Raw genomic sequence first — 53,949 nt, 5'->3', positions numbered from 1 at the left:
TACCTTTCTCAGGGAATTTCACACCTAGCTTTGTTAATTCTTCTTTTGCTTGTTCACGTGTTAATTTACCGGATTTCTCTTGCTCTAAAATCGATTTCGCTTTTTCTTTCGCCTGATCATCTAGCCCTGCAAACATATCTTTCCGTTTTTCTTTCTCTGGAAGGTTTACACCTAACTCCTTCAACTGTTTCTTTGTGTCGTCCATAATCGTTTTTACTTTTTGTTTTGTAGCGTCATCCAAATCTTTTTTCGCCGTTTTTGTAGACTGCTCAGCTGCTGGAGTATTCGTTGCCGCGAATGCCGGAATACCGACTCCTCCAATGATTCCGAATGATAAAGCACCTGCAATCGCTAAATACCCAACTGTTTTCTTCTTCATAGGAAATTTCCTCCTTCATATTTCTAAAGCATGTACACTTTCGTATACAATGCCTATAGTAATGTTGGTTTCTTAACATTTCCTTAACGACTTAACAAAAAAACGCCGCTCATCCCGAGCGGCGTTGTTCTAAGCTTTTTGTAATTGTAATTCTTCACGTTCCATTATTCTTCTTAATACAATTGTTTGTGTCATTGTAAATAAATTACCCGTTATCCAGTACAACACAAGTCCTGATGGCGCCGCAAATCCCATAAATAGAATCATTGCTGGCATCATAATTTGCTGCACTTTCAGCATCTGTACTTGCTCTCCAGGTGTAATATTAGATTGGAAAACTTTCATCTGAATAAATGTCGTTAATGCTGCGATAATCGGTAATATATGATAAGGATCTGCATGTCCTAAGTTCACCCATAAAAATGAAGATGTGCGAATCTCTTCTGTTCGGCTAATCGCATAATACAAAGCAGAGAAAATCGGCATTTGTATAAAGAGTGGCCAGCAACCAGCAAGAGGATTCCAACCGCCTGATTTCATTAGTTCCGACATTTCCTTTTGATACTGCTTTTGTTTTTCAAGATCTTTACCCACATCACCGTATTTTTGTTTCAGCTTCTGCAGTTCAGGTTGCATTTTCTTCATTTTCGCTTGACTACGATATTGCGAAACAGCTAATGGGATCATTGCTGAACGAATAACGAGCGTCATAATAATGATAGCAATCCCGAAGCTAGCTCCCGGTATATGATGAGCAACAAATTGAATCATATACGAGATTGGATATACGAAATAATGATCCCAAATTCCCGTACTATGTGCATCGATTGTGCCTGCATTACTGCAGCCAGATAAAACAAAAACAAGTAATACTGATAAACTAATGAGCGCAGCTCGGTATGATTTTAACATGTTCATTCCTCCAATGTTTCGTAATTATTTAGCGAAACATTGGTGTATACGGACCGACCTCGTCATTCTCTTCACTGGATTCTTGTCTGCGCACAGAACGAATCATTCCATATTTATAAAAAATAGAGAAAAGCGATACATTACCAGTACCCTCTTCACACGTATTAACTAGTTTAAAAGCCCTTTGTCTACCGCTTGATGCTTGCTGACGCACAAAGCGAGAAACGTTAGCAAGGAAGAAAACTTCTAATAAACAAAGTGCTGTCGTTACAAACGATATATATAGAATTGCATCCTGCAATAAAAATTCCATCGCTTCACATCCTTAATAAGGTCATTTTAGCACATTCAACAAACATTCTCTATTTCCTTTTATCGTCAAAAAAGTATTTTGCATATTTTCTCAAGAAAACTATGCTAAAAAACTAATGTATTCGCTTTCTTTAGTATATTCACACGTATCCTTGTATAGGTTTAATTTGTTAGAAATTTATAAAATTTTCGCATTATAATAAAACTATTGCCAGTTTTTGAAAAAACCTTTATTCTCTTCTTGTAATCAAAAATGAATATGGAGATGAAACATACTATGGGTCAACTAGGAGACGCCGATTACGTTCCCGACACCGCCTTTTTATCCTTCCCAGCAGCTAAAACATTTCACTTAGAATTTATCATACAGTTGGTTGTTATTTTCGTAGCCTCTATTTTGTATGCAATTTCTATGAATATGTTCTTTATCCCGCATAACATGATTAGCGGTGGCTTCGCTGGTGTAGGGATGATTATCGGTTATTTAATGCACTACAATATCGGTGCACTTATCTTTTTACTAAACATTCCTCTTCTTATTTTAAGTCACTTTTACTTAGGCAAGAAGACAACCTTTTTAACAGCGTACTTTGTAGCTATATCATCGTTAGCGATGAACATTATCCCGGTACACCAAGTTTCAGACGATATTTTACTGTCTTCTGTATTTGGTGGTGTAATCTGCGGAGCAGCTTCCGGAATCATATTCCGATTTGCTTCTTCAACAGGTGGCTTTGATGTTGTTGGATTGATTGTAGCGAAACATCGAGATATTTCAATTGGAGCAATCATCTTTGGATTCAACTTAATCTTACTTGTTGCAGCAGGATTTATTTTCGGATGGGATATTACACTTTATACGTTAATTAGCCGGTTTGTAGTCAGCAAAGTTATCGATGCTGTGCATACGAAACATATTAAATTAACGATAATGACAGTTACAGAAAAAGGCGAGGAAATAAAAAGCGCACTATTGCATCACGGCATACGCGGGGTGACAATGGTAGATGCTGTCGGCGGCTATACAAACCATAAGAAAAAAATGATTTACACTGTCGTGACTCGCTATGAGTTAGGCGAAATGAAACGTATTATCCGTCAAGTGGATAACAAAGCATTCATGAACATTACTGAAACAGTTGAAATTGTCGGCCGTTTCAAACGCATATAAAAAAGGTTAATACATGAAAGGGCATAACATATTAGTCATATATAATATGTTATGCCCTTTGTTATTCAACTAACGCACCCTTTAGCATAATAAAATCACGAAGTTTATTACTACAAATCGGAGGATAGCATTCCGTATACAATGCTATCTGTCCATTCATTTTTACTCCAAAAATCTTGTATGAAATGGGCTTCCTTTCTCATGCCTATTCGTTCACACAATTTTTGTGAAGCTGTATTACGTGCATCAAGATTAGCTTGTATACGATGTACATGAAATTCATTAAATAATTTAAATACCAAACTACTTACTGCTTCTGTTGCCAAACCTCTCCCAGCTACTTCATTTGAAAAACTATAACCAATCTCAACAGTGTCTTTCATATTTGTGTACCATACGGATAAATCACCAACTACTTTAGTCTTGTATATAACTGCCAAACTTAATATTGATTCTTCAGTAAGTACATTATTTGCTAGCTTCTTATTAAATCTTTTCTGCATGTCTTCATGAGTCCACTTATTATGTAATAGGAACTTACATGTATCATCATTATTATAAATAGCAAATACATCCTGTAAATCAGTACTCTTAAAAGGTCTAATTATTAATCTTTCTGTTGTGATCTCCAAGTTAGCTCTCCTCCCTTACATTCATGCTACAAAACATTTTTTATAGTATTTAAGCCTCCTTCTTAGATCTCACCTTGATTACATATTTCATCATAATAAATTAAAATCCTTCTTCCACTAAACTGCATTGTTAATGGTATTTCCTTGCGATTTTTATTTTTTACACTTATTACAAAATCAGATAATTCTATTATTGTGGCCCTAAATGTGTTATAATGAAAGCAGACTCACAAAAAAAGAGTATATAGACTTGGAAGTTTCTCTTATTTTTACAAGCAAAAAGAAACGAGCAGTCAGGTATATTTCAAACACCATACACGTAACGGTTTAAAAAACCGATCATCTTAGTTATTCTTCCATGATCTTTTTATAAAAAGATACGTACAACTAAAATTCACTTCAATATACTATACCTACCTTTTTGACTTCCAAATCATCTTATTACATAAGGAGATGAACATATGAATCAATATATAAGATATACAATAGCTGTCCTGTTTGCTATTATCGGCGGAACAATCTGCTTCTGGACAAACACTCAGCTTGGAGAGAATATTATTTTTAATGGAATCGAAACGCTTGTAAGCGCTTCAATTTTAGGTGGATACATTTACTTCCTCTTCAATCCAGAAGAAAATGCACAAAAAACAATGTTATTAACAATGATCGGAATCGTTGGCGGATGTATTTCCTACTCAATGACTAACTATACATTACCACTTCAATTAAGCTCAGCTTTCTTCCACGGTCTATGGACTTGGTTCATTGCATTCTGCCTAGCAGACGTATTCAACCTTTTACAAGACAATGAAGAAGAGAACGGTCGCCAAATTGAAAGTAACTCGTAAGCTGGAAGATACTCTTCCAGCTTTTTTGTTTTGTTACTCTTTCCTGTTCATACCCCATCACTAAAATAAAAAGAAGCTACCCCCACGGCAACTTCTTTTCCACATACCCCATTCAGTATTCACTAAAATATATCAACGATTTTTTAAATATATCGATCATTTCTCCACTTATATCGGCGATTTTTTCATTATATCGACGCTTCGACACAGGATATCAACTTACCGACATCCTTCGACACTCAAAGCGTACAACATACCCTATCCCCCAAGCAATTTACTGCCGAACTCTACGATTAAAAAGATAACTAATAGGATCGCGAGTATCTTTAATGCCACATATGCTACTTTAAAAACAGCATAAATGAGCAAGACTATTAAAATAATCGTTAAAATTTCCATCTAGAATTCCTCCAAGCTTTGCTCTTCTTATCTTATTTTACTCGCCACAGACTTTTTATGAAACGGCAGAAGACGACATAGAAAAAAGAGGATACCTTACCCATCGTAAGATACCCTCTCTTTCAACTGCTCAAACCATTCTCTCTCTAATTGTAAATATCCCAGTTCATTCTTTTCAGCATTCTGTAATTCTTTATCGGCTTTCTTCATATACATACGGGAAGCTTCTAAATCATTCTCTGCATATGTAACAATTGCTTGTGCTCGATAATACCCATGTAAGTCTATTTTTGTAATGGCCTTCCAATGTTCCTTCGCTTCTTGCAGAGAAAGACGATCCATCTCATAAAGAGCTTTATATAAAAGATACCAACTATGAAAACTACTAACGAAAAATTTATTTTCTTTCGTTACAGGGAGTTTCACGATTTGTTCTACATACGGTATCGCTTTTTCCATTCCCTTTTGATCCGACCGGGCAAGGAAGACAAGCATAAGTCCGCTCATGATCTCTCTTATACTTTTATGTTCTTTTATTTTATCTTCGGTAAGTTCTACTAATCTCTTATCCCAATCTTTCGGCCTCTTATAACTAAATAACTCACTTGATACTTGAATATTATATAAATGCTGCCTCGCCTTTCCATCATCTTTAATTAAAATGAGAAATTGCATACCATCGCTCATAAGTGTTCCTTTTATCGGCACGATTGTAACCGCAAAAATGATAAAATGGAAAACAGAAAAATATAACAGATATTGATAATAACTCACCATGTATATGTAACCAAAAGTAATACCAAATAGGAAACTTGTAATTGGCCCACCTAAAGTCATCCATGCCCATTTTTTCGAAAGGTTCGGTGTTACTATAGAAGGCGGTATTAACATTGCCACGCCTCCGAAGTACGCCCATAATTTATTTTCTCGAATACGTACTTTCCCCTTCTCTTTTTGAACAGTAATAGGCCCTACTGTCATAAATTTAAATGTCAAACCACCCATTACGCCGAATATGACATGTCCTAACTCATGAATGATTACCACTAACAGAAAAATAGCCAATAATACCCATATGTTCAACATTGTTTCTAATTTTCCAGTTCGGATTACTCCGTATAAAATGGACAGAATTAACGCCACTGTCAGTGAACCAGCTGGCCTTCTTAAAATATCCACCTTTTTCTCCCCTTAATAAATCATTTTTCTATGCATTTCGTACATGAATTTTCCAAGATGCAATATCCAAATAAATGAGATTAAGCCAATTAATACAAAATCGATATCACTAGCCGCTGTATATATAACGGCAGCCCACCATACATATGCTAATATTGTATTCGTAAATTCATACGCTTTATATCCAGCCTCATGCACAATGTGCTTTAATCCTTCATCTGCATTTTTCGTCCACATTTTCATAGATTCTATATACGTTACACCTTGTTCAGGATATAGCTTGTTATAACGATTTTTTGTTATGAGCCCGATAACCACTACAATAGTTAAACAGAAGATAGAAGCTACTAAATTCCACACTGCAAATGAAACATTTGTATCCTGCAACAGTGCACGTCTACATGTAATAACTGCATATACAAACCATGCCTGCGTAACTATATCACCTACACGTAAATATATACTTATAATGCCTAATTTTCTGCCTTGTACGCTCTCTTCTTCATCGCGTGCCTCCGCTAACATACGTGTATTCTTCCAAGTGTAGTACATCATTAAAATTCCAAAAATAGTACATACACCTATAAATGTATTAGATGATAATTCTCTCGGTTCATCCGAGAGTAAATTTAAAGCTATATAAGATGTTAAAAAGCCACCCATCATACTTAATGCTATTTTCCCCACAAAATCAAATTGTTTTTTTCGTTTACTCTTCATCATCCTCTTCCCCCTCCACTAACGCAAATATTTCCTCCACCGGTACTTTGAAAATGTGTGCGATTTTTAACGACAATACAATAGATGGTGCATAATCCCCGCGCTCAATTAAACTAATCGTTTGCCGTGATGATCCTATCGCTTTCCCTAAATCCCCTTGTGATAAACGATGCTTTGCTCGCAATTCCCTCACTCGATTTTGAAGCTTCATGTCTTCCCTCTTTTTCATTTATTTAATTAAAATTGTAAATAACATCTTTATTTTTGTCAATTATAATTGTCATTACGACTATAATAATTGACAAAAATAAAGATGTATTATGATGAAAATAACTTATATAATGAATGTGAAATATTAAACAAAGGAGGTTCCATATGAAGAAAACATCTACCTTTTCTTACATTCTTACTAAGCTTACAGCAGCTTTATTATTATTTTTATTACTTATTAGCACGCTTCTCTTAACAACTAGTCAACAAACATTATATAGTTTCTTAGCTGGATTACGAGAACTACTATATGTTCCCTTCGTTCCTATTCTTGCGGCATATGCAATTTTTTGTTCTATTTGCATCGATAAATTGAAATTAAAAACATATACAAGACTGAAGACATTATGCCTTTATATTTTTTGCGGCTATTTATTTTCTCTTCCATTCCTAATGTTTAAAGAAGCTAGTCTAATACAGTTCTTGTTTCTCGGATCAATTGGAGCAGTGTGTTCTCTTTTTTTCTACTTATGTGCAGTTATAGCAACAAAACTTAAGTGGATACAATATGTCGTGCCAGGCATTATGCTTATTATATTTATCACAATCAACTTTATCGATCTAGAAAAGGTTGGAACATCAAAAGAACAATGGCTCGAAACAAAAACAGAAAACTCTTTCGAAGCATCTTTTCAACATTTTAGTGGTGAACATAAAGTCCCCATTGAACTAAAACGAGGTGACATATTAGAATTTACCATTGAATCACGAGCTGAAAATCCGGATGGCTACATGGGAGCCGTAAAAATGGCTAGTGAGTTTCAAGAGGAAGAAAATTATTTAGCTTCAAACGGTCCTAATGCATACCAATTTGCAGCAATTAAGACGGGAACGTATTACATTATAGTTAATGGCAATAAGTTAAAAGGAAAGTTGAGAATAGATTGGAATATAAAATAAAAAGGCAGTGCGTTTGCACTGCCTTCCTAAATTTTGACATAGAATGGATTTCATATTAACTTGCGTTTTGTAACAATACTCGTTTCAACTGTTTGCGGAAACGAACACCTAACGTAATTGCTACAATCACAATCACTCCAAAAATAATTTTACCGATGTGACCTTCTAACACTCCAAAAATATCATGTAAGTTGCCACCTAACCAGTAACCACCGATTAAGAAGAATGATACCCAAAATAGAGCACCTGAGTAAATTGTAATTGCAAAACGACGGAATGGTAAGTTAATAATTCCTGCAAAGTATCCTGTAAAATGACGTACACCAGGAATAAAGAAACCGATAAAAATCAGGAAGTATCCATACTTATCAAACCACATTCTTGTTAAGTCGATTTTTCTTTGTGTTAAAAATACGTATTTCCCATACTTTTGAACAAAGGGCATACCTAATTTATTTCCTAAAAAGTATTGAATTGTCATTCCTACACTTGTCCCAATAAAGGATAGGATAATTAAAATCGGTAAACTTAAATCGCCCTTCTGCGCTAAAAATCCTGCATATGCTAACGTTGGCTCTCCCGGAAAAGGAAGTGCAATATATTCTAACAGCAAACCAACAAGTACAACATAGTACCCGTATTGCTGAAATAATTCATGAATCCATTCCATGTCATCTCTCCTTTCAATCACGTACAACTTCTTACTATTATTGTATAAAAAAATTGTCGAAATAACTATCACAATAGCTTACATTTTTATTACATTTTTGTAAGGCTCACACTAAAGTTTTCTGTTCTTTATTTACTTCTATGTACGTTCATTTAAAAACAACTTAACAAATATATACCGTGAGAAACCTGGCCTTAATATACATTTTTCATCCAGTTTTTAACACTTAAAAATCACCTTATTTCGTTCTCAATAAAAAACCACTACAAACTCATACTAACTTCATATTAGCTTCATATACGTATTGTAAGATTATAGCGGAATTTGTTGAAAAATTTAACTAATATATTACTAATCATTAAATTGAATAAATATAAGTCGCTTTTCGAAATTAAAAAAAGGGTGAATAAGAAATGGAAGCTTATAAAATGCACGATTTTATTAATACAAATGTTGAATCTCACCAAAATGAAACCGTTTTTAATTTACACATATGTGAAACAAGTGAATTTGACGTAAGTTTAACAAAATCTACAACACTGTCTTTTATCGTTTCAAAAAAGAACATTAAGATTGTTACGAAAAAATGGATTAATTCAAATCAAGAAAGCATGATTGGTAAAAGTTACATCATTCCAACGAAAGCTTTCCACTACTTCTTACCAATTATTTCTGAAACTGAAGATGAGCTAAATATTCAAGTTCAAAGTTTTGGACTACATGGTGAACTTTTACTAAATGAAAGATTACTTATTGATAAAAACAACAAACAAAATCCAAAGATTACTACCTTCTTTGAAACATTAGATGAAAATGTAAATAAAGTATTACGAGGATTGCAAATTCAGTGTATGTAAGACTATTACAATAGTAAAAAGGAGAATATAATGAAAAAACTATTATTAAGCGCACTATTATCATTAGGATTTTTAACTATTCCATTCACAAATGCTGAGGCAGCTACAACGAACGATCAACTGATTGTAAACACGCAGTTAAATAAAATGGATTATTATCAAAATGGAAAATTTATAAAGAGTTTTACTGTCGCTACTGGAAAAGCAGCTACTCCTACACCTAAAGGTACTTTTCAAATCGTAAATAAAATTAAAAATCGTCCTTATTATACAGGCAAAATTAAAGGCGGCGATCCACGTAATCCACTTGGTGACCGTTGGCTCGGACTAAACATGGCAGGAACTTACGGAACAACTTATGCGATTCATGGTACGAACAATAATCAGGCAATTGGCAAATGGACAACACTAGGTTGCATTCGTATGTATAACAATGATATACACTGGTTATTTGAGCGTATTCCCCAGCAGGCTACTGTCACTGTAAAATAACCTAACAACACGATTTACGTGTAGCCAAGAATTTTATATCTTGGCTTATTTTATTTCTTCATTTACAGTAGCAAAACAACTGTATTTACATATATAATAGGGATAGATTGTATTAAGTAACATCTAAACATTGATAAACATGGATATTAAAATTATACAGTTATAATATTTTATAAATTTTACAATACATACTATAATAGAATTACTGTAATTCTTAAATATTCAGTTTCACTAAACAACTCCCCTTGCTACTTTCATGATTATTTTATGGCGGGGGCTTATTATATGTATAAACAATCTGAGTCATCGGAAAAATGATGAATTCGAATATTGCAGTAAAAAGCGTTATTTAGGAGGTGTTACTATGACGCATATACTGGTGATTGAAGACAACCCAGATATACAAGAACTAATTCGTGAATTTCTAATGGCACAAAACTTTACCGTTGATGTCGTTGGCGCTGGAACAGAAGGCATTCTTCTTTTCCAAAAAAATTCATACGATCTTGTCCTCCTTGATGTGATGTTACCAGATATAGATGGCTATAGTATTTGTAAAATTATGCGAGGACAATCTGATGTACCGATTATTATGTTAACAGGCTTACATAATGAAGAAAGTGAAATTAAAGGATTTGAATTAGGTATTGATGACTATATTACGAAACCGTTCCATTACACCGTATTTATTAAACGTGTAGAAGCTGTATTAAGAAGGGCAGCAACGAAGGAAGCAGAAACTGCAACTATACTACAATTCCGTGAATTGATGTTAAATTCTACAGCATATGCCGCTTATGTTCATGGTAATCAAATTGAATTAACAACAAAGGAATTTGAAATTATTTATACTTTACTGCAAAATCGGGGAAAAGTATTATCAAGAAGTGATTTACTGAATAAGGTATGGGGCTATGAACATTATGGTGATGTAAGAGTTATAGATACACATATTAAAAACTTAAGAAAAAAATTAGGGATTCCTTATATTAAAACGGTGAAAGGCATTGGCTACAAAATCGAATCGTAGCACAGACAACATCACCAAAAATATTTTCATCAAAACCTTATTATTTTGTATTCTTTTATCACTTTGTCTTTATCAAATTATTTACTTCCTAGCTTCAAACTACGATAAAGAACGTTTTGCAAAAGAAAATGGAGCGCTGTCTACAGAACAAGCGGATTCAGACAAACAAAACGACCAAAGTAAAACGAATCAAAATAAAGCTGTATCACAGGGAGACATTTTTAATTTCCAATCTTCTATTATAGATTATAAATCACTCTCTACAGCTATCAATCATCTTTTGCAGCCTAGCCAAACTGCAAAAGCAAAAGAACATACACAAAGTAGTACGGGGAAAAATAGCACTTCTGCTCCACTTACAGAGATGGAAAAGCAAGTCGCTACTAATGATGCCTTACATAAACAAAATGCAGCAAGTAAAACAAATGATGCACAAGATAATCCAAAATTAACAGATGTACTGCAGCAATTAGCTCCACATATTGGCGCGACAATGCTTGCATTATCTTTACTCGGATCTTTAATTTATACAAAACTAATTGCCAAACCTTTTCAATTTATGAGCGATGCTTTAAAAGATATTATGAATCTTGATTTCTCAGATAAAAAGCTACTTAACAAAAATACAGACCAAACTGATTTTAATTTACAAGTAGCTGCTTCACAGGTCCCAAATATCGTGAAGAATTTACATGCAAGCAATCAAGATTTAAGAAACGAGCTCAAGAGAGAACAACAATTAGAACAATCTCGTAAAGAATTTATGTCTATGGTATCCCATGAATTAAAAACACCAATCGCAGCCGTTATGGGACAACTAGATGGCATGATTCACGGAATTGGAGCTTATAAAGATAGAGATAAATATTTAAAACGTTCCTATGAAATGATGCAAGATATTAACATATTAACGGAAAAAATGTCGGAATTATCCAAAATACAAAACCCTCAATTTAAACCTGATTTAAAAGTTATCTCATTAACTACTATTATTGAGGATGTTATGAAGAAAGTAGATTACTTTGTATCTGTAAAGCAATTAAATGTTCAATCTAACATTAAGCAAGATGTACAAATTTTAGCTGACCCTAAATTTATTCAAACTGCTATTTTTAACATTATTTCAAATGCAATTCATTACACAATTGACCATCAGCATGTATATATAAAGCTTTATGAAAAGCCAAACGGTTACGCATTAGAAGTACTAAATACAGGTTCACAAATAGATGAAGATAAACTTGCCCATTTATTTGAACCATTCTATCGCGCAAACCCTGACAAACACGGCTTAGTACAAGGTAGTGGTCTTGGGTTATACATTGTAAAACAAATACTAGATAAGCATCAGTTTCCTTATGGGATACAAAACACACCTCAAGGTGTAAAATGCTCCATTGTATTTCCAAAAGCAATGTAAAAACCTACTACAATTTCATACCCCAAATTCATACTTCGTATGAGTGGCGGAATTTTGTAGAGTGTCTTACTCTGTTTCGTTCGCCCGTTGTCCTTATTTGGATAGCGGGCGTTTTTTATTATTTAAAAGGAGGATTTTCATGGAGAAATTTAAGTATTCATTACTTGTTTTATTCGGAGCTTGTAGCTACGGCGTACTTTCAACGATTTTCAAACTCGGATTCATTGATGGATTTTCAGCACATCAACTATTAGGAGGACAATATGTCTTCGGATGGATTGGGCTTCTTCTGCTCGTTCTTTTCGTTTCACGTCATAAAGTAACAAAAAAGCAATTCTTTTCCTTACTAACAGTTGGCACAACAATGAGTATGACTGGTATCTTCTACGCTATTTCTGTAGAAGAACTACCAGCATCTATCGCTGTTGTCCTACTCTTCCAGTTCACATGGATTGGTGTAGTTATAGAAGCAATCGCTAATCGAACATTACCAAGCCGTGAGAAAGTTATATCTATCATTATTTTATTTACTGGAACATTGTTTGCAGGCGGTGTCTTTGAAGGTCTCGGACAAAACTTTTCCACGAAAGGTATTATCTTTGGTCTATTAGCCGCTGTCTCTTTTTCATTCTATGTTTTTGCAAGCGGGCGTGTTGCTACAGAAGTTCCGCCTTATACGAAAAGCTTTCTTATGACAACAAGTGCTACTCTTATCGTATGCCTATTCTTCCCGCCAACCTTTTTAACGGATGGTGCCCTGCAAACCGGTCTTTGGAAATACGCTTTCTTCCTCGGATTGTTCGGCGTTGTCGTACCTGTCATTTGTTTTTCAATTGGTGTACCGAAAGTAGGAACAGGACTTAGTACAATACTAGGAGCAGCTGAATTACCAACGGCCATTATCGCTTCTATTACACTTGTACATGAAGTCGTAACCTTCATGCAGTGGATTGGGATCATCTTTATACTACTTGGCATTTTCACCCCTCAGCTGCTTACGGCTAGGAAAGAAAAGAAACATAGTAGCGTGCATAGTGCGTAACAAAAGACCTTTCATTGATTTGAAAGGTCTTTTTCTCTATCTCACTTTACTGCTCCATATAGCTTTTCTATCTCATGCTCGATTTGTTTTACATCGATTCGTTCAAATAGTGGCTGCACACTATCAATTCTATTCGGCAACGTGTTTTGAGGCTCCCAATTTCGGTTCACAATCGATAACGTGTTTCTAACTCTTTCACTTGAAAATGGTAAAAACGGTTCAAGGAGATTTGCAAAATTAGCGATAAGATACACACAGTTATAAATCGTTTCTTCGCATGAAGCTGGATCATCTTCTCGTTGTTTCCAAGGCTGCCTCTCATCAAAGTATTTATTTGCAAAACGTACGGCATCAAATATTGTTTCTAGCGCCACCTTAAATTTAGTTTGCTCAATCAACTCTCCTACATTTATATATAATCCTTCTACCTTCTCTTTCAGCTCTTCATTAATAATTCCATTCGGCACAATGCCATCATAATATTTTTCAATAAACTTTAATGTCCGGTTCACAAAGTTCCCGTATGCACCTAACAATTCACTATTATGACTGTAAATGAATTCACGCCATGAAAAATCAGTATCACGATTTTCTGGTGCATTTACTGTTAAAAAGTAACGAATAGAATCTGGATTGTAACGTTCTAATATGTCAGGCACCCATACTGCCCAGTTTTTACTCGTAGATAACTTTCTTTTTTCAACTGTTAAATATTCATTCGAAACGATATGACGAGGAATGGCTCCTTCTCCTATTCCAAGCAATACCGCTGGCCAAATGATGGAATGAAATGGAATATTATCCTTTCCGTGCACATAATATGTTTTCGCTTCTCTATCCCAAAACTCTTGATCATCTTTCCCTGTTTCTTCAGCCCAATGTTTACTCGCCGAATAATATCCTGTCACTGCTTCAATCCATACGTAAATTTTCTTATCTTCATACCCTTCTACTGGAATTGGTACCCCGATTGGTAAATCACGTGATACGGCCCTATCTAGTAATCCTTCCTTTACATATCTCTCTGTTAGTTGAATCGCATTGTCACGCCATGCCCCTGTTTGCTTTGCGATTTCTACAGCCCTTTTAATTTGCTGCTGAAATGTATGCAATGCGAAATAGAAATGCTCTGTTTCCTGTATCGATGGCGTACTACCACATAACTTACATTTCTTTTCTAGCAAATCGAGTGGATCTAAAATAGCTGCACACGCATCGCATTGATCTCCTCTTGCTGCTTCATGGCAATGTGGACAAATGCCTTCTACATAACGATCAGGTAAAAACTGCGTACATGCTTCGCAATACGCTTGTTCCACTGTCCTTTTATAAATATAATCTTCTTCTAATAAACGTAAAAAAACTTTTTGAACAGTTTCATGATGGTGCTCGCTATCTGTACGTGTATAGCAATCATACGTAAAACCAAGTTTATGAAAACATCGCTGGAATTCTTCATGATACTTATCAGCAATTTCCTTCGCCGTCACACCTTCTTGTTTTGCCCTAATTGCAATCGGTGTTCCATTACAATCACTTCCCGAAACATACAACACATTCTCACCTTTTGCCCGGTAATAACGTGCTAAAATATCTCCAGGTAACAAACTCGCAATATGTCCAAGATGTAACGAACCATTTGCATACGGCCAAGCGCCTCCAATAAAAATACTCATCTTACATTCCTCCTTTTAAATATAAAAAAGCCCCGCCCTTATCTTAAAAAAGATAAGGGCGGGGCTTTATAAACAGTCGCGGTACCACCTTATTTCGCCAATTACTCACATAATTAGCCTTAACAAGTACGGAGCTATATGCTCTTATACTGTGGTTTTGATAACGAGTACCAACTCTCGTCACCGCCTACTATTATCATTTGATAAGTTCAGGACGAAGCTCAAAGGCCATTGTTCAAATGAATATTCTTGCTTCTTCTCAGCTACCGAAGCTCTCTGGACAGAATGATTTCATTCTACTTTTCCTTTTCAACGCTTTTATATATAACACGTATTTTACGACTTAATTGCAGAAAAATCAAACTTAAATTCAAAAAGAAAAGGAAATCCCCTTCTCCTGCAGAATAACTATACGTTCACAAAAGGAGTGATACGATTGAATCAAAAACAACTAAGCACACGTAATGAAAAAAGCTGGAATGCAGCTGCTTATGAAGCTTGGACGAATCGCCACGGGGCACCAGCCGATTATGCAAAAAAGCTTATGAAAGATCCCGTGCGCGAAGTAGAACACTATTTACCTTACATACAATCTCCAAAAGGAAAACGTATTATTAACTTACTCGGGTCAAAAGGAAATAAAGCCGTTGCTCTCGCTCTTTTAGGCGCTGATGTAACAGTTGTTGATATTTCAGCAAGTAATGCAAAATATGCAAATGAACTTGCGGAAGCAGCAGGTGTCTCTATCCAGTATGTCGTTTCTGATGTACTAAATGTGCAGCTCTCCGAATCATTTGATATCGTATTACTGGAACTTGGTGTACTCCATTACTTTCTAGATTTAAAACCGCTCTTTCAAAAAATTGCTACCATGCTTAAAGGAGATGGAACGCTTATCCTTCGTGACTATCATCCTGTTTACACGAAATTATTAGGAGTAGACCACCCATCATTTCGGGCCAATGGAAATTATTTCGATGAAGAATTGATTGAAGATGATGTGGCTTATAGCATCCTTCTTACAGAAGCGCAGAAAGAATCATTGCCTAAAACAACCATCCGTCGCTGGACGCTAGGAGAAATTATTACAACACTTGCACAAGAACATTTTAAAGTTGAAAAACTAATTGAAGAACACGGGTCTCATCAAAGGTGGGTCTTCCCTCCTACTGCACCGGAAGGAATTGAAGAACATATACCAGGTCTATATACATTAATTGCGACAGCATGCAAAAAAGGATCCCTTCACGGATAGGATCCTTTTTGCATGCTCACGCATATAAGTTGAGGTTGGAGATTACCATAATTCTGTAGAATAGGACACAAGATATTTCAACATTTCGTCTCTGACTTACGTCGTCAAAAAGGGGTATGACCAACATAACGAAGAGTAATGTTACAGTTGATAGTGATAATCGTTATCAACTAATTAGAAGTATACATGATGTTATTTCAAATTACAATAGCATTTCTCATTTTTATTTATGAACTTTTTGATATACAAATGTATACATTTTAAGAACATTTACTCATATTAATCTGCCATCTTCCATTATCTGCTATAATTTTCATTGAACAGATTAATAACTTCATAATGGTGTTTTTATTAATGTCGTTCTTAATATTTATAAATCATAATAAATAGTTTTTAAAGGTAGGGATAACGATGAAATATGTTAGTATTCGCAAAAAACTACTGTTCACACTCTTAAGCATTTCTTCTTTATTTAGTATTGCTCTTATTGTTATTCTTTCATTCGCTATGAACCAAGCAAGCGAAATTGAAACGTTAAAAAATGATGTATCTAAACGAGCAACAATTTTAAAAGAACGTGGTGATTGGTTCCAAGCACAAGTTGCCGGTTTACAAGAATATTTACTGTCACATGATCAAAAAGGATTGGATAAATTCAACCGAGAAGGAAAAAAACTTGCTGATACTAGAGAGAAAGTAACAAGTGATAAAAAACTCCCAGAAGGAATGAAAGAAGCGATTTTAATGGGAGCAAAATGGCGAAGCGTCATAGATAATGAAGCCCTCCCTCTCGCTCGCGAAGGAAAATGGGACGAAGCATCCAAAATCGCTTTAGCTCAAACCGATTATGTAAACAATCTTTTAAGCCGTTTTACTAAATATGCAAATGAAGAAAATGATAAACGTGACGCATTAATTGCTGACGTAGAGTCTTCTTCATCTCTTATTCAATATATTATTTTCTTCTCTCTCATTACATGTACGTTAACATCTATTTTATTAGCATGGTGGTTCTCTGGTAAACTCGTTAAACCGATACGACAAATTGATGAGAAATTAAAAGAATTAGCCTCTCAAGATGGCGATTTAACTGCTAGATTACACGTAACGAGTAAAGATGAAATTGGTGATATCGCCAATTCCTTTAATCAAATGCTCGCTAACTTACAACGTATCATAAAACAAGTGCAACAAACATCAACAAGTGTAAAAGAAGCGTCTGAAAATGTGTTTATCGAAACCACTGCTTCTATGGAAAATACAGCAAAAACCGAAGAAACTATGAATGCTCTTGAGTATAATATTCGTTCACAAGTTTCAAGTATCGAAGAAAGTTCAACTGCAATGGACGATATGACAACGAGTGTTCAGCGTATTGCAGAATCTGCCTCCTCTGTTGCTAGCCTAGCTGTTACAACTTCAGAAAAAGCAGATAGTGGGAATAAAGTCATTGAGAAATCTATTACACAAATGCATACAATTAACGAAGCTGTTAACGCTACATCACAAGTAGTAGAGCGACTCATTACACATACGAATCATATTGATACTGCACTTCAATCCATTTCTAATATCGCGGAACAAACGAATTTACTCGCTTTAAATGCTTCAATTGAAGCAGCTCGTGCTGGCGAACATGGAAAAGGATTCGCCGTTGTTGCCGATGAAGTACGAAAACTTGCTGAACAATCTCAGCTAGCGGCAACTGACATTAACCATTTACTTCATCAAATTCAAGCTGACACAAAAATAGCAAATGAAATGATGACACAAGGTCAGTCAGAGGCTTCGGAAGGAATTACAGTCATTCGTACCGCTGGATCTTCATTCTCGGAAATTGTTAATTACATTAACAAAGTCTCTACACAAATGCAAGAAATGTCTGCAACTGCTGAAGAAATGGCCGCAAGTTCAGAAGAAATGAATGCAGCTTTAAATAACATCGCCTCTATTTCAAATGAAGTTGCCGCCGAAACATCACAAACAGCAACTTCGGCTGGTGACCAAGTAAATAAAATGAGTGTCGTTGCTAAAAAAGCTTCTGAAATGAAAACGACCGTACAAGAACTTGAAGTTCTCGTTTCTCATTTCAAAACAACCGTTTAAAGCGAAACTTTCATTTATCCTTTTATAAGCTTCAAATTATTAAAAAGAGAGATTTACAGTCTCTCTTTTTTCACCTTAAAATATCTCTTTCTATCTCTCATTCCGTCTGCTATAATTCCTAAAGGAAAGAAGAAAGCTTTATTCCCGACGGAGTAAAGCTTTCTTTCAATTTTTTGCATTTGTTAATTCAAATACTAAGATTTCACAAGGAGGCTTTTTATCATATGAATTTTATTAGCATTCGAAAAAAACTAATGTTCATGATGGGAACGATTTGCGCTTTATTTGGCATCGCCTTAGCTTTTATTTTATTTTTTGCTATTGACCAATCTCGTAAAGCTGAAACATTACAAAAAGAAATTTCTCCTCTGGCAACAGAATTGAAAGAGCGTGGAGACGCTTATCAAGTACAACTTTCTGCTTTAAGAGGTTATTTACTACAACACGATCAAGTAGAATTAGACAAGTTTAACGAGATGAGTAAACGTCTGGAGGATTCAAAAGATAAACTTCTTTCTAATCCAAATATTTCTCAATCCGTGAAAGATACAATGAATTTAGGGTCCACTTGGAGAAAATTTATTGAAGAAAAAGTCTTCACCCTTGCAAAAGAACAAAAATGGGAAGAAGCTTTACAAGTGGCTTCTACAGAGAATGGCTCTGTTTATAAAGTAATTGGTGATTTCACAAATTACAGTAATGAACAAGCTAAGTTACGTGATCAATCTATCAAAAAAATTGATCAATCTTCACTACAAATTGAATATGTTGTCTTCTTATCACTTGTTATTTGTATTATCGTAGCTATCATTCTTGCATGGTGGTTCTCTGGTAAGCTTGTAAAACCAATTCAACAAATTGATAGTAAACTAAAAGAATTATCATCTCAAGAAGGTGACTTAACAGCCCGCCTACAGGTAAATAGTAATGATGAAATTGGTGCGATTGCAACATCATTTAATAAAATGTTAGAAAACCTACAACATATTATTAATCGTGTTCAAAAAACATCCGTAGAAGTACAAAACGCTTCTGAAAATATGCTAGAAAAGACGAATATATCACGCGAGGCAACAATAAGAGTTCAAAGCTCGATGTCTAGCTTGAATGCAAATATTCAATCGCAAGCCTCTAGTATGGAAGAAAGCTCAACTGCAATGGACGATATGACAGTAAGCGTTCAGCGTATTGCTGAATCTGCTTCATCTGTAACTGAACTTGCTGTAACTACATCTGAACAGGCTAACGATGGAAGTTCAGTTATTCAAAAATCCGTTTCACAAATGACCACGATACACGACGCGGTAAATGCTACGTCAGAAGTGGTCGAACGTCTAATTACCCACACGAAATATATTGATACAGCTGTACAATCTATTTCTAATATCGCAGAACAAACAAACTTACTTGCTTTAAATGCATCTATCGAAGCAGCTCGTGCTGGCGAACAAGGAAAAGGTTTCGCTGTCGTAGCTGACGAAGTTCGAAAACTTGCGGAACAATCTAAAACAGCGGCAACAGATATTAACCAATTACTACATCAAATTCAACAAGACACTGAAACTGCAAGTTCTATGATGTCACAAGGTCGTTCGGAAGCATTTGAAGGTATTCATGTCATTCGTGAAGCTGGCAACTCTTTCACAACGATTGTGGAACAAGTAAATAAAGTATCTACTCAAATGCAAGACATCTCAGCAACCGCTGAGGAAATGGCTGCAAGCGCTGAAGAAATGAACGCTTCACTGAATAACATCGCTTCTATTTCGACTGAAGTATCTAGTGAAACAGCGGCAACAGCACAATCTGCTGAGAAAAAAGTCATTACGATGAATGAGATGACACAAACTGCTAAACAAATGAAACAAACAGTTGAAGAATTAGATCAACTCGTATCTCATTTCAAAACTGAATAGCTTTCAAAAAATATTCCTCTTCCAAGAGGAATATTTTTTTGAGCTCATTCCCTGCATTATATATATATATCCGTTATAATGAGAATCGATATCATTAATATGCAGGGGGTGCTACACATGTCACAACAAGCATTTGAAGAAAAGTTATATGCAAACTTAGAAGCTGTTATTGACCCTGAACTAGGTGTTGATATTGTTAATCTTGGATTAGTTTATGACGTTACAGCAGATGAAAATAATAATGCTGTCATTACGATGACGATGACTTCTATCGGTTGTCCAATGGCTGGGCAAATTGTATCAGACGTAAAAAAGGTATTATCAACGAACGTACCTGAAGTCAATGAAATAGAAGTAAATGTCGTTTGGAATCCGCCCTGGTCTAAAGAACGCATGTCACGTATGGCGAAAATCGCATTAGGTATTCGTGACTAAATAAAGAAAGACCTGACATCCTAGTCAGGTCTTTTTCTCTTATTATTTTACGCCTACTGCATCATAAGCTTTCGTTACAGCTTGTACAGCTTTAGAGTTTTTACCATATAAATCTTCAGCTGACTGCAGAGCAGCTTGACGCATCATCTTAAAGTCAGAGTTTGCAGTTAAATATTTCGTAAGAGCACGGTAATAAATTTTTTCTGTCGCTTCACGGCCTACTCCAGTTACTTTCACACCGTAATGCTCTCCGCCATCAGATACTAAATATGCAGCTTTATTGTTAATACTACTGTTAATATGAACGCCGCCATTATCAGCTGTTCCAGTGTAGCGTTTATTGTAATGATCTGGGTAACCTTCACCTGGTTTTAATGGATTTGGAATAGATGCTGGATCTTTCAGAGAACGAAGTGCATCACCAGGTTTTCCAGGTGTATAAATGTCAGCACCTAAATCCCAGCTCTTCTTCTCAACCATGACACCCATAATATCAGATAACGATTCATTTAACGCACCTGACTCATTTTTATAAACAAGGTTTGCTGTATGTTCAGTTACAGCATGCGTTAATTCATGACCGATAACATCTAATCCAGCAGATAATGGAATAAACGTCGTACCGTCTCCATCACCATACATCATTTGTACACCGTTCCAAGCTGCATTATTCCAGCTTTCTCCAACGTGAACAGTAGAAATAAGCTTCGCACCTTTATCATCGAAAGAGTTACGATTAAATGTCTTTTTGTAGTAATCATATACTTTTCCTGCATTTACATGCGCATCAACCGCTGCTTTATCTTCGAAGAACTTAGATTTACTCTCAACTTCTTCTCCTGTGTATCCAAGCCATTGTGAGAATAAGTTAAACAAGTTTTCATCCATATTTTCTGCATCAAATGTATGAACACCTTGTCCTCGTTTACCATCAAACAAGTTGAACGCTCCTGTTTTCTCATCTTGAGCAATTTCAAATGATTGTCTATCGCCTAGTACTCCGTAACCAAATCCTGTAATGTGATCTACAGCGTTATATTTCTCAATCACATTTCCATTCGTTGCATCAACAAAATAATGCCAGTATCCTGGAGCTGGTTTTGAAATCGATGCTTTAACTAAGTATGCAAGATAGTACTTCCCATCTTTTTCATACACAAATAAATCTTTTTTCACACCGTCATAATTCTTTACTTTACCAACTTCTTTTTCAATATCTGCCTTTGCAATCGTTTCAGCTTGCTCTGCACTAATATTTGCAAACGAAGGAATATTTTTATCCTCTAAATTCGGAATAACTTGTCCGAAGAATGCTTTTACATTATTTTCTTTATCTAGTGTAACAGTCTGATCTGAACCATACACAGGAATATTATTATGTTTTTCAACTAACTTCACATGTGTCGTACCAGATTCAGCATCTTTTTCCTCCCCAACGACATTGAAGTGTTTATCAATATTTCCTGCTAATTTAAACATATCTTTCTTACTCTCTAAATATTGAAAGACCGTCTCTTTTTTATCTAGTCCTTCTGGTGCTTTCCATTCTTCACCTATGTATGCAGGTGTTTTAAATTCTTGATGATATTGAATTTTTTGTTCTTCTGCTTTCGTTGTCGTTGCTCCAAATGTTCCAAATCCCCCGGCTATAACAGTTAACGCTAATGCTGATGAAATGACTTGCTTTTTCACTATAACATTCCCCATTCCCATAAAGATTTTTGACACTTTTATACAATTCTTATTTTCCGGGCTAATACCTTTTTCTAAATATTGAGAAAGTTTTTTCTGACAATTCCACTCAAAAAAAGAGGACATCAATTCGATGTCCTCTTTTCCATAAACGTTCTATTGTCTTTTCAATTCGATTGCTAAATAGTGTGATTGCTCTTTCGCTTCAATATGAATATCTTCTTCTACTGCTTCTGCTGCATCACGCATAACAAGATTTTCACCATTTATTACACTACTCCCTTCAATTTGTACAAGGTACAATTGACGGCCTTCTTGCACCGGGAAATGAATTTCTTTTCCAGCATCTAACGATAAAGAATATAAATTCGCATCTTGGTGAATACGAATTGGTGCCTCTCCTTCTACTGGAGATACCATATGGAACCATTCATTTTCACGCTTGCTCCAATCAAATGTAAACTCACCATAGTTTGGTTTATGATCCGCACGATCTGGTAAAATCCAAATTTGTAATAAACGTAGTGTTTCATTTCCTAAATTATGCTCGCTATGAAATACACCTGTGCCAGCACTCATATATTGAACATGTCCTCGCTCAATTGTTCCGCGATTCCCCATGCTATCCTCATGTGTTAAAGCACCATCTACAACGTACGAAATGATTTCCATATCGCGGTGCGGATGCATATCAAAACCAGTTTGTGCCGCTACTAGGTCATCATTAATTACACGCAATGCTCCAAAGTTCATGTTATTCGGGTTATAGTAATTCGCAAAGGAAAAATGAAAATGTGTATTTAACCAACCGTGATTTGCTCTTCCCATATTTTTATGATCAACTTTTCTAAACATATCCTTCACCTCATATTATCTCGAATTCAAGATTTATTTTAAAAATTTTTCTCACTGTAATTTTTTTAGTAATTGTAATAATTGATGTTGTTCTTCTACATTTAAATTTTGAAACTGCTCCGCTTGGAACGTTTCTTGAGGCGGGACGATTTCTTCATATAAAACTTTTCCCTTTTCTGTTAACGAAATATATTTTGTAGTACCTTCTTGTTCACGATGAATCCACTCCAGCTGCTCCATTTTATTTAATAGCTGCGTAATATTTCCCTTCGTAACAAATAGTTTATTTCCGAGCTCTTGCTGCGTTAGACGATTATGTCCTCCAACTTGAGCTAGCACATCAAACTGAGCGGCAGATACATTCCATTCTTTCAAATGCTGATTCGTCTCACGAATACTTTTGTTATAAAAACGTGATAAACGAAACCATAATAGTAATCCGAGTCTATCTTCTGTCTTCATTCTATCACCTCGCTCATTTCATACCATTAGTTTAGAACTAAACTTTATAAAAGTCAATCACTTACTTTTAGTAATCAACAAAGAAAGCACAGTGCCATTTCTCCACTATGCTTTACATTAACTTTCTATTTTTATATTCATCTAACTTCCTCTCCGCGAACTTTCTCGCATCTTTCTCAATCCATCTATCTTCGTACACTTCACTTCCAACATACAATACTTCTCTCTTATGCTGCATCGCATGACGAAACTCATGCAGTAGTGTTTTGAGCACCTGCTCGTACTCTTCCCACATACAAACAAAAATTAATTGTTTTTCTTTATGATAAAAACCACCTACTGGGAATAAGAATTCCTCTTCTTCTTCTCCTAATGATAGAAGCACATGATTCGCATCACACGTATCACAAAAAACAACTGGTGTTTTACATACTTCAATCAGTGAAAACAAATCATCTCTAAGCCTTTTGACATCCCAAGGAAGCTCCGAATCCAACACATACCAATTCTCAACTTGTTGATATACATTTTGAAACTGGAGTTCCATTTCTCTATAATCCCCTTTCCAAACTCCCTTTTCCTATATGTATGCCACAATATGTAAAATATTAAACCTACTCTTTCCCCTTTCGAAAAATGACAATAAAAAAAGAACCTATGTCAGCATAGATTCTTTTTACGTAATCACTTTTTTTTCATCACTTTTTTTAATGCAAAGTAACCAATTGCACAAACAATAGCTGCAAGTGCAAAGTATTTCACATATGGCCCAGCTACTTTATTAATACTTTCCCACTCTGTTCCTAATTTAAAACCTAAATATACAAATACAATTGACCATGGAATAACAGCTAATGTAGTTAGCGTAATAAACTTAGCATGTGACATTTTCGCAATACCCGCTGGTATCGAAATAGCATGACGCACAACAGGAATAAAACGCGCTGTAAAAATAACGCCAGTTCCGTAACGATTAAACCAATCTTCAGCATAATCAATATGTTTCTTTTGAATTAAAATATATTTTCCATATCGCTCAAGGACAGGTCTTCCTCCGTAACGACCGATCCAATAAATGAATAGTTGTGCAATTACACCACCAATTGTACCGAACGCGACAGCGCCCCAAAACGTAATGCTTCCTTTTGATACTAAATAACCTGCATAAGACAATACGATTTCACTCGGAATAACCTCTAACATCAATCCAAGCATAATTCCCCAATAACCAAGTCCTTCTAGAAAAACTAAAACGGAATGAATCAACTCTCCTAACATCATGTACCTCTCTTTACTGTTTTCATTGCAAAAAATAAAAGTACAAGCAGTAAATATCTTGTACTTTTATTTTTTTAAAATTAGTTAGTCTTCGTATCCCACTTAAAGATTTTATTTAAAAATTTATATACATTCTTTGACTCTTTCGTCAGAAGTGGACCTAAGATCGATAGTATAAGCACGTATAGTGCCGAGAATGGTTTCAAGACTGACATTAAACCACCGGCGATGCCGATATTGGCCATAATGATGGAGAATTCTCCTCTTGAAACAATTGTTAATCCAATATTTGTTGACGCTTTATGAGATAACCCAGCTTGTCGCCCTGCAATCATTCCTGCAACAAAGTTTCCGATGATTGTAAGAAGGACAGCACCTAACGTTAACCATATCGCTCCGCCTAATGAAAACGGATCAATGCTTAATCCGAAACTGAAGAAGAAAATAGCTCCGAAAAAGTCTCTAAATGGAACAACAAGATGTTCAATTCTGTCACTATGCTCTGTCTCAGAGAAAACTAATCCTAAAAGAAGTGCTCCAATTGCTTCGGCAACGTGAATTGTTTCCGAGAAACCTGCAATAAAGAATAACGAAGCAAATACTACAATAATGAAAATTTCATCTGAACTAATATTGAGCAATTTATTTAATAAAGGCGTCGCCTTTCTAGCTACAATAAAGAATAGAAGCATGTATCCTAAAGCAATTCCAATTGAAGTAAGAGCACCTAGGAAGGAAGCATGATCTCCTAGAACTAAACCAGATACGACTGATAAATATACAGCAAGGAATATATCTTCAAACATAATAATTCCTAAAATTAATTCGGTTTCATTATTACCAGTTCTTCTTAAATCCACTAACACTTTAGCAACGATAGCACTAGAAGAAATCGTAATAATACCCGCAATAATTAAAATTTCTAGTAAAGGGAATCCCATTATAAATCCGTATAATAATCCAAGTGAAAAGTTAATTAAAATATAGATTGTTCCGCCAATCGCAATGGAACGTCCAGATTTAATTAGTTTTTTCATCGAGAACTCTAGTCCTAGGTAGAACAGAAGGAACAGAACGCCAATCCGTCCAAGGAAGGAAATTACACTCGCACTTTCAATAAATTTGAGATCGATAACACCTATTGTCGGTGCGTGCGGTCCTACTAACATTCCAAGAACAATTAGAAAAGGAATTACTGAAAATTTAAATTTCCCAGCAATTACCGCCGCAATTGCTACTAAAACTAAAGCTGTACCAACTTCAAAAATTAACGTATCCATCTAGTCAGTCCCCCTATTCGAAAGTAACTCATTAATAATTTTTTTAATTTCTTCTCTCTCACCTGAAACTACAAGCATATCGCCTTCTTCAATTACCGTTTCTGGTCCTGGATTGAATAGCTTTTTCATATTCTTTTTCATAACTGCAATAATCGTTACGCTATATGTTTTTCTTATTTCAAGGTCGCCAATTGTTTTTCCGATTGCCGGAGCTGCATTCTCCACTTTAAACCACTCAATTGCTAAACCTTCAAAGACCATTTCAACATTTTCTAATGCTCTAGGTTTGTATACCATTCCACCTAATATTGCTGCAATTTGTCTCGCCTCTGAGTCACGTAATGAAATACTTGAGATACTTTCTTCATGATCTGAATCAAAATGATACATTTCTCTACGCCCATCATCATGAATGACAATCACCATCTTTTCGTTACCTTTCGTAACGATTTGAAACTTATAACCAATACCCGGAAGTTCACTTTCTCTAATATTCATATTTAGCTCCTCCATAACTTCTTTATTTTAATTTTCTGTTTTTCTGTCTTTTGTTCATCCAATCAACTTTAGAAATTCTAACCATTCAGGATACCTATGACTTGGAAATCTTTTATTGTAATAATAAGTGGCTCCTAAAAAAATACTTAAAGATGTAATGATAAAAAACATATTACTTCTCATTTTCAAACTCTTAAGGCTTATATTCAATAAAGATTCTTCTTTCAAATTATCCCCTCTTTCTCGTTTTAAATTTAGTTTTTTAAAATGTAAATAATTCTAAAAATATTACGATGTAACATAATCATAACACAATATAAGTTTATGTAACATAATTTTTTAGAAAAATTGATTCTCGTATATTTTTTGCATATAATTTTCTTATTACGGAAAAAAGGAAGTGTATTATATGGTTGATATCTTTAGCAGATTCCTTGAGGTAACGAATAATATTTTATGGTCATATATTCTTATTGCAATGCTAATCGGCTTCGGTCTTTATTTCTCTTTCAAATTAAAATTCGTCCAAATTACTCATTTCGGTGAGATGGTCAGTTTAATTAGTAAAGGGTTTAATCGAAAAGAAAAAAAGAAAGATAGCATCTCTCCATTCCAAGCATTTTGCTTAAGTGCAGCGGCACGTATCGGTATCGGAAACTTAGCTGGTGTAGCATTAGCCATTTCAATGGGTGGACCCGGCGCAATATTTTGGATGTGGTTTATCGCTATCCTTGGAGCAGCTACTAGTTTCGTAGAATGTACGCTCGCACAAATTTATAAAGTAAAAGATGGAAGCAGGTTCCGTGGTGGGCCAGCATATTACATGGAAAAAGGATTAAACAAGCGCTGGATGGGTGTTTGGTTCTCACTTCTTATTACAGTTGCGTACGGATTAATTTTCAATTCTGTACAAGCAAATACAGTAACAATAGCGTTTGAAAATGCTTTTGGACTAGAGCGAACGATCGTAGGAGCTCTATTAGCTTTATTAGTTGCAGTTATTATTTTTGGTGGTATTAAGAGCATTTCACGTATTACAGAAATGATTGTCCCTCCAATGGCGATCATTTATATCGGTGTGGCTATTTTTGTCGTAATTAACAATTTCAATATGTTACCAAGCATTTTTACAGAAATATTTAACAGCGCATTTGGTTTAGACCAAGCTATCGCTGGTGGTATTGGAGCAGCAATCAAATTCGGAATTCAGCGCGGTTTATTCGCGACAGAAGCAGGTATGGGTAGCTCCCCTAACGCAGCAGCAACATCAGATGTATCTCACCCTGTAAAACAAGGACTTGTTCAAGCATTAGGTGTTTTCGTAGATACATTCTTAGTATGTACATCAACAGCGTTTATCGTATTATGTTCTGGACTTTACAAAGGATCGAATTTAGAAGGTATTGAATTAACACAACGAGCATTAAGTTCACAAATTGGACCGTGGGCAAGCACTTTCTTAGCGATTATTATTTTCCTATTCGCTTTCAGTTCTTTACTAGGAAACTACTATTATGGTGAAACAAACATCGCATTCATTAAAGAAAGCAAAACATGGTTACTGATTTATCGTGTTGCAGTTGTCGGAATGGTGTTCTTCGGATCTATCGCTGCCCTTCAAACGGTTTGGAGTTTAGCTGATTTCTTTATGGGACTAATGGTATTCACAAACTTAATTGCCATCTCATTCCTTAGCAAGTTTGCATACGCAGCCTTATTAGACTATATAAAGCAAAAGAAACAAGGAAAAGATCCTGTCTTCGTTGCAAGTTCTATCCCTGGCTTACAGAATACAGAGTGCTGGGATGGACAGGATGTAGAAGAGAAGCAAAAGGCTGTATAATAATTAAAAGCGGATGTGGCTCGTTTAGAACAAGAGCTATATATCAAACAAAATCCCTATTACTCCACAGTAATAGGGATTTTTATTTATAACAGTTCATAATTTGTTCAAATTAATTCCAGCAAAAGGGTTGATTTATACAAATTACTAGATTATAATGATTATAAATTAGTAATTGATATAACATAACAACTCAAAAGGAGATTGATCATAATGAACAAACAAGTAATCGAAGTATTAAACAAACAAGTAGCAGACTGGAGCGTTTTATTCACAAAATTACACAACTTCCATTGGTACGTAAAAGGACCTCAATTCTTCACATTACACGAGAAATTCGAAGAACTTTACACAGAATCAGCTACTCACATCGACGAAATTGCAGAACGCATTTTAGCAATTGGCGGCAAACCAGTAGCAACAATGAAAGAATACTTAGAACTATCTTCTATTCAAGAAGCAGCATACGGCGAAACTGCAGAAGGAATGGTTGAATCAATCATGAAAGACTACGAAATGATGCTAGTCGAACTGAAAAAAGGCATGGAAATCGCTCAAAACTCTGATGACGAAATGACATCTGACCTACTACTAGGCATCTACACAGAACTAGAAAAACACGCTTGGATGCTACGCGCGTTCTTGAATCAATAATAGATTTTAAAGCGGAGGTGACTTGCTCAGAACAAGAGGGCATTGGAGCTCCTGACGAAGAGGCGCTTTTTGCCTCACAGGAAGGCGCGAAATGACCGACTGTTCTAGTCACCGGAGCTAGATAGATTAAAAGCGGAAGCGGCTCGTTCAGAACAGGAGGGTGTTGGAACTCCTGATTACGAGGCGCTTTTTGCCTCGAATGAAGGAGTGAAACAACCGACTGTTCTAGCCGCTGGAGCTGGATATCATTTAAAGCGGAAGCGGCTCGTTCAGAGTCGCTTTTTTTCTATGGGGATTGTCGTACGTTCTGGTACATGAAATTATATCAGCGATTTTCTAATTATATCGACTTACCGACAAATCACGACAATATTAGCCCCCTCTCCTCTACTTTTATCAATATATTACAATCTCTTTTATGTTAAAATATAGGTAACATCCTTTAGTAAAATAGATCCAAAAAAGCTTTTCCATATTCATCATTTACTACTTAAATGGCGGGAGTGGTTCAGTTGAAAGACTACTTAATTAGAGCATTTTTTGCGTTAATAACAGTTGGGGTTCTCTTACTTATAGCTAATATTTTCAATATACGTGTCGAGGTTAAAGACTATGCTTTCCTCGTTGTTGTAGCAATTGGTGGCGGCTGGGGTGGCTGGTATCTGTATAAAAAACAAAGTAATCAAAGTGATAAAGGCATTCCAAAGTAATACGGAATGCCTTCTTTTATTGCCGTCTATAATAAATAATAAAATTCAAACCGCTAATACAGCCAATCGCAATAAACATGCTAAAACTCTGTGCATCCCCAGCTAGACTATACTCATCAACGATAAACCCCGACATAAACAATGTTATCGCGGCAACACCGATACACAATATCGAAATAAACCAAAGCGAAAATTCATTAATTAGCTTTTTCTTCTGTGTTGAAACAATTAGCATAACAAGAATAGATGCTGCTAATATACTTTTAAAAACAGGACGTAAATACACAAACTCCTCCATCTATTTCTCCTTTTCCAAAAACATTATATCTCAACATTAACATATTTAACCAAATTAAAAACACATGCCTTTTCAAAGTAAAATGACATGTGTTTCCAAAAATATCTATAAAATTGTATTATGATAGCTGCTTCCACTTCGTTCCTAAAACAGGACGCTCATAATTTTGGATTGCATGAATTAGTTTATCTGCCGTCTCAGCTGAAACGATCAACTCTTTATTTGATGGATTCATAAATCCTTCTTCTTCTGCACGTTCAACCATTTGCAGAATTGGTCCATAAAAGCCTTTTATGTTCAATAAACCAACCGGCTTATTATGTATACCAATTTGCGACCAACATACTACTTCAAATAGCTCTTCAAACGTTCCGTATCCGCCTGGTAATGCAATAAAAGCATCCGCAAGTTCTGCCATTTTCGCTTTACGTTCGTGCATCGTTTCTACTTCAATTAATTCTGTTAGCCCTGTATGAACAATTTCTCCTCGGAATAGACCGCGTGGCATAACACCTGTTACACGTCCGCCTAAGCGAAGAACTTCGTTTGCCACTTCTCCCATTAATCCAACGCAAGAACCACCGTATACAAGCTCATAATCGTTCTCAACAAACATTTTTCCTAACGCTATTGCCTGCTCTTTAAATTCTGGTCTCTCCCCTAAGTTGGAACCTGCAAACACACAAATCTTTCTCATTCCTACACCCCGAAACTATATATTGTTATGATACAATGAACATTGTACAACATATTGAAGGGATGAGGAAGAAATGGATATCGTCGCATTTCAAAGGTGGGTGGAGGAATTTTACGAAAAACGAAGCTGGTCACAGTATAATTCCTTTATTCGCTTAAATTTCTTAACAGAGGAAGTTGGAGAAGTTTCACGCGTTGTTCGCGCAATCGAAATTGGCCGTGATCGTCCTGACGAAAAAGTGAAAACAGAAGAAGAACTAAAACAAGAGTTAAAAGAAGAACTTGGTGATGTACTATCTAATCTTATTATTCTTTCACAAAAATATGATTTAGATTTACAAGACATTATGGAGGCTCACGTCACAAAGCTTTCGAAAAGGTTCGAAGTATCCAAATGAGAATATTATCAATTATGGTATAATATTCTTGTCACAATACTAAGGGGGATTTTATGTTATCTAAAAAATTGCACGACGCATTAAACGATCAAATGAACTTTGAATTTTACTCTGCCCACGCTTATATGGCAATGGCTGCTTACTGTACATCTGAGAGCTATGATGGATTCGCTAACTTTTTCCTTGTACAAGCTGAAGAAGAACGTTTCCACGCAATGAAGCTTTACAACTACATTAATGACCGCGGTGAGCGCGCTATTATTACTGGATTTGATAATCCAAATAACGTATATGAATCTGTACTGAACGCTTTTGAAGTAGCACTTGAGCACGAGCGTGAAGTAACGAAGCGTATTTACAACTTATCTGATATCGCTTGGGATGAGCGTGAGCATGCAACAATTACATTCTTAAAATGGTTCGTCGATGAGCAAGTAGAAGAAGAATCTTCATTCGATAGCATCATCCAAAAATTAAAACGTATTACAAGCGATTCAAACGCACTATTTATGCTAGATGCTGAATTAGAGAAACGTACATTTACGCCTCCAGCTGAATAGTATTTCAATCACCTTAATGAATGTATTAAGGTGATTTTTTATTTTCTCTTTAGCTTAAAATCACCTTAAATTTCCTCGTATTTGACATAGTGCCAACTATAAAATGGTATTATTTTCAATATAAAATAATATAAAAGGAGAGAAAAAATGAATCAACGTGTAGAAGTTGTTGATGCAATGCGTGGTTTTGCTTTATTTGGTATTTTACTTGTTAATATAACATTAATTCAATTCGGGTTCTTCGCTAATGAAAAACCATCCTATATATTTGGCGGACTCGATAAAGGTGCTAATTGGTTTATTCAATTTTTTGGCACACAAAATTTCATTTCTTTATTCTCTTTTTTATTTGGTCTTAGCATTATTTTGTTACAAAAAAGCATTGTCGCAAAAGGAAAAAAGTTTTCCCCTACATATTTACGTCGTATTCTTATTCTTTTACTACTAGGTTTTATTCACGGCGTGCTCATTTGGTCCGGGGATATTTTATTCTCATATGGCCTCATCGGGATTTTCTTACTGATGTTTATAAACAGAAAGCCAAAAACATTATTAATTTGGGCAACTATTCTACTCGCACTCCTTACACTTATGACTTATTCAACTGACCCAAATACAAATGTTACTGATTTTGCTCCTTATATTGAAAAAGAACATAAAGTCCATGAGACTGGAAGCTATATGGATCATGTCAACTTTAGGTTAACTGAAAATCCTTTCGAATATATAGGCATTGACGGTTTCTTCGGATTAACCTTTATAACACTTTTCACACTCATTTTCCTATCTCCACTCTTCTTAATCGGTATGTACGTAGGAAAAAAGGATGGTTATTTGAGATTGATAAGCATATCTCTGCTGTCAAAAAGGTCTGGATTCTTACTTGTATTTTCTCTTTTACAATCAAAACTTCAGCTATGTTCATTAAACATCCTATTTTACTTATGTTACAGGACGGCCTTACACCAGTAACCATGACCTTCTTTTACGGAAGCACAATTATTTTATTATTCCATTACAAAAAAGCAACCCGTCTACTAACATATATGGCCAATATGGGAAAAATGTCGGTTAGTAATTACTTAGCCCAGTCTATTATCACAACAACAATTTTTTACGCATACGGCTTTGGCTTATTCGGTAAAATAGGATATTTCTTCGGTATTCTTTTAACGATTGGAATCTATACAATTCAATTATTTGTTAGCACATATTGGCTGCGAAAATATCGAATGGGTCCTGTTGAGTATATATGGAGGCTTGGAACTTATTTGGAGAAACCACAATTTAAAAGAGACTTAGATAGAGCAAGTTAAATAAAAAAGCAATGAGCCTACGCTCATTGCTTCTCTTAATTTATTAAAGCATAACCCCAACGATAATCGCTGATAATATACTTACTAACGTTGCACCGTATACAAGTTTTAATCCGAATGAAGATACAACGTTTGCTTGTTTGCCATCGATACTCTTCGTTGCACCTGCGATAATTCCGATTGATGAGAAATTTGCAAATGATACAAGGAAGATAGATAAAATACCTACTGTACGAGCTGATAAATCACCAGCTACTTTTCCAAGGTCAAGCATTGCAACGAATTCGTTCGTTACTAATTTCGTTGCCATAATTTGTCCTGCCGTTAGCATCTCTGATGTTGGAATACCCATTACGAATGCTAATGGTGAGAAGACATATCCTAAAATGCTTTGGAATGTGATTCCAAAAATTGAATCGAATACACCGTTAATTGCTGTAATTAATGCTACGAAACCGATTAACATCGCCGCTACTGTTACAGCGATAGAGAAACCAAGCATAATATATTCGCCTAACATTTCAAAGAATGTTTGTTTTTTATCTTCTTGTAATTCTAAAATATCGTCTTCTTCTTTCACTTCATATGGATTAATAATATGAACGATAATGAATCCACTAAATAAGTTTAATACAAGTGCTGTTACTACATATTTTGGATCAATCATTTTCATGTAAGAACCGACGATTGACATCGATACTGTTGACATGGAAGATGCACAAAGTGTGTATAAACGATTTTTCGGTAATTTGCTTAGTTGATCTTTTACTGTAATGAATACTTCACCTTGACCAACGATTGCAGCTGCTACTGCATTATATGATTCTAGTTTTCCTAAGCCGTTAATTTTACTTAATAGGAAACCGACTGCACGAATGATAATTGGTAATACTTTAATGTGTTGTAAGATCCCGATTAATACTGCTAAGAAAATAATTGGTAATAATACTGTTAAGAAGAATGGTGCTTGTCCATCATTTGCTAGACCACCAAATACGAAATTAACCCCTGCTTCCGCAAATTTTAAAATAGCTCCAAACCCATCTGCAATCCCTTTTACTAATACAAATCCGACCTTTGTATTTAGTAAGAAATACGCAAGTACCAATTGAATGACAAGCATAAGTGCAATTGGTTTATATTTAATTTTCTTACGATCTGAACTGATAAGGAACCCTAGTACAAATACTACAAGTAAACCGACTAGAAACATTACGATCTTCATATGTGAATCCTCCACTTCTCCCACGAATTATCGGTCGTATAACGTATAACGAATGACGTCTGACCATTGATGTTAAAAAAATTTAAAACCCCTAAATATTATTCAACTGTTTTCTAAAATCAGTAAGCGTTTACATAAATTGCAATTTATAAAAGGTAGCTTCTTCTCTCCTACCATACTTGAAAGTCTGAAATTGATACCACCTACAAATCAAATTGTAAGCGTTATCTAGGCGAAATGCAATATAAATTTTAAAAGATTTTTATATGTTAATATATTCCTAGTTAATTGGTTTTTTCATGCAAATTTACCATAAAAAAAATAGCCCTAGCTATGAGCTAGAGCCATCCTTTTTTTTATAACATAACACCAACGATAATCGCTGATAGAATACTTACTAATGTCGCACCGTACACAAGGCGTAGACCGAATGATGATACAACATTTGATTGGTTTTCATCGATACCTTTCGTTGCACCTGCGATAATTCCGATTGATGAGAAGTTCGCAAATGATACAAGGAATACAGAAAGAATACCCACTGTACGAGCTGATAAATCACCAGCTACTTTTCCAAGATCCAGCATCGCAACAAACTCATTTGATACTAATTTTGTTGCCATAATTTGTCCAGCTGTTACCATCTCTGCTTGCGGGATACCCATTACGAATGCTAATGGTGAGAAAATGTATCCTAAAATAGCTTGGAATGTAATACCGAACATTGAATCAAACAAGCTATTAATTGCTGTAATTAATGCTACGAAACCAAGTAACATTGCCGCTACTGTAATCGCGATTGTGAAACCAAGCATAATATATTCACTTAGCATTTCAAAGAATGACTGTTTTTTCTTATTTTCTAATTTCAGTGTATCTTCTTCTTCTGTAATATCGTACGGGTTAATAATATGAATAATAATGAAACCACTAAATAAATTTAATACAAGTGCTGTTACTACATATTTCGGTTCGATCATTTTCATATAAGAACCTACGATTGACATTGATACTGTCGACATGGAAGATGCACATAATGTATATAAACGATGTTTTGGGATTTTACTTAATTGATCTTTCACTGTAATAAATACTTCCGCTTGCCCAACAATGGCAGCTGCTACTGCGTTATATGATTCTAGTTTTCCTAGACCATTTACTTTACTTAGCGCAGTACCAATAGCACGAATAAATATCGGTAAAATTTTAAAGTGTTGCAGAATTCCAATTAAAACGGCAAAGAATACGATTGGTAATAACGCCGTTAAGAAGAATGAAACCTCTCCTTTATTAACAAGACCGCCAAATACGAAAACGATTCCAGCTTCCGCATATCCAAGAAGCGCGCCAAATCCATCTGAAATTCCTTTTACTAAAATATAACCAACTTGCGTATTTAATAAGAAATAACTTAACGCTAGCTGAATAACAAGCATAATTGCGATTGGTTTATACTTAATCTTCTTTCGATCGGCACTTATAAGAAAACCGAGTACGAATACAACGAGCAATCCTACAAGAAACATAACAAACTTCATTAATAAAATCCTCCATTTAACTCTTCATTAACGTTGAACGTCTGACCATTCAAAATAAGAAATAATCCGAACTTTCCATTTCTCCTCTAAAACCTTCAATCGGATAGGAAAGATCATAAAATCTCTTGTTTCAAAGGCATTTTCCATTCTAACACAAATCACAACTCATATCCGCACTTTTCTTAAAAAAATTACATTTTATTATAAAACGTTCATGAATGTTCGTCTTTTACATTATATAGCGAAACTTTAATCAATATCATCCCCACTGATTATTAGCCCGTATCAATCGAGAGTTTTACTGTTCACAAATAGCAGGATAAAACAAAAAAATGAGCATCAAGTTTCACTTGATGCTCACCTCATTATACTGCTTTTTCTTTATCAGCTACTGCTGGCTTATCCCAGCACTCTGTATTGTTCAAACCTGGAATAGACTCCGCATAGAATACTGGATCTTTTCCTTGTTTCTTTTGCTTAACGTAATCTGATAATGCCGCGAAAGCATACTTAGAAAGAAATACGATCGCCACTAAGTTAATAACAGCCATAATCCCCATAAATAAATCTGCTAAATCCCAAACGATTTGAATTGTTGCTACAGATCCTAAAACAACCATACCAAGTACAGCAATGCGGTATGCATTTAATAACACTTTACTTCCATTTAAGAATTCAATATTCGTTTCACCATAGTAGTAGTTACCTACTAATGAACTAAATGCAAACAAGAAGATTGCAACTGCTACAAATATAGAAGCCCACGGTCCGATATGTTGACTTAATGCTTGTTGCGTTAATTGAATTCCGTTTAAATCAGCCGCTCCAGGCACATCTGATAATAAAATGATAAATGCTGTACAACTACAAATTAATAATGTATCTGTAAATACCCCTAAAGTTTGAATGAAACCTTGTTTAACTGGGTGCGTTACGTTTGCAGTCGCAGCTGCGTTCGGCGCACTACCCATACCTGCTTCATTTGAGAATAATCCACGTTTTACCCCTAGTAAAATCGCAGCTCCTAATCCCCCACCTACTACTTCTTTAATTCCGAAAGCATGTAAGAAAATTTCTTTAAATACATACGGAATTGCCGTAATGTTTGTTACAACAACGAATAATGCCACTGCTACATATATAATTGCCATTACTGGAACAATCATTTCAACCGCACGTGCAATACGTTTTACTCCGCCGAAGATAATGATTGCAAGTAAACCAGCCATAAACAGACCTACAAACTTACCATCTGTGTTAAATGCTCCATCAAAAGCCGCCGCTACTGTGTTTGACTGCACGGCGTTGAAAATTAATCCGAAACTAACTGTTATTAGAACAGAGAAGACAACTCCTAGCCAGCGTTTCTTTAAACCCTTTTCCATATAATACGCTGGACCACCACGGAATGCATTCCCATCTTTTACTTTATAAATTTGCGCTAATGTGCTCTCTACAAATGCAGAAGCACCCCCAATTACCGCAATTAACCACATCCAAAATACCGCTCCTGGTCCACCTGCTGAGATTGCGATAGCTACACCAGCTAAGTTACCAGTACCTACACGAGATGCTGTACTCATACAAAAAGCCTGGAACGATGATACACCGCTCTTCTCTTTTTGAGCTTTCCTCGTTTTCGAACTTGCCCCATCCCCAAGCAAACGAATCATTTCACCGAAGTAACGAACTTGGACAAATTTCACACGAAATGAAAAGTAAAGCCCTAACCCAATTAACATCGCAATAATGACATATGACCAAAGGACATTATTTACATCCCCAATTACCTTAGCTAAAAAATCCATAATTGCATTACCCCCTCTTCCTAACAATAAGAAAATTATATTCTAAAAACTTTTAGTAATCAAGAACTTTATGTTAGGTTTTATAACATGGGTGCGTTAAACTTCTTAACATATATGTTTTTTTACGTAAAAATATAACCAGTACGTGCATTTATCCAATACTCAATCACTCATCCCATTCGACCGGTCATACTTTTAAGACAGTGCGTTCTCTACAAATAACGAGAGGAATGAACAAACAAAAATTATATTACTAATTACCTCTCACCCTTTTCATCATTTACTACAACAAAAAAGGCGAGCATCGAATTTATCTCGATGCTCACCTTTTCATTACACTGCTTTTTCTTTATCCGTTACCGTCGGCTTATCCCAACACTCTGTATTCGTTAAACCAGGAATAGAATCTGCACTGAAGACTGGATCTTTCCCTTGTTTCTTTTGCCTTACATAGTCCGCCAATGCAGCGTATGCAAATCGTCCAAGAAGTGTAATCGCAATTAAGTTTGTGATTACCATTAGTCCCATAAATAAATCCGCCATATTCCATACAACTTGAAGCGTCGCAACAGAACCAAATAATACCATTCCCACTACCGCAATACGGTAAATCGTTAACCAAGTTTTACTTTGTTTAATGAATTCAATGTTCGTTTCACCATAATAGTAGTTTCCTAGAAGTGAACTGAAAGCGAATAAGAAAATAATAATCGCCAAGAAGCTACTTGCCCACGAACCAATTTGTGAACTTAACGCAACTTGCGTTAATTCAATACCTTCTAAATTTGTTGCTTTATATGCACCAGAACATAGTACGATAAATGCTGTTGATGTACATACTAAAAATGTATCTACTAATACTCCAATTGTTTGAATAAATCCTTGTTTCGCTGGATGTGTTACATCCGCTGTTGCTGCCGCGTTCGGCGCACTACCCATACCTGCTTCATTCGCAAATAATCCACGCTGAATACCATATTTCATCGCAGCACCAATACCGCCACCTACAGCTGAATCTAAACCGAATGCACCTTTAAAGATTTCTGTAAACATGTCCGGTATTAAATAATAATTTTTAATAACAACGAAAATTGCTACTGCAATATAAATAAGTGCCATTGGCGGAACGATCATTTCAGACATACGCGCGATACTTTTCACGCCACCAAAAATAATAACCGCAACTAATACTGCTAATACAATCCCAACAACGTAACGCTCAATACCAAAAGCGTTTTTAAATGCTAATGTAACTGTATTTGCTTGTACGGAGTTGAAAATTAATCCGTAACTAATTGTAATAAGGATAGAGAACCAAATTCCCATCCAACGTTTATTTAAACCTTTTTCCATATAATAAGCAGGACCACCACGGAAGCCACTGCCATCTTTTATTTTATAAATTTGTGCAAGCGTACTTTCCACGAAACTTGAAGACGCTCCGACAATTGCAATAACCCACATCCAAAATACTGCTCCAGGTCCTCCCATAGAAATAGCTAACGCTACGCCCGCTAAGTTCCCGATTCCAATACGAGCTGCTGAACTCATACAGAACGCTTGGAAAGAAGATACACTACCTTTTTTACGCGTCTTTCCAGTTAATCCATCACTCATTAGTCGAACCATTTCCCCTAAATGAGTAATTTGTACGAATTTCAATTTAATAGAAAAATAAAGACCTAAACCAATTAACATTGCAATAAGAATATATGACCAAAGAATTGTATTCGTTGATGAAACAAATTGCTCTAAAATATTCATACAATTAACCCCTCCTTTTCTCCATAAAACGAATTATATTTAAAAAACATTTAAAAATCAACATTTTTCGACAATTTGCATTTTCCAAATATTAGCCAGACACGAAGTAACAATATCTTTACGACTCTCCTTCCTCTAACTGTGCATACTAAACAAAAAGTAAATCTACAAACTACCCCATTGACAAAAACAACATCCTGTAACTATAATGATTACATCAGGTTGTAACAAACCTTATTACAACAAATTCATTTACTTTCAGATATACACTTTAACAAAACACTTTGGAGGGATTTATTATGAAAATCGGAATCATCGGAGCAACTGGTAAAGCAGGAAGTCGTATTTTAAAAGAAGCATTAGATCGCGGACATGAAGTAACTGCAATCGTAAGAAACGCCGCGAAAATTACAGAAAAAAACGTAAAGGTTTTAGAGAAAGATGTTTTCTCTCTTACATCCAATGACCTACAAGCATTTGACGTAGTTGTAAATGCATTCGGCGCTCCAGCAGGAGAAGAACATCTTCACGTAGATGCAGGAAACGTACTAATTGAAGCTATGAAAGGTGCACCTAACACAAAATTACTTGTAGTTGGCGGCGCTGGAAGCTTATTTGTAGACGAAGAGAAAACAACGCGTGTATTTGATACGCCAGGTTTCCCAAATGAATACCTTGCAACAGCTCAAAACCAAGGAAAAAACTTAGAAATTCTGCAACAAACTAACGATATTACTTGGACATTCATCAGCCCTTCTGCACTATTTGCATTAGGAAAACGCACAGGCTCTTATACAGCTGGCAAAGACAACCTTCTTGTTAACGCAAAAGGTGATAGCTACGTAAGTTACGAAGACTTCGCAGTTGCAGCACTTGATGAAATCGAAAATCCGAAACACCTAAACGAACGCTTCACAGTTGTTTCTGAAGCTGAATAATACAAAAATGCGCGTAGACCCAACATCTACGCGCATTTTTTATTACAATGTTTTCTTTACTAGCTCTAATCCACTTTGAGTGATTTTAAATTCAACTTCTGTTGAAGCCACTTGTTCTGCTAACTCATTCTTTTTATACCATTTCAGACGACTTGGTTCTGCATGATACACTTTTACTACATCACCATACTCAAATGAAGTAACATTTACCTGTTCCGCAAAATTCTTTGAAGTTTCTTGCCCTTCCGCTGATATATGCTTTTTCTTATTCCCATTTTGATCATAAATCGCAAAGCCTATATACTCTTCGTTCACAAAACGATAATGAATCACATCATTCGTAAATGTTGCATGTAACTTCTTTTCATCATGATTTAACGTAATAATAGAACGTGTAACATCGGACACACCTTGATAGACTAGACTATCCCCATATGTCACTTCTACAGGAACTTCCGTCACTTTCTTATTTCCAAATCGATCTTTCGTTTCTATTTTCACTGTTTGCTGACCAATTTTTGTCGTATCTAGTTTCCCTACAAAACCTACTACTTCTCCACCCTGTACTTCAACAAATTTCTTCGCATCTAGCGTTTCGCTATTTGTTCCGATTACTACTTGCTGCGGATTTGCTTTTACTGTTTGCTCACCGTCTAATCTTTCAAATCCATTTTCAGTGATTTTGAAGACTAATTCCTTTATCTCTTTACTTTTTCCTTCGCCCACATATACATCTTTTTGATACCAATGTAAACGAGAAGATTCCGCATGATATGCTTTCACTACATCGCCATACTCAAATGCAAGTCCATTTACTTCCTTAGCAAATTCTTGCGTATTCTCTAAACCTTTTACCGCTATATTTTTCTTCACTGTTCCTTCTTTATCGTACAATGTGAATTCAAAATACTTTTCATCTTTAAAGTAATCATGAATTAGGTTCTTTGTATCTGTCGCACTCAGTTTTTTCGTATCATGATGCAAAGTTACAATTGATTTCATATCGTCGGCACCATAACTTAATCCATATACAAGTAGGCTATCTCCATATGTTACTGTTAGAGGAACTTCTGTCACTTTCTTATTTCCAAACATATCCTTCGTTTCTACTTTTACTTGTTGTTCACCGATTTTCGTTGTGTCTGGTTTTTCTACAAACCCTACTACTTCTCCACCTTTTACTTCCACAAATTTCTTCGCGTCTAACATTTCGCTATTTGTTCCGATTACTACTTTTTGTGGAACCGCTTTTACTTCTTGCAACATATCCATTCTCTCAAAACCTTTTTCTGTCACTTTGAAGAATAGTTCTTTTACTCCCTCTTTCTCACCTTGACCAGCAAAGTTATTATTTTGATACCATTTCAAACGGTCTGGTTCTGCATGAAATACTTTCACAACGTCCCCATATTCATATTGCAGTCCATTCACTTGTTCAGCAAAATTCTTTGAAGTTTCTTGTCCTTCTGCTGTTACATGTTTTTTCTCAGTTCCGTTTTGATCATATAACGTAATTCCTATATATTGTTCTTTGTTAAAATACTCATGAATTTGTTCATCCATTTCAGTCGCATGTAATTTCTTCTCTTTATGCTTTAATGTTACAACTGATGCGATTTCATTGTTATATCCTATATAAGCAATGCTATCTCCATAAATCACTTCTACAGGTACTTCCGTTACTTGCTTATTTCCAAAACGGTCTTTCGTTTCTACTTTTACTTTTTGTTCACCTAGTTTCGTTGTAATTGGTTTCTCTACAAAACCAATTACTTCTCCATCTTTTACTTCAACAAACTTCTTCGCATCTAATGCTTCGCTATTTGTTCCGATTACTACTTTTTGTGGCACAGCTTTTACTTCTTGCAAACCGTCTTTTAATTCAAATCCTTGCGGAGTAATTTTGAAAAACTTTTCTTTTTTATTCTCTGCTGGATTTACCAGTTTGTCGTTTTGATACCAACTAAAACGATCCGGTTCCGCATGAAATACTCTCACGACGTCCCCATATTGGAATTCAAACTCCTTCAATTGCGCAGCAATTTTTTTTGAACTTTCTTGTCCCTCTACAGAAATATTTTTCTTTTCATTACCTTCTTTATCGTATACTGTAATCTCTACATATTTTTCATTTTTAAATCGCTGATGCAATGCATTACCCTCGAAAACAACATCAATTTTCTTTTCATTATGAAGAAGTGCTATAACAGAATTCACTTCATCACCAAAACCTTTAATTACCATAGTATCCCCATAACGAGCATTCATTGGAACAGGAATTAAATTTTTATTCCCTTTCTCGTCTCCAATTTCTACTAATACTTCCTGTTTTCCATTCTCTAATCTAGGCCAAATAATCTTACCTGTTACTTTTACATTCTCACCTAGATTTTGAACCAGTTGACTTGCTAAATTCTCATCAAAATCCGTACCTACTACAAGGTCTTGCTCCACATTAAATGCTTCACCATATGGAACTTCATATGGCGTAACTTGTTTTTCACGAATATCGTTACTATCTGTTGCTTTCCATATTTCTTTTTCTAATTTAGGTAAATTTAATTTCTCTATTTTTTCTCTAGTCTCATCATTTGGAGTTAATCCCCACTCCTCAAAGAAAGGAACTAAATTTTGCCCCGCCACTTTTGATGTCATATAAATAAACATTTGCTTTTTCTCTTCATCAGAAGTAGGCATTTCCTCTTCAGATAACAAACGATAAGCTTGATGCAATGTAGGATAAAAATGTTCTCCATACACTACATTTAATTGCCAAAACATTGTAAGCGGATCGAACTTATCAATTATTCTTTCTTCTATAGGTCTTTCTAAATACTCAAATGATTTTTTATAATGATCCCCCATGTCTAGTTTATTCCCTAATGCTTTTTGTACTGCTAAAGAATAAATGTTAACTGTTACTTCCCCAACAGCATCCCAGTCCCAAGGCCTTTGTTGATGTAAATGTCCAACTTCATGCCATGGTCCCCAACCATCCTTTTCAAGTACTTCTAAATCCAATACTCTATTCATTACTTTTGGGATATATGCTGTACGATAATCTGTTGCGAACATATAATCATCTTCATCAGGCTTCCGTTCTTCAACAAACTGAACGTAATGATTTGGAGATTTCGCGACTCCAATACCGTCCTCAGATAATCCTGCTACTGCATTTTCCAGACGAATAATCTTATCGTGTAATTTCATTAGCTTTGTTGGATCTGTACCGTTCATATGATCTTGAACAGCATTATAACTCGCAGTAATTAAACTTCTCTCACCTTTTAATTCAACTGCATAAGGATCCTTATATTTCTTCAACATTTCATCAAAATCTTTTTTCGTATGCTTACCTAAAATAAACAAAGGAAAATGGCTACCACCATTCGTAACAGAAGCTATTACTTCCCCTTCTTTATTCATATTATAAAAATATAAAATACCACCATTCGGCGATGAAATAACATTTTTTCCCGGTTTTAAATCAAACTTTTCAGGTTCTTTTTCATCATATGATCTTGTTCCAATAAAAGCTTGAATAGACTGCGTTCCTTTTATTTCAATTGCAATCTCTTCATTTTCCTTTGCATAAATTCCAGTTGGTTCATTAGCAGAAAGATGAAAACTTACTTTTAAACGGTTTGTTTCCGCTTCTAAATCCCCTTTTCCAGGCAAATGAAACGTCCTTTGCTCAAATTTGTTCTCTTCCAAACTCCCACCTTTAACATCTTCCAAAGGCGCCGCATATCCTTTCGATGCTTCAAAAGCTACTGGCGATAATAATGTAGATATACATATTCCAGCCACTAATACCCTACTACTCTGTTTCTTCGACATAATCTGTATCCCCTGTTCCTTTATTTAGAGAAACTATCCTATATATTCATTTAATAAATAATCCTATTATTTTTATAAAAACATTTAACGAATAGACTAACACCTCGCACACCTACATCATTTACTACCGCATTCCTTTCAATGTATTCGCTTTATTACATTGTAAAAATTTTTATGTACTGTATCCTCCTCACTTCCCTCTACTTGTGACGAGTTCTCTGTCTACATAAAAAGAGAATAGTAAAAGATTTTTAGTCTTGTCATCTATACATGTATAAATACAAATAACAATAGGAACTTACATTTCCTTCATATATGACCATCTATAGGTAGTTTTTCCAACTGAATTTTACACGCTTTCTACACGGTTTGATAGCCTTTTCAATCGGAATAATGTTACAATTCCGTGAATATAATCTATTAATTGTAACGTTTGAATTTTAATATATTTATATTATTTCTAAATAGAGTTTAAACTGTATAAACAGTAATTTCATCCCACATTTAATTTTCCTAATATAATTTTATCATTCATATAAAAAAGCACTGGCAAACGCCAATGCTTTTTCTTTATCTCTTTTGATTCGGTTTATGCGGTTCATTTGGAGTGTGTGGTTTATTATTATCATGACCATTTGTTGTTTTCCAACTTACCGCTAACTCCGGACTTGTTTTTTCCTCACTACGCTCAAGTAATACAACCGCATTTTGAATTGTTGGTGTGCCTTTATGCGCAATTCCTTGTAATTTCGTTAAATTCCCTGATACTTTAAAACTAAACCCACCAGCTGGTGTTTGTTTCGGAATTAAGATGCGGAACTTTTCTCCTACATTGAATTCCGTTTTTGCTTCGCCCTTTTCATTTACAAATTTCGCGCCTTCTGGTGCACCTGTTGCTTGCACTTTATACGTTCCGCTTTTCGCATTTGTTTCTACTGTATATAAACCTGTTTCAAAGAAATCATTTTTCAACACTGCTTGTTGCTCTTCTGACGGCACGACACTCATCGTAATTTCTTGTAATTCTTCACTAGCGCTTGCCTTTGCAACGATATCTTTCGTTACCTTTTCTACATTTTTATTTCGAAAATCTAAATCATTAATATCGATTTGTTTTAATGCATTCCATACTGCAAGCTGCGTTGCATAATGCGCTTCTCTCCAATCAGAAACACCTAATTCTTGTGGGCTCTTTTGTGGATATCCATTTAATAGTACACGATACACATTAATATCCACTTTCCCCATTTCCGGTAAATCTTGACCGCTTGGAGATTTCAAATCTACATTTAAGCAAAAGGCAATTTTACCATCTGCCGTTTTAATAAGCTCTGTTCGAATTGGTTTCTTCTTTGACCTACTATAACTCCAATCCATTTCATACTTTGTATGATCCATAACTTCCGCGAATGCTTGTTGAAGTGGAAATAATAAGTTCGCAAATACAAATAAAACACTCAAAAAAGCGGCCATTAGCTTGAAAGATCTTTTTATATTCATGTTTACAACCCCTTATGAAATAACAAATTTTCTTCTGTTTATTATTTAGTTAGAAACTTTTTTTATGCATAAACAAAACAAAAAAGAGTGCAAACTGTTTGCACTCTTTCTCTCCACTATAAGTTTAGAAATCAAAGTTATCAGGATCTGGACCAACACGATGATTTTCATTTAACGCATCGATTTTCTCCATATCTTCTTTCGTTAATTCAAAGTTAAACACATCAGCGTTTGCAATGATACGGTGTTCTTTCGTTGATTTCGGAATTGTGATTACTCCATTTTGAAGATCCCAACGTAAAATAACTTGAGCTGTCGTTTTACCGTGTTTCTCAGCAATTGCTTGTAATGTTTCGTTATCTAATAATTGACCTTGCATTAATGGTGACCATGCTTCCATTTGAATACCTTGTTCTTTACAGAAAGCTTGTAATTCTTTTTGTGTCAAACGAGGGTGGTATTCTACTTGGTTAATCATTGGCTTGATTTCCGCATCTTTCATTACATCTTGTAAGTGATGAACTTGGAAGTTACTTACGCCAATTGCACGTACGCGTTCTTCTTTATAAAGTGTTTCTAATGCTCTCCACGTATCTTTGTATTTCCCTTCTACAGGCCAATGAACAAGATATAAATCTAAATAATCTAGCTCTAATTTTTTTAAGCTCTCTTCATATGCAGCAAGTGTCGTTTCATATCCTTGATCTGCATTCCACACTTTTGAAGTAATAAATAAATCTTCTCGAGAAATCCCTGCTTCTTTTATACCAGCGCGAATTCCTTCTCCTACAGCTTTCTCGTTTCCATAAATCGCAGCTGTATCGATACTGCGGTATCCTGCTTTAATCGCCGATTTTACTGCTTCTACAAGTTCTGGTCCATCTTCTACTTTAAATACACCTAAACCGAACCAAGGCATTTCTACACCGTTATGCAATGTTGTTGTACTTTGTAAATTTTTCATTATATTTTCTCTCCCTTACTTCACTTGATCTCTTTTTTCTAATGTCATACTCCACGCTGTTAAAATAACAGCACCTACTACCATAATGCCTCCTACCCAGGCCGTATGAATTAACCCTAACGAGTTCGTTACAATACCGCCCAAGTAAGCACCAAGAGCAATTCCTGCGTTAAATGCTGCAATGTTAATCGCTGATGCCACATCAACAGCACTTGGAACAAATCTCTCAGCCAAGATAACGACATACACTTGTAGCCCTGGAACATTCATAAACGCAAATAGTCCCATAAAAATAATTGTGATGAGTCCAGCGACTTTAAATGGTGCTGTAAATGTTAAAACAAATAATACAATCGCTTGAATAAAGAACATGTAAAATAATGCTCGAATCGGATTATGATTTGATAATTTTCCGCCAACCATATTCCCAATCGCAATTGCAATTCCGTACACTAACAAAATAATTGTAACGGTACTTGATTTAAATCCTGTTACTTCTTGTAATAGCGGAGATAAATACGTAAATGTTACGAATGTCCCCCCGTACCCTAATGCAGTAATAGTAAATACAAGTAATAGTCTTCCATTCGTAATCAGTTTGAATTGATCACGAAATGATACGGATGTACCTTTTTTCAAGTTAGACGGAATCAGCATACTGTTAGCGATTAAGGCAACGATTCCAATTGCCACAATTACCATAAACGATGCTCTCCAACCAAATTGTTGACCGATAAATGTTCCAATCGGTACACCTGTAATGGTCGCAACAGTTAAACCAGTAAACATAAATGCAATTGCACTTGCACGTTTATTCTCTGGTACAAGCGCAGCCGCAATTGTGGATCCTATCGACATAAAAACACCATGCGCAAACGCAGATACAACCCTCGCGATAAGTAACACAGTAAAACTTGTTGCCACTGCCGCAATTCCATTACCAATAATGAAAATAGTCATAATCCACATTAATAACGTCTTTCGCGACATACTAGCTGTTAACGACGTTAATACTGGGGCACCAAACGCTACTCCTAATGCATATAAAGAAACGGTTAAACCCGCTGTTGTAACAGAAACATGTAAATCCTCTGAAATAGATGGTAATAAACCGACACTAATAAATTCGGTTGTACCAATTCCAAACGCACTAATTGCTAGTGCTAATAAAGCAAACATACTTCTTCGATTCGTCTGTACTGCCGAAGAAGATACTGTATATGAATTCAATTGAACTCCTCCTTAATGCGAGAAATCCAATCATAATAGTGTGATAAAAAGGCCTTTTTATCTTCTACAAACATAACTTTACTGCTGATATATGCTATTATGAATGGCTTCACTCTTTTTTTGAAGAACGCACTTTAAAGTACGATAGGTACCAAAAAGTAACATAGGCACTTTTTAGTACCGTACTACTCATTTCCCTCTTACATATGCTATTATGGAACATATTCAACATGATAAAAAGTACGTACTTTAAAGTGCTATAGGTACTTTTTAGTAACATTTAAATTATTTAGCTTCTTTTGTTGGAGAACTGAAATCTATATTCATCAAAGGAGATTTTTTATATGAAGAAATATAATATTCCCGTTGAAGCGACTTTAGAGGTTATCGGCGGAAAATGGAAAGTCGTTATTCTTTGCCACTTAACGAAAGGTACAAAGAGAACGAGTGAATTAAAACGTCTCATGCCTGGTATTACACAAAAGATGTTAACACAGCAATTACGCGAATTAGAAGAAGACGGAGTTATTCAAAGAAAGGTATACAATCAAGTACCACCGAAAGTAGAATATTCTCTTACAGACTACGGTTGGTCTTTAGAATCCATTCTTGATTCTCTTTGTACTTGGGGCGAATGCCACCTTGAAAAAAGCGGTAACACATCGATGCTAATTACAGAAGGTGAACAATAAAAAAAGGAAAAAATGAACATAACTTTGTCCATTTTTTCCTTTTTTTATTTATATATACGTACATTTCCTACCTTATCAAAATAATTTATGCGCTTTCACGCCTTGTCAGTACTACGTTATACGCTTAATATCAAATAATTAGGAATCATTTTTATGTTAACATAGGTGTATATAGTATATAATATAGGATATATATTATATACACTTTCCGATAAAGGAACTTTCCATTATGCGGACAAGCCATGTATCGGACAGTTCATAAATAATAGGTAGGACATTATGGTTTTGGATTTATGATTTCAGCTTACTTGCTGGCATAAATTTAAAGGCATTTTATTGTGCTTTGTGAAACTTTGTATAAAGTTTCGCAAACGTTTACTATCTTACCTATCAAAAATAAGAGTATTGCTATCGTAAAGGAGAATTGGAGATGCCAGAAACTATGACTCAAACAAAGCCAGAACAAGAAACTGTACAAATTTCTGCTAGCCAAGGACAACTTGATGTACTTGATCAGTTGTTAAAACCTGAGGTACAAGAATCATTAACAACACTAGTAGAACAGCTTCCAAAATTAACTGAGCTTGTTAATATTTTAACTAAGTCTTATGACTTCGCTCAAACTGTTGCTACTGATGAAGTATTAAAAAGCGACACTGTTAGTGCAATCACAGAGCTTGTAGAACCTGTAAAAGATACAGTGAAAGGCATGGCTGCAACTGCTATCGAAGCGAAAGATCGTGCTGACGAAAGCAACGAAGTTATCGGCCTGTTCGGTCTATTAAAATTACTAAAAGACCCACAAGCACAAAAAATGTTCCGCTTTGTGAACGCATACCTTCAAATTAGTGCAGAACGTAACAATAAATAATTTAACTTATAACAACAATTAGTAAAGACGGGGGATATCATACTATGTCAAAACAAATTGTCATCTTAGGCGCTGGTTATGGCGGTCTTCTTGCCGCTTTAAACGTACGTAAATATTACAGCAAATCAGAAGCACAAGTTACAGTGATTAACCAATACCCAACACACCAAATCATCACTGAACTACACCGCCTTGCAGCTGGTAACGTTGCTGAGCAAGCAATTGCAATGCCACTTACAAAGCTTTTCAAAGGTAAAGACATCGATCTTAAAATCGCAACAGTTGAGTCATTCTCAGTTGATAGCAAAGAAATTAAACTAGCTGGTGGCACTACTTTATCTTACGATGCACTTGTAGTTGCTTTAGGAAGTAAAACTGCTTACTTCGGTATTCCAGGACTAGAAGAAAACAGCATGGTATTAAAATCTGCTGCTGATGCAAACAAAATCTACAAACACGTTGAAGACCGTATTCGTGAATACGCGAAAACGAAAAACGAAGCTGATGCTACAATTGTAATCGGCGGTGGCGGATTAACTGGCGTTGAGCTAGTTGGTGAGCTTGCTGACATTATGCCTAAACTTGCAAAAAGCCACGGCGTAAATCCAAAAGAAGTTAAACTTCTTCTTGTTGAAGCAGGTCCAAAAATCCTTCCAGTATTACCAGACCACTTAATCGAACGTGCAACTACTAGCCTAGAAGCACGCGGTGTTACATTCTTAACAGGTCTTCCTGTAACAAACGTTGCTGGCAATGAAATCGACTTAAAAGACGGTCAAAAACTTGTTGCTAACACATTCGTTTGGACAGGCGGCGTACAAGGTAACCCATTAATCGGTGAATCAGGCCTTGAAGTAAACCGTGGCCGTGCAACAGTTGATGCATACCTACAATCTACTTCTCACAAAGACGTATTCGTTGCTGGAGACAGCGCTGTTGTCTTCTCTCCAGACGGTCGTCCATACCCACCAACTGCACAAATCGCTTGGCAAATGGGTGAGTTAATTGGATACAACTTATACGCAGCACTAGAAGGCAAAGCTTTCGAAGAGTTCGCACCTATTAACTCTGGAACACTTGCTAGTCTAGGACGTAAAGATGCTGTTGCTACAATTGGAGCAAGCAATACTCCACTTAAAGGCTTACCAGCATCATTAATGAAAGAAGCAAGTAACGTTCGTTACTTATCACACATTAAAGGTCTATTCAGCTTAGCTTACTAATCTGAATATAAACCCGAATCATGCCCTGCATGGTTCGGGCTATTTTTATCCGTAATATTCTCTACTTACTTATATTCGGCAAAGAATTACTATAACCCTTTTCAATTATCTAAATATACTGACTTTTTTGTGTCGAAATTGTGTATATGAAAAGAGTGAAAGCATCTTTCTTACTTCCACTCTTCCACAAAAATTATTATCCCAATTTCACTAAGCTGTAGTTCTTCTTCCCTTTACGAATAATAATAAATCGTCCATCAAATGAATTTTCTACAGTAACATCTGTACCCACATCCATTACTTTTTCACCATTCATCGAAATAGCTCCATTATTAATATCTTCACGTGCTTGTCGTCTAGATGGTTCAATCCCTAAATCGACTAGCCATTCTACGATGTTTTTCGTCTCCTTTGAAGACTGGAATGTTGGCATCTCTTTAAAGCCTTGTTCAATTTCATCAGCTGTTAACGATTTAATATCTCCGCTAAATAACGCTGCTGTAATTTTCACAGCTTGCAGGAATGCCTCTTCTCCATGAACGAATTTCGTCATTTCTTCCGCTAATATTTTTTGCGCTTCACGTTTATGAGGCTCTGTTTCTACCTTCGTTGCCAATTCATCGATGCGCTCTTTCGTTAAGAACGTAAAGTATTTCAAGTATTTCACTACATCACGGTCATCTGTATTCACCCAGAACTGGTAAAATTCAAATGGTGTTGTTTTTTCAGGATCAAGCCAAACTGCACCACCTGCTGATTTACCGAACTTCGTACCATCTGATTTCAGTAATAACGGAATCGTTAATCCAAATACTTTCGCTTCGTGCCCTTCTAACTTACGAATTAAATCTAAACCACTCGTAATATTTCCCCATTGGTCACTACCACCAATTTGCAGTTGAACATCTTCTTTCGTGTATAAATGATGGAAGTCCATCGCTTGCAAAATTTGGTACGTAAATTCTGTGAAAGAAATTCCTGTATCTAAACGACTTGCTACAATGTCCTTCGCTAACATGCTATTAATGCTAAAGTTTTTCCCGTAATCACGTAAAAACTCGATAATGCTTATTTCATGTGTCCAGTCGTAGTTATTTACCATCTTCACTTCGCTATTTCCACCAAAATCAAATAGCTTTTTCATTTGCGCTGTTAACGCATCCACATTATGCTGAACTACTTCTAACGTTTGAAGTTGACGTTCTGATTGACGTCCGCTCGGATCACCAATTGTTCCTGTTGCCCCACCAATTAAAATAACTGGATGATGGCCAGCTAACTGGAATCTCTTCATCATCATAAACGGAATCAAATGTCCAATATGCATACTATCACCAGTCGGATCAACTCCGCAGTATAGTGAAATCTTTTTCTCTTCTACTAGCTTACGTAAACCTTCTTCATCAGTCTGTTGATTCACAGCGCCGCGCCATTCTAATTCATCAATAATATTCATCTTTTGTCATCCCCTCTATTTTTTTGAAAACAAAAAGTCCCTATGTCTATGACATAGGGACGATTATTCACCGTGTTACCACCCAGTTTGTATAAATAGCATAGCTACTCATACCACTCTTAGCAATAATATCGATTGCCAATCCGCTTAGCATTACCTAAGATACTCCAGAGTGTAATTCGCAAGTTTGTTTGTGCTAGGTTCCAGCAACCCCTAGCTCTCTCGTTAACAGTGACAAACTGCTACTGGGCTCTTTCAACGTATATTATTTGTTAAATTATTAGCCATTATATTGAATTGAAAACAACTTGTCAACAATACCCAAATGTTATTTTAAAATAATTCACATTTTCATACGTATTTCGTTACTCTTTATCTTCTCCAATAATCCTTACTTCTCGCTCTAACTTCACGCCAAATTTCTCTTCAACAGTCTTTTGTACAAAGTGAATTAAATCAATGTAATCTTGTGCTGTTCCGTTATCAACATTCACCATAAATCCAGCGTGTTTTAAAGAAACTTCCACTCCGCCAATTCGCTTACCTTGTAGGCCCGATTCTTGAATCAATTTACCAGCAAAGTTATTTGGTGGGCGCTTAAATACACTACCACATGAAGGGTATTCTAGAGGCTGTTTTGATTCACGTTTAAACGTTAAATCATCCATTTTCTCTTTAATTTCTTCACGTACACCTTCTTGAAGCTCAAATCTCGCTTCAAGAATAATGTAATGGTTGTTTGCAAATACACTCTTACGATATCCAAATTCAAATGCTTCTTTCGTTAAAGTACGTAGCTCTCCATCACCTGTCATTACGACAGCTTCTGTTAATACAAACGATACTTCACCGCCGTAAGCACCAGCATTCATATATAACGCTCCACCAACTGAACCTGGGATACCACAAGCAAACTCAAGACCCGTTAAATTATGATCTAATGCAATACGTGATACATCAATAATTGCTGCACCACACTGTGCTACAATCGTTGTTCCTGTTACAGTCACACCTGTAATGTGAATTAAACTTACTATAATCCCACGAATTCCACCATCTTTAATAATGACATTCGATCCATTTCCTAAAAACGTAACTGGAATATTATATTCGTTAGCATATTTGATAACTTCTTGAATTTCATCATAATTTGTCGGCGCAACGAACACATCTGCTTTTCCACCAACTTTAATATGTGTATGATTCTTTAACATTTCATCTTTTTTCACATGACCTTCAGGCAATACCGTACTTAAATATTCATAAACCTCTTGCATATTCATTTTACGATTCCTCTATTTCTATATTCTTTTTATCCCGTTATACGGGCCCATAATATCCCCACATACATGAACGAACCTAAAGTGGTGGATACAGTGTACCCAAAATCAATTCGAGACACCTATAAACCTCTTAATTTATAAGAGGTGCCACTCATATTAAAATATATATTGCATAATAAAGCAACCAAAATGGGCTACTAAACTTGACATGTCATCAGAAAGACAACAATTTGTAAAATATATTACTTTTTCAAAACACTATCCTTCAGTATCTTACTATACCACACGAAAATAAAGTGGTATTTTTTTGTAATCTTTACTTTATTTTCATCAATAAAAAAGATGCTTTTACATAGGTAAAAGCATCTTTTTTATTACTTATTATAATTTACTTTTCGTTCTCTTCTTTTTCCTTATCAAACCATAATAGCTCATCGTCATCAACTTCACCATTAT

The 53,949-nt window shown here is 35.5% G+C and carries 50 protein-coding genes, 2 pseudogenes and 2 other annotated features (1 of these 54 only partly in view); of the genes and pseudogenes, 22 read left to right on the top strand and 30 right to left on the bottom strand.

The window, feature by feature from the left end:
• From AC3WTA_RS21460 to AC3WTA_RS21450, 3 genes and pseudogenes are all read right to left on the bottom strand, one after another.
• Positions 1-379 (bottom strand): annotated as a pseudogene (locus AC3WTA_RS21460) (hypothetical protein); the annotation flags it as partial.
• A 129-nt stretch (positions 380-508) separates the two neighbouring features.
• Complete coding sequence (gene yidC, locus AC3WTA_RS21455; protein WP_000920517.1) at positions 509-1,291, bottom strand: membrane protein insertase YidC; 783 nt, start codon at positions 1,289-1,291, stop codon at positions 509-511.
• 28 nt (positions 1,292-1,319) lie between these two features.
• A complete protein-coding gene (locus AC3WTA_RS21450; RefSeq protein ID WP_000394931.1) occupies positions 1,320-1,604 on the bottom strand; it encodes a hypothetical protein in 285 nt (94 codons plus the stop codon).
• A gap of 276 nt (positions 1,605-1,880) precedes the next feature.
• Between AC3WTA_RS21450 and AC3WTA_RS21445 the strand changes: the two genes are divergently transcribed.
• A complete protein-coding gene (locus AC3WTA_RS21445; RefSeq protein ID WP_000530033.1) occupies positions 1,881-2,774 on the top strand; it encodes a YitT family protein in 894 nt (297 codons plus the stop codon).
• Between the two features lie 110 nt (positions 2,775-2,884).
• Here AC3WTA_RS21445 and AC3WTA_RS21440 read toward each other — a convergent pair whose 3' ends face one another.
• Entirely contained in the window at positions 2,885-3,406 is a 522-nt protein-coding gene (locus AC3WTA_RS21440; RefSeq protein ID WP_000406911.1) for a GNAT family N-acetyltransferase, read from the bottom strand.
• Between the two features lie 461 nt (positions 3,407-3,867).
• Here AC3WTA_RS21440 and AC3WTA_RS21435 point away from each other — a divergent pair, with 461 nt between their 5' ends.
• The gene (locus AC3WTA_RS21435) at positions 3,868-4,254 is read left to right on the top strand and encodes a DUF3938 domain-containing protein (RefSeq protein WP_001077775.1); all 387 of its coding nucleotides are present in this window, start codon (positions 3,868-3,870) and stop codon (positions 4,252-4,254) included.
• A gap of 258 nt (positions 4,255-4,512) precedes the next feature.
• On the opposite strand, the gene AC3WTA_RS21430 is transcribed toward AC3WTA_RS21435, so the two are convergent.
• The 4 genes from AC3WTA_RS21430 to AC3WTA_RS21415 form a co-directional block, all read right to left on the bottom strand.
• Positions 4,513-4,653, bottom strand: a complete 141-nt coding sequence (locus AC3WTA_RS21430) for a DUF3985 family protein (protein ID WP_000404783.1) — start codon at positions 4,651-4,653, stop codon at positions 4,513-4,515.
• A gap of 96 nt (positions 4,654-4,749) precedes the next feature.
• Positions 4,750-5,832, bottom strand: a complete 1,083-nt coding sequence (locus AC3WTA_RS21425) for a M50 family metallopeptidase (protein ID WP_000353764.1) — start codon at positions 5,830-5,832, stop codon at positions 4,750-4,752.
• Positions 5,833-5,844: 12 nt separating this feature from the next.
• Positions 5,845-6,552 (bottom strand): DUF3169 family protein, encoded by a 708-nt coding sequence (locus tag AC3WTA_RS21420; protein ID WP_033657711.1) that lies wholly within the window; start codon positions 6,550-6,552, stop codon positions 5,845-5,847.
• Positions 6,542-6,763 (bottom strand): helix-turn-helix transcriptional regulator, encoded by a 222-nt coding sequence (locus tag AC3WTA_RS21415; RefSeq protein ID WP_000776153.1) that lies wholly within the window; start codon positions 6,761-6,763, stop codon positions 6,542-6,544. Before AC3WTA_RS21415 ends, AC3WTA_RS21420 begins: the two co-directional genes overlap by 11 nt.
• A gap of 164 nt (positions 6,764-6,927) precedes the next feature.
• On the opposite strand from AC3WTA_RS21415, the gene AC3WTA_RS21410 reads away from it, so the two are divergent.
• Complete coding sequence (locus tag AC3WTA_RS21410; protein WP_000753816.1) at positions 6,928-7,722, top strand: hypothetical protein; 795 nt, start codon at positions 6,928-6,930, stop codon at positions 7,720-7,722.
• 55 nt (positions 7,723-7,777) lie between these two features.
• On the opposite strand, the gene AC3WTA_RS21405 is transcribed toward AC3WTA_RS21410, so the two are convergent.
• A complete protein-coding gene (locus AC3WTA_RS21405) occupies positions 7,778-8,392 on the bottom strand; it encodes a DedA family protein (protein ID WP_000454765.1) in 615 nt (204 codons plus the stop codon).
• A gap of 413 nt (positions 8,393-8,805) precedes the next feature.
• Here AC3WTA_RS21405 and AC3WTA_RS21400 point away from each other — a divergent pair, with 413 nt between their 5' ends.
• The 5 genes from AC3WTA_RS21400 (at position 8,806) to AC3WTA_RS21380 (ending at position 13,233) form a co-directional block, all read left to right on the top strand.
• The gene (locus tag AC3WTA_RS21400) at positions 8,806-9,249 is read left to right on the top strand and encodes a DUF3978 family protein (RefSeq protein ID WP_000388759.1); all 444 of its coding nucleotides are present in this window, start codon (positions 8,806-8,808) and stop codon (positions 9,247-9,249) included.
• 30 nt (positions 9,250-9,279) lie between these two features.
• The gene (locus AC3WTA_RS21395; RefSeq protein WP_000735052.1) at positions 9,280-9,741 is read left to right on the top strand and encodes a L,D-transpeptidase; all 462 of its coding nucleotides are present in this window, start codon (positions 9,280-9,282) and stop codon (positions 9,739-9,741) included.
• Between the two features lie 364 nt (positions 9,742-10,105).
• The gene (locus tag AC3WTA_RS21390) at positions 10,106-10,771 is read left to right on the top strand and encodes a response regulator transcription factor (protein ID WP_000148838.1); all 666 of its coding nucleotides are present in this window, start codon (positions 10,106-10,108) and stop codon (positions 10,769-10,771) included.
• Entirely contained in the window at positions 10,749-12,191 is a 1,443-nt protein-coding gene (locus AC3WTA_RS21385; RefSeq protein WP_000201984.1) for a sensor histidine kinase, read from the top strand. Before AC3WTA_RS21390 ends, AC3WTA_RS21385 begins: the two co-directional genes overlap by 23 nt.
• A 139-nt stretch (positions 12,192-12,330) precedes the next feature.
• Positions 12,331-13,233, top strand: coding sequence for an EamA family transporter (locus tag AC3WTA_RS21380; RefSeq protein ID WP_000410504.1), 903 nt, complete (start codon positions 12,331-12,333; stop codon positions 13,231-13,233).
• A 41-nt stretch (positions 13,234-13,274) separates the two neighbouring features.
• Here AC3WTA_RS21380 and metG read toward each other — a convergent pair whose 3' ends face one another.
• Complete coding sequence (gene metG / locus AC3WTA_RS21375) at positions 13,275-14,909, bottom strand: methionine--tRNA ligase (protein WP_492333018.1); 1,635 nt, start codon at positions 14,907-14,909, stop codon at positions 13,275-13,277.
• A 51-nt stretch (positions 14,910-14,960) separates the two neighbouring features.
• Positions 14,961-15,231, bottom strand: a binding site (T-box leader).
• A gap of 114 nt (positions 15,232-15,345) precedes the next feature.
• Here metG and AC3WTA_RS21370 point away from each other — a divergent pair.
• From AC3WTA_RS21370 to AC3WTA_RS21355, 4 genes are all read left to right on the top strand, one after another.
• Positions 15,346-16,164, top strand: coding sequence for a class I SAM-dependent methyltransferase (locus AC3WTA_RS21370; protein WP_001072278.1), 819 nt, complete (start codon positions 15,346-15,348; stop codon positions 16,162-16,164).
• A 411-nt stretch (positions 16,165-16,575) separates the two neighbouring features.
• A complete protein-coding gene (locus AC3WTA_RS21365) occupies positions 16,576-18,270 on the top strand; it encodes a methyl-accepting chemotaxis protein (protein ID WP_000878431.1) in 1,695 nt (564 codons plus the stop codon).
• Between the two features lie 224 nt (positions 18,271-18,494).
• Positions 18,495-20,186 carry a methyl-accepting chemotaxis protein gene (locus tag AC3WTA_RS21360; protein WP_001009430.1) on the top strand — a complete coding sequence of 564 codons (1,692 nt, stop codon included), beginning with the start codon at positions 18,495-18,497 and terminating at the stop codon, positions 20,184-20,186.
• A 117-nt stretch (positions 20,187-20,303) separates the two neighbouring features.
• A complete protein-coding gene (locus tag AC3WTA_RS21355; protein WP_000082523.1) occupies positions 20,304-20,621 on the top strand; it encodes a metal-sulfur cluster assembly factor in 318 nt (105 codons plus the stop codon).
• Between the two features lie 42 nt (positions 20,622-20,663).
• On the opposite strand, the gene nprB is transcribed toward AC3WTA_RS21355, so the two are convergent.
• The 7 genes from nprB to AC3WTA_RS21320 all read right to left on the bottom strand — a co-directional run bounded on the left by nprB (position 20,664) and on the right by AC3WTA_RS21320 (position 26,686).
• Positions 20,664-22,313 (bottom strand): neutral protease NprB, encoded by a 1,650-nt coding sequence (gene nprB / locus AC3WTA_RS21350; RefSeq protein ID WP_033657710.1) that lies wholly within the window; start codon positions 22,311-22,313, stop codon positions 20,664-20,666.
• A 156-nt stretch (positions 22,314-22,469) separates the two neighbouring features.
• Positions 22,470-23,168: a pirin family protein gene (locus AC3WTA_RS21345; protein WP_000488935.1), complete on the bottom strand. Its 699-nt coding sequence runs from the start codon at positions 23,166-23,168 to the stop codon at positions 22,470-22,472.
• Positions 23,169-23,219: 51 nt separating this feature from the next.
• Complete coding sequence (locus tag AC3WTA_RS21340) at positions 23,220-23,630, bottom strand: MarR family winged helix-turn-helix transcriptional regulator (protein ID WP_000845461.1); 411 nt, start codon at positions 23,628-23,630, stop codon at positions 23,220-23,222.
• Positions 23,631-23,742: 112 nt separating this feature from the next.
• A complete protein-coding gene (locus AC3WTA_RS21335) occupies positions 23,743-24,177 on the bottom strand; it encodes a DUF3920 family protein (RefSeq protein ID WP_000422829.1) in 435 nt (144 codons plus the stop codon).
• 137 nt (positions 24,178-24,314) lie between these two features.
• Entirely contained in the window at positions 24,315-24,908 is a 594-nt protein-coding gene (uptA, locus tag AC3WTA_RS21330; RefSeq protein WP_000900200.1) for an undecaprenyl phosphate transporter UptA, read from the bottom strand.
• An 80-nt stretch (positions 24,909-24,988) separates the two neighbouring features.
• Positions 24,989-26,188: a cation:proton antiporter gene (locus AC3WTA_RS21325; RefSeq protein ID WP_000380223.1), complete on the bottom strand. Its 1,200-nt coding sequence runs from the start codon at positions 26,186-26,188 to the stop codon at positions 24,989-24,991.
• Positions 26,189-26,686, bottom strand: coding sequence for a cation:proton antiporter regulatory subunit (locus AC3WTA_RS21320; protein ID WP_001026069.1), 498 nt, complete (start codon positions 26,684-26,686; stop codon positions 26,189-26,191).
• A gap of 409 nt (positions 26,687-27,095) precedes the next feature.
• On the opposite strand from AC3WTA_RS21320, the gene AC3WTA_RS21315 reads away from it, so the two are divergent.
• From AC3WTA_RS21315 to AC3WTA_RS21305, 3 genes are all read left to right on the top strand, one after another.
• Positions 27,096-28,529: an alanine/glycine:cation symporter family protein gene (locus AC3WTA_RS21315; RefSeq protein WP_000227579.1), complete on the top strand. Its 1,434-nt coding sequence runs from the start codon at positions 27,096-27,098 to the stop codon at positions 28,527-28,529.
• 213 nt (positions 28,530-28,742) lie between these two features.
• On the top strand, positions 28,743-29,183 hold the full coding sequence (locus AC3WTA_RS21310; protein ID WP_001041898.1) for a Dps family protein: 441 nt from the start codon (positions 28,743-28,745) through the stop codon (positions 29,181-29,183).
• Positions 29,184-29,695: 512 nt separating this feature from the next.
• Positions 29,696-29,893, top strand: coding sequence for a hypothetical protein (locus AC3WTA_RS21305; RefSeq protein ID WP_000656338.1), 198 nt, complete (start codon positions 29,696-29,698; stop codon positions 29,891-29,893).
• Positions 29,894-29,909: 16 nt separating this feature from the next.
• Here AC3WTA_RS21305 and AC3WTA_RS21300 read toward each other — a convergent pair whose 3' ends face one another.
• Together AC3WTA_RS21300 and AC3WTA_RS21295 are read right to left on the bottom strand one after the other, a co-directional pair.
• On the bottom strand, positions 29,910-30,191 hold the full coding sequence (locus AC3WTA_RS21300) for a hypothetical protein (RefSeq protein ID WP_000390919.1): 282 nt from the start codon (positions 30,189-30,191) through the stop codon (positions 29,910-29,912).
• A 118-nt stretch (positions 30,192-30,309) separates the two neighbouring features.
• Entirely contained in the window at positions 30,310-30,888 is a 579-nt protein-coding gene (locus tag AC3WTA_RS21295; protein WP_001225727.1) for an LOG family protein, read from the bottom strand.
• A 73-nt stretch (positions 30,889-30,961) separates the two neighbouring features.
• On the opposite strand from AC3WTA_RS21295, the gene AC3WTA_RS21290 reads away from it, so the two are divergent.
• The 3 genes and pseudogenes from AC3WTA_RS21290 (at position 30,962) to AC3WTA_RS21280 (ending at position 33,161) form a co-directional block, all read left to right on the top strand.
• Positions 30,962-31,285, top strand: a complete 324-nt coding sequence (locus tag AC3WTA_RS21290; protein WP_000355764.1) for a MazG nucleotide pyrophosphohydrolase domain-containing protein — start codon at positions 30,962-30,964, stop codon at positions 31,283-31,285.
• 53 nt (positions 31,286-31,338) lie between these two features.
• A complete protein-coding gene (locus AC3WTA_RS21285; protein ID WP_000949397.1) occupies positions 31,339-31,845 on the top strand; it encodes a ferritin in 507 nt (168 codons plus the stop codon).
• Positions 31,846-31,992: 147 nt separating this feature from the next.
• A pseudogene (locus AC3WTA_RS21280) lies at positions 31,993-33,161 on the top strand (DUF418 domain-containing protein).
• 43 nt (positions 33,162-33,204) lie between these two features.
• Here AC3WTA_RS21280 and AC3WTA_RS21275 read toward each other — a convergent pair.
• The 4 genes from AC3WTA_RS21275 to AC3WTA_RS21260 form a co-directional block, all read right to left on the bottom strand.
• Positions 33,205-34,386 carry a NupC/NupG family nucleoside CNT transporter gene (locus tag AC3WTA_RS21275; RefSeq protein WP_000706847.1) on the bottom strand — a complete coding sequence of 394 codons (1,182 nt, stop codon included), beginning with the start codon at positions 34,384-34,386 and terminating at the stop codon, positions 33,205-33,207.
• Positions 34,387-34,742: 356 nt separating this feature from the next.
• Positions 34,743-35,924 carry a NupC/NupG family nucleoside CNT transporter gene (locus tag AC3WTA_RS21270; protein ID WP_000673848.1) on the bottom strand — a complete coding sequence of 394 codons (1,182 nt, stop codon included), beginning with the start codon at positions 35,922-35,924 and terminating at the stop codon, positions 34,743-34,745.
• A gap of 365 nt (positions 35,925-36,289) precedes the next feature.
• Positions 36,290-37,732, bottom strand: coding sequence for an alanine/glycine:cation symporter family protein (locus AC3WTA_RS21265; RefSeq protein WP_000346403.1), 1,443 nt, complete (start codon positions 37,730-37,732; stop codon positions 36,290-36,292).
• 333 nt (positions 37,733-38,065) lie between these two features.
• Positions 38,066-39,496, bottom strand: a complete 1,431-nt coding sequence (locus AC3WTA_RS21260; RefSeq protein ID WP_001022949.1) for an alanine/glycine:cation symporter family protein — start codon at positions 39,494-39,496, stop codon at positions 38,066-38,068.
• A gap of 299 nt (positions 39,497-39,795) precedes the next feature.
• Between AC3WTA_RS21260 and AC3WTA_RS21255 the strand changes: the two genes are divergently transcribed.
• Positions 39,796-40,434 (top strand): NAD(P)-dependent oxidoreductase, encoded by a 639-nt coding sequence (locus tag AC3WTA_RS21255; protein ID WP_000689918.1) that lies wholly within the window; start codon positions 39,796-39,798, stop codon positions 40,432-40,434.
• 42 nt (positions 40,435-40,476) lie between these two features.
• Here AC3WTA_RS21255 and AC3WTA_RS21250 read toward each other — a convergent pair whose 3' ends face one another.
• The 4 genes from AC3WTA_RS21250 to AC3WTA_RS21235 all read right to left on the bottom strand — a co-directional run bounded on the left by AC3WTA_RS21250 (position 40,477) and on the right by AC3WTA_RS21235 (position 47,917).
• On the bottom strand, positions 40,477-44,274 hold the full coding sequence (locus AC3WTA_RS21250) for a putative mucin/carbohydrate-binding domain-containing protein (RefSeq protein ID WP_098116335.1): 3,798 nt from the start codon (positions 44,272-44,274) through the stop codon (positions 40,477-40,479).
• A gap of 570 nt (positions 44,275-44,844) precedes the next feature.
• Positions 44,845-45,774: a thioester domain-containing protein gene (locus AC3WTA_RS21245; protein WP_001022616.1), complete on the bottom strand. Its 930-nt coding sequence runs from the start codon at positions 45,772-45,774 to the stop codon at positions 44,845-44,847.
• Positions 45,775-45,898: 124 nt separating this feature from the next.
• Positions 45,899-46,738, bottom strand: a complete 840-nt coding sequence (locus AC3WTA_RS21240) for an aldo/keto reductase (RefSeq protein ID WP_000793574.1) — start codon at positions 46,736-46,738, stop codon at positions 45,899-45,901.
• 15 nt (positions 46,739-46,753) lie between these two features.
• Complete coding sequence (locus AC3WTA_RS21235; RefSeq protein ID WP_164083082.1) at positions 46,754-47,917, bottom strand: MFS transporter; 1,164 nt, start codon at positions 47,915-47,917, stop codon at positions 46,754-46,756.
• Between the two features lie 395 nt (positions 47,918-48,312).
• Between AC3WTA_RS21235 and AC3WTA_RS21230 the strand changes: the two genes are divergently transcribed.
• From AC3WTA_RS21230 to AC3WTA_RS21220, 3 genes are all read left to right on the top strand, one after another.
• Positions 48,313-48,660, top strand: a complete 348-nt coding sequence (locus AC3WTA_RS21230; protein ID WP_000760478.1) for a winged helix-turn-helix transcriptional regulator — start codon at positions 48,313-48,315, stop codon at positions 48,658-48,660.
• Between the two features lie 430 nt (positions 48,661-49,090).
• Positions 49,091-49,531 (top strand): DUF1641 domain-containing protein, encoded by a 441-nt coding sequence (locus AC3WTA_RS21225; protein ID WP_001115312.1) that lies wholly within the window; start codon positions 49,091-49,093, stop codon positions 49,529-49,531.
• Positions 49,532-49,575: 44 nt separating this feature from the next.
• Positions 49,576-50,754, top strand: coding sequence for an NAD(P)/FAD-dependent oxidoreductase (locus tag AC3WTA_RS21220; protein WP_000043195.1), 1,179 nt, complete (start codon positions 49,576-49,578; stop codon positions 50,752-50,754).
• Between the two features lie 196 nt (positions 50,755-50,950).
• Here the strand turns inward: AC3WTA_RS21220 and tyrS are convergent, their stop codons facing one another.
• From tyrS to AC3WTA_RS21205, 3 genes are all read right to left on the bottom strand, one after another.
• Entirely contained in the window at positions 50,951-52,210 is a 1,260-nt protein-coding gene (gene tyrS / locus AC3WTA_RS21215) for a tyrosine--tRNA ligase (protein WP_001021119.1), read from the bottom strand.
• Between the two features lie 52 nt (positions 52,211-52,262).
• Positions 52,263-52,478, bottom strand: a binding site (T-box leader).
• 97 nt (positions 52,479-52,575) lie between these two features.
• Positions 52,576-53,493 (bottom strand): UDP-N-acetylmuramate dehydrogenase, encoded by a 918-nt coding sequence (gene murB, locus AC3WTA_RS21210; protein WP_001057082.1) that lies wholly within the window; start codon positions 53,491-53,493, stop codon positions 52,576-52,578.
• Between the two features lie 388 nt (positions 53,494-53,881).
• A protein-coding gene (locus AC3WTA_RS21205) for an SET domain-containing protein (RefSeq protein WP_000573650.1) crosses the window boundary here: on the bottom strand, positions 53,882-53,949 show its end. Its footprint extends 328 nt past the window's final position; 68 of the gene's 396 nt are visible here — the last part of the coding sequence; the start codon falls outside the window, past its right edge; its stop codon occupies positions 53,882-53,884.

Source organism: Bacillus sp. EB106-07-01-XG149 (assembly GCF_058791555.1).
The sequence above is the reverse complement of the archived record's forward strand: the minus strand, read 5'-3'. Positions and strand labels throughout refer to the sequence as shown.

Coding starts and splice junctions, on each gene's coding strand:
- metG (WP_492333018.1), bottom strand. CDS start 14,909: ATGAGTATTTTTATTGGAGGCGCTTGGCCGTATGCAAATGGTTCGTTA.
- AC3WTA_RS21345 (WP_000488935.1), bottom strand. CDS start 23,168: ATGTTTAGAAAAGTTGATCATAAAAATATGGGAAGAGCAAATCACGGT.
- AC3WTA_RS21450 (WP_000394931.1), bottom strand. CDS start 1,604: ATGGAATTTTTATTGCAGGATGCAATTCTATATATATCGTTTGTAACG.
- AC3WTA_RS21405 (WP_000454765.1), bottom strand. CDS start 8,392: ATGGAATGGATTCATGAATTATTTCAGCAATACGGGTACTATGTTGTA.
- AC3WTA_RS21275 (WP_000706847.1), bottom strand. CDS start 34,386: ATGAAGATCGTAATGTTTCTAGTCGGTTTACTTGTAGTATTTGTACTA.
- AC3WTA_RS21355 (WP_000082523.1), top strand. CDS start 20,304: ATGTCACAACAAGCATTTGAAGAAAAGTTATATGCAAACTTAGAAGCT.
- AC3WTA_RS21390 (WP_000148838.1), top strand. CDS start 10,106: ATGACGCATATACTGGTGATTGAAGACAACCCAGATATACAAGAACTA.
- AC3WTA_RS21300 (WP_000390919.1), bottom strand. CDS start 30,191: ATGGAGGAGTTTGTGTATTTACGTCCTGTTTTTAAAAGTATATTAGCA.
- AC3WTA_RS21290 (WP_000355764.1), top strand. CDS start 30,962: ATGGATATCGTCGCATTTCAAAGGTGGGTGGAGGAATTTTACGAAAAA.
- AC3WTA_RS21270 (WP_000673848.1), bottom strand. CDS start 35,924: ATGAAGTTTGTTATGTTTCTTGTAGGATTGCTCGTTGTATTCGTACTC.
- AC3WTA_RS21255 (WP_000689918.1), top strand. CDS start 39,796: ATGAAAATCGGAATCATCGGAGCAACTGGTAAAGCAGGAAGTCGTATT.
- uptA (WP_000900200.1), bottom strand. CDS start 24,908: ATGTTAGGAGAGTTGATTCATTCCGTTTTAGTTTTTCTAGAAGGACTT.
- AC3WTA_RS21420 (WP_033657711.1), bottom strand. CDS start 6,552: ATGAAGAGTAAACGAAAAAAACAATTTGATTTTGTGGGGAAAATAGCA.
- AC3WTA_RS21430 (WP_000404783.1), bottom strand. CDS start 4,653: ATGGAAATTTTAACGATTATTTTAATAGTCTTGCTCATTTATGCTGTT.
- AC3WTA_RS21360 (WP_001009430.1), top strand. CDS start 18,495: ATGAATTTTATTAGCATTCGAAAAAAACTAATGTTCATGATGGGAACG.
- AC3WTA_RS21235 (WP_164083082.1), bottom strand. CDS start 47,917: ATGTTTGCTTTATTAGCACTAGCAATTAGTGCGTTTGGAATTGGTACA.
- AC3WTA_RS21415 (WP_000776153.1), bottom strand. CDS start 6,763: ATGAAGCTTCAAAATCGAGTGAGGGAATTGCGAGCAAAGCATCGTTTA.
- AC3WTA_RS21335 (WP_000422829.1), bottom strand. CDS start 24,177: ATGGAACTCCAGTTTCAAAATGTATATCAACAAGTTGAGAATTGGTAT.
- AC3WTA_RS21245 (WP_001022616.1), bottom strand. CDS start 45,774: ATGAATATAAAAAGATCTTTCAAGCTAATGGCCGCTTTTTTGAGTGTT.
- AC3WTA_RS21225 (WP_001115312.1), top strand. CDS start 49,091: ATGCCAGAAACTATGACTCAAACAAAGCCAGAACAAGAAACTGTACAA.
- AC3WTA_RS21380 (WP_000410504.1), top strand. CDS start 12,331: ATGGAGAAATTTAAGTATTCATTACTTGTTTTATTCGGAGCTTGTAGC.
- AC3WTA_RS21220 (WP_000043195.1), top strand. CDS start 49,576: ATGTCAAAACAAATTGTCATCTTAGGCGCTGGTTATGGCGGTCTTCTT.
- AC3WTA_RS21395 (WP_000735052.1), top strand. CDS start 9,280: ATGAAAAAACTATTATTAAGCGCACTATTATCATTAGGATTTTTAACT.
- AC3WTA_RS21315 (WP_000227579.1), top strand. CDS start 27,096: ATGGTTGATATCTTTAGCAGATTCCTTGAGGTAACGAATAATATTTTA.
- AC3WTA_RS21240 (WP_000793574.1), bottom strand. CDS start 46,738: ATGAAAAATTTACAAAGTACAACAACATTGCATAACGGTGTAGAAATG.
- AC3WTA_RS21230 (WP_000760478.1), top strand. CDS start 48,313: ATGAAGAAATATAATATTCCCGTTGAAGCGACTTTAGAGGTTATCGGC.
- murB (WP_001057082.1), bottom strand. CDS start 53,493: ATGAATATGCAAGAGGTTTATGAATATTTAAGTACGGTATTGCCTGAA.
- AC3WTA_RS21310 (WP_001041898.1), top strand. CDS start 28,743: ATGAACAAACAAGTAATCGAAGTATTAAACAAACAAGTAGCAGACTGG.
- AC3WTA_RS21260 (WP_001022949.1), bottom strand. CDS start 39,496: ATGAATATTTTAGAGCAATTTGTTTCATCAACGAATACAATTCTTTGG.
- AC3WTA_RS21365 (WP_000878431.1), top strand. CDS start 16,576: ATGAAATATGTTAGTATTCGCAAAAAACTACTGTTCACACTCTTAAGC.
- AC3WTA_RS21445 (WP_000530033.1), top strand. CDS start 1,881: ATGGGTCAACTAGGAGACGCCGATTACGTTCCCGACACCGCCTTTTTA.
- AC3WTA_RS21250 (WP_098116335.1), bottom strand. CDS start 44,274: ATGTCGAAGAAACAGAGTAGTAGGGTATTAGTGGCTGGAATATGTATA.
- AC3WTA_RS21320 (WP_001026069.1), bottom strand. CDS start 26,686: ATGAATATTAGAGAAAGTGAACTTCCGGGTATTGGTTATAAGTTTCAA.
- AC3WTA_RS21285 (WP_000949397.1), top strand. CDS start 31,339: ATGTTATCTAAAAAATTGCACGACGCATTAAACGATCAAATGAACTTT.
- AC3WTA_RS21400 (WP_000388759.1), top strand. CDS start 8,806: ATGGAAGCTTATAAAATGCACGATTTTATTAATACAAATGTTGAATCT.
- AC3WTA_RS21435 (WP_001077775.1), top strand. CDS start 3,868: ATGAATCAATATATAAGATATACAATAGCTGTCCTGTTTGCTATTATC.
- AC3WTA_RS21340 (WP_000845461.1), bottom strand. CDS start 23,630: ATGAAGACAGAAGATAGACTCGGATTACTATTATGGTTTCGTTTATCA.
- AC3WTA_RS21265 (WP_000346403.1), bottom strand. CDS start 37,732: ATGGATTTTTTAGCTAAGGTAATTGGGGATGTAAATAATGTCCTTTGG.
- AC3WTA_RS21410 (WP_000753816.1), top strand. CDS start 6,928: ATGAAGAAAACATCTACCTTTTCTTACATTCTTACTAAGCTTACAGCA.
- yidC (WP_000920517.1), bottom strand. CDS start 1,291: ATGTTAAAATCATACCGAGCTGCGCTCATTAGTTTATCAGTATTACTT.
- tyrS (WP_001021119.1), bottom strand. CDS start 52,210: ATGAATATTATTGATGAATTAGAATGGCGCGGCGCTGTGAATCAACAG.
- AC3WTA_RS21325 (WP_000380223.1), bottom strand. CDS start 26,188: ATGGATACGTTAATTTTTGAAGTTGGTACAGCTTTAGTTTTAGTAGCA.
- AC3WTA_RS21295 (WP_001225727.1), bottom strand. CDS start 30,888: ATGAGAAAGATTTGTGTGTTTGCAGGTTCCAACTTAGGGGAGAGACCA.